We start from the raw sequence: 57671 nt of genomic DNA, 5'->3' as shown, positions 1-57671 counted from the left end.
CATCTCTTGTTGTCCTTGAATTATAGCCCCCCCTGATATTTAACTTCATGTTCCATGGCAGTGTATAATCTATTCCGAGATTACTCGTAAAAAATGTCCTGTTCTGCTGCCTGAATTCATTTTGCGTGGAGATGATGGGATTCATGATAAGTAAGGTTTCGCTTCCTTCTTCATCATCATCAAACAACAGATCCGTCAAATCTCCATTGGTAGACAGCGGCCTGTATCCCCAGGTTCTGTACATAATATAGGTAGCATAAGAATTATTTCCAGATGCCTGCTGGTTGGTTAGCTGACCGAAGTTCTTATCTCTTGAGTAATTCAGGTTCAGATTAACTTTCAATTTTTTATTGATCTCCTGGTCTACTCTTGCCCTTCCCTGGTATCGTTGGAAGCCGGAGTTAATAATGACCCCATCCTGATTAACCAGGTTGCCTGAGAAAGCATACCTGGTTCCTTTGCTTCCTCCTCTTAAGGAAAGATTATGATTGTGCATGACAGCGGTCCTGAAGAGCATATCCTGCCAGTCGATTCCTTGTACACTATTGTAGTCTTCCAGGCTGCGACCGGGCCGGTCAAGATACATCTTGGTTGCATCATCGGGATCCAGTTCCAACTGATATTTAACAAACTCGTAAGGACTCATCATATCCATAAATTTGTTCGCTTTCTGCACACTCAGATCCATGTTGTAGGTTACAACAGGCAAACCTTCTTTTCCTTTTTTGGTCTCTATGATAATCACTCCGTTGGCAGCCCGGCTACCATAGATCGATGTCGCAGAGGCATCCTTCAATACTCTGAACTCCTGGATCTCTTCGGGATTGATTGATGAAAGACTAAAACCTTCTATCGGAAAACCATCCACCACGTACAAAGGCGAATTGTCCTGGGTAATGGAGTTCCCTCCCCTGACCACGATATCCGACTCTTCTCCTGGTTGTCCTGATAAAGAATTCACTTGCAAACCAGCAACCCTGCCGGAGAGAGCCTGGGCGATGTTAGGTACAGGTGCCTTGCTGATGTCTTCTACTTTTATTTCTGAAAGCGCACCTGTAAAATCCTTTTTATTTACTGTACCGTAGCCTATTACCACCACTTCCTCCAAAGACCTGGCATCCGTGCGAAGTTTAACCGTTTTTGAAATGTTCTTTACAGCAATATAAACAGTGGTATAGCCTATGTAAGCAAATTCCAATGTTTCTTTCTCCGAAGCGCGTATGCTGAACTTTCCGTTCACATCTGTCACGACAGAGCGCTTGTTATCTTCCCTTACTCTAACGCTGACCCCGATAAGAGGTTCGCTGTTCTCTGCATCAAGTACTTCCCCGTTGATGGCCTTTCTGGCAGGCTGTTGTGCAAAAACATTTGCAATGTTTAGCAACAACAACAAACAAAGTGAAATGCGAATTGGTATTTTTTCCCTAACCTGCATATTGAATTGTGATATAACTGATAATTTTTTGTTTATAAAAGACAGTAAAAGCCCCTCACAAGCGGTTTATGGCTGTGCTAACTGGAATTTCCATTTGGTTTTGTTACTGTCCGGAAAAATTGGTTATTGTAAATTTAGCTATTCAATTACGTTTAAATCTGGCATTCATTTCCCATTTCATATGAAATATTATCATATAGCAGGATCCTACCCACTTTCAGGTAATGATCACCATGAGAGGTCTTTTCTCTGATAAAACATATAGGTTCCGTATTCAGTACCCACCACAAGATTTAATGAATTGCCCGGACCTACCTTTGCTGCTGTTGGCGAGCAGGAATGTGCCCCTAGAAGAATGTCGTTGCCTTTGAACTTCATCATTTTGGGGAATTCAAAAACGGGTTTTTCATCACTTCCGGTGTTTCTGAGAAACAACACTGCAGCCCCTTCATTCTTTTTTTTCCTGTTATAAGGAAGACCACTCACCGGATTTGGTATGGATGCACTTCGTCCGGTACCTATTAAAAGATCCTTTTTACCATCTCCATCCCAGTCTACAATACAAACTTTTGCTCTGCCTACCTGTCCCCCGGGGCGGCGGTTTGCTTTGATGTACGATCCGTCTGTTAAAGTAAGTTTCCCTCCGTCAGATATATTATAATCATCCAGACGCCAGTATAAGTGAAATTCATTTTCACGGTCAAGTATGATATAAGCAGTTTTTCCATTTAACTCTGATACACCCGGCTTCACCCTCCAGCCACCAAAAACATTCATTCCCTTTACATAAAGAGAGCGCTCCGGCTCTAATTTGGGATGAGCCTTAGTACCCTTATTTATGTAGATCATAAATTTCCCGCGACTATCTCCGGTGAGAATGTCCGGTAAACCATCCCCATTCCAGTCATATACCGTGGGGCAAGTATATCCCCAGCGTGCTTCCATTGGCCCCTGGATGTCTTCGCGATAGCCAGGCTGAACATGGATGTCATATCCGCCGGCCTGTAAAAGCTTCAGAGACTGGAAGGTCGGTTTTTCGTTTGTCCCGGAGTTTTTAAAGAATAAGATATGGCCTAATGAGTTCCCGGAAATAAGATCAAGGATACCGTCACCATCCCAGTCTGTGAGATTCGGTACCACCAGTGATCCGCCATATAAGAGCGGAGATTCCTGCAATAAAGGCCTGGGTTCCTGAAATATGAGATTCCCTGATTTGTCTTTTTGCCGGTTGTTCTCATAAAAGCAGATCCCGCCCTCTCCTGATGCAATGATACCTTCTTTCCCGCCAGGCACCTTGAAATAAGCAGGATAAGCATGTACTGAAGGATGGCGTTGAATGATGTGATCCGGGTTCGCTATATATTTTCCCGGAAGAAACACTCCTTTTTTTGTATCCAGTTTATATGCATGAATATTGCCCAGGCGGGTTCCGCAAATGATGTAACTTTCATCTTTATTAGTGTAGATCGAATAGCCGCTAATAGTAAAATAAGCTTCATCGAGGCCTGTTAGTGGTTTTGCTGCCACCGTGTTCAATGTTTCTATATCATCTGCAAGGGCTCCGTAAATACCCACCGTCTGCAAGTCGAATGGCCAGAAACCTTCGGGAGTAAAATAAGATGAATCAGCACCTTTAGAGGGGTCGCTGAAAACACCCTTTTTAGCGATTGTGAACAAAAATAGATAACGGCCGTCCGGAAGCTGCACTACTCCGAAGGATGAAAAACTGCCCGGTAAACCCTCTACTTTGATCGTTTTCAGCTCTGCGAACTCTTTCGCTTTGCTGTTAAAATTCGCCATTTTGAGACTCTTCCCAAAACGCCATAAGCCAAAAATTTTCTTTTGATCATTTTGAAGAACAACAGCCTTATTTTCGCCTGTATCTTCAAAGGGCAATTTTAGTTTAATGCCTTGTGAGAAAACCGGAGTACCATTTTCGCTGAATTTGCTGAAATGATAAAGGAAGGTTCCTGGCTGAAGTTTATCCGATTGCAAAAAGAGATCCGGCCAGGCATCATTATTGGCTAATGCGGTGCCCATAACCATGCCGGTTAAGGAGGGTTGTGCAAAATGACCTACCCCTCCGGAAGCACCGTTTTTTATCGGTTCTCCGCTAATCAGGGAATGATTAACGCTCTGTGCAAACCCAACTTGTAATAAACCCAATAAAAGTAGAAGTACTTTTTGTGCCATATATTACTGCCGTAAGAATTTTTTGCTGATAAGTCTATTATTAAGGTTCAGTCTCGCCACGTATAGACCCTGATTATAGTTGAAAGGAATCTGATAGGAGTTGAGTCCCCTGACGACTTTCATTTTTGATGAGAAAAGGCATTTTCCCGACAGATCAAATATTTCCAAGGCTGCCGGTGCATCAATTGACGACCGGATATTCACTGCTGTGTTGGTGTTTTGAATATTCGAAAGGATATCTATATCTGTCAGATCGAGGACATTGTTAACCTGAATAAGTTCAGATTTCATTATCTGGCCGTTTTCATTGCTTTGATTTAGCTGATAATAATTGGAACCCGCTAAAGGATAAAGGTCATTATAAGTAAAGGTCACAATTTCTGTTCCCTTTTTGGAAGGAAGATCCGCAATTATTTCTTTTGGTACATTATCGCCGAACCTAAGGATCTGGAAGTTGGCAGGGTTATTTCCCGGAATGGTGCTCCAATCTAACTTTATATAGTTGGCTCCTTTCTTACCTTTAAAAGAACCTACTATTAGGGGAAGAACTGTTTGCAAAATAGAAGTTCCTCTTATCTCGAGACTATTTGTCGTATTTTCAGCCGGATACCTTCCGATTGCAAATCCTCCCGTTGCTGCCCCTGCATTCCATCCGTATACTCTGAAAGTAATTACTTTGTCCGATAAAACATTTTGAAGTTCAGAAAGTCCCGACAGATCTAAAGTTTGCTGGACCTCCCCTTCGGTTGCCCCGTTCAGGACGTTAACTCCTTTTGTAATTTCCGTAAAGTTCTGACCATCGATACTATAAAACCAGGAAAACAAGGTTGGACCGGCTGTATTCCTCCTTAATTTTACATCCAGAGATGAAAGAGAGCATTTATAACCGTTCTGAGCCTGAAGCGAAAAAGAATAATAATCTCCATTGCTTAAAGCGTAAGACTTGGAGTTGTTTACGCCGTAAGAACTCAAAGTAGAATTATACGCATAATTAAATCCTGTTGGAATTAGACCCGGGCCCCGTGATAACTCCGCCTGTTCCATTCCGCTATGGTTAGTTGTGGAGCTTACGCTTCCAGTTGTCGTTCCTGAAAGACCACTAAGTTGCCAGGCAGTCAATATGCTGGACTGTGGTTCTTCCGCATTTACTTGTCCTCCAATGCTCAAACTGCTTGTTGTTACGCCTGAACCATATCTGCCTATGGCGAAACCTCCGGAAGCAGAGGAAGCGCCCCAGAAATATAACCTGAAATATACCTTTTGAGAAGCGGGAACCTGCTGCAGATCTTTTAAGCCCACTAAATGAATGGTCGACTGAACAACTCCATCTGTATTGTTATCCGTGAAGGCAATGTCATAATCGCCTATTTCATTGAAAGAGCTTCCATCCGTACTATACATCCATTTATATTTGGTAGCTCCAGCCGAATTTCGCCTGAGTTTTACATCCAGGGTGGAAAGAGAAACATTGTACCCAACCTTTGCCTGTACTACAAACTGCAGGTACTGATTTCCGGAAACAGCATTTTCTTTTGAGTTAGCGGGTACTGGGGCAGTAGAGTTAAACGAGCGTTGCAGGGAAGCCGTGTTGGTCAAGCCACTCCCTCGCGACAAGCTTGAAATATTCAGGTTAGGATCGGTAAATGTTGAGTTAAGGGATACTTCTGAGCCTGAAGCCTGCGGAGAGCCGAATTGCCAGGAAAGAATAGAAGGAGCAACCGTCAAAGGATACAGATCCGCCGGTGAGTCGGCAGGTACCTTGGATCGAAAATTCTCAACCCTGTGAAATGTGATCAGGTTTGCATCGTGATACCTGGCACCATACCAGGAAGTCCTGCTTACGGCAACGATATCATTACCGTCGAACTGCCAGTCGGCATACTGAAAGCCAAAAACATCCCAGGTTTTAACTACATATCCCTCATTCCACCTAATTATTTTGTAACATTCTGTCCAGTTTACAAGATCGGGAGAAGAAAAAAGGGTTAGAACGTTCCTTTGATGTCCGGGGAGGTTAAACGTCTCCCAACCAGGATTGATTGTAGTTATTTTACTTGTGATCGTCCAATACTTCGCAGAAACCGGATCGTACCTTATCGTAAACTTAGATTCTGCGCCAGGAAAATGCACATATTCGGCAGAAGTGTTATTGAATGACACATGCTTACCATCAACGCTTACTGAGATCTTTGCCGCGACTTCATATCTGGGAATTCCAGCTGCAGAACCCTGAATATTAAAGTCGCCATTTACAGCCTGCCAGGTTTCTAAGCGCATAAAATCAACCAGCTCGCCGTTCGGCGTCACAACCATATTGCCTTCAAACCAATTGGGACGTTTGGCATTTAACCAGCTTTCGTCAAATCTTAAGCTGTCAGAACGGGTCCAGCTGGAAGCATTTAATAAATCAGCATCCACTGGCGCTGACAATACAAATGCGTGAAAATCCCGTTCGTTATCCGGATCAGGACTAAACTCGTAAGCCCGCCATATTCTTCCGTTATGTATCACTACAGGCACGGGCCCAGTATGAAACCTGCCGGCCAGCAAAAGACCTGTAGAACTGTTCGGTGATTCGCTCCAGCTGAAACCGCCATCTTCAGATTTATGAATAACAATATTGCCAAAAGACTTAGCCGTTCCCATCAGGTATATTTTGCCCTGATGTACGAAAAGTCCGGCCCAATGGCTATCAGGCACCAGGGAAACAAAGCTCCAGGTGAGGCCTCTGTCTTCCGAACGATAGACGGCAGTTTCCGTAGAGCTAAAATCATGAGAAGCGAGATAGTTACCGTCGGGCAAGATCACAATACTAGGAGATGCATAACTTCGCGTTAACGGCGAAGCGCTTTCTGCAATGACAGTGCCTGGGAAATCTTGTGCTGCTACCTGATGAAAAGAGATAACACTCTGAAAAAAAATCATCAGAGCTGTAATGTGCTTACTGAACAGTCTTTGTAAAGCCATCTTCATACAATTTGGTTTATAAAAAGCTATCTCAGCATGAAATAACTTATTTTTATTTGGAAAAACTAAGTACCCTAAATAAAAAGGGATTTACATGATGTAAATTTTCCAGAATGTCCAATATCTTATCCTATTGAACAAAACCAAATTGAGGTAAGACGAACAACCGACCGATACTTTTCAACCAATTTTTTTTAAAGTTTGGCTGGCAGTAAAGCAACTGGTTCTAAATAGTTTAAACGCTACTCTACAGTTTTTTAGAGAATTCGCTTAGTCAAAACTGCAAACCATCTAGTAATTATCCGTTCTGAATGGTAAAGCTGCTATCCCGTAGCTATTATAAAGATTTCCATAACTGTAATTTTTAAAACAATATCTTACTGCTGCCGGCGTTTTAACTTTATCATTCCAAACGGCTATTTTACCCTTTACACCCCTCACTACTTCTGCATTTGCAGGATAAAAAACCCTATCAGCGCCCGCAATTTCCAAGCCTTGCACCGGTATCCCGTAAGATGACAGGCCAAAACCCGGATTTTCAAACGACACCAATACCCTATTGCCTTCCACTGTATGAGACTGATAGGCCGGAGGCATGCCGTTAAATGCAGTGATTCCATAAGTTTTAGTAAGCGCAAGGACGGCTAACCTTTTGGCAACTGTCCGCTTATCCGGTGGATGAATAGTAGATTCGGCCCCGATATCAGCAGTGCCTATCATTCCGGAGTTAGGAATACTTGCCTGGGCTTGTTGCTGCACCTCCCGGAAGCGGGCAACTTCCGTTCCATTTGATGTCCAGCCCATGTTGGTGTAACTAAAGGGAGCCAATTGCACATAGTAGAATGGGAAATTATTACTGAACTGTTCTCTCCAGTTACGTACAAGCTCGGGAAAGATTTTTAAATACCACTCCGGGTTGGTCACATTAGCCTCTCCCTGATAAAATATACATCCCTTTATAGTGAAGCTGGAAACAGGATGAAGCATGGCATTGTAAAGGAGTGTTGGGGTCCTGTTGGCGAAAGTAGTATTGAGGTTTTCAGGTTTGATTTCAACTTTGGTGAATTGCTTCAGCTTTTCTTCACTTATCCAAGCCTCTATTCTCGATCCTCCCCAATAACATCCAATTATTCCTACAGGAACTTTTAGCGCTTTGTTGATTATTTTAGCGAAGTTGAAACCCACCGTTGTTATCGTTTCTACTGATTGCGGCGTCATCAACCGCCACTCGCCAACGACATCTGTCTGAATTTCGGTATTGAACGCTCTTCTTACAGGAAAAAAACGAATCTGAGGGTAATCGTAATCTAATATTTCATCTATGGCGTTATGTAAAGGTTGATTGGCAAAACCTCGGGTACTCATCTCCATATTGGACTGACCTCCGCACAACCAAACCTCCCCTAGCAGAATATTTTTCACATTTTTCTCTTCTCCATCGCTTATACTCATTTCGTAGACTGTATCATTTCCCTTTATCGTTTTTACCTTTACTTCCCAATTTCCAGTTGCATCGGAAAAGGTTTTATATACTCGGGTATCCCAACCAACCTTTACGGTGACATTTGAGTTTGCTTTTGCATGCCCCCAAATTTTCACCACTGTGTTTTGTTGCAATACCATGTTATCGCCTACTAAAGCCGGAAGTTTAATTTCAGCTTCGGTATACCGGGGTACAAAAAGCAACAGGATAAAAAAGAGTTTTTTATTCATTGTGATTCTATCTCATCATTAAGCTTTCGATAATATCGGAAACTTTGTCAAAATCCATTTTTTTGGTTAAATAATAGTGTTTGCCATTTTGGTTTTCCTGCCAGTAATTCTTACCATTAGTGCTTATTAACATCCTACCCCTTCTCGTATTGAAAAAAGGTGCTAACCCACGTACACCTACTAGTACTGCAGTCTGATCCCAGCTCATCCTTCCAAGTGAATCGCCTTTCGCCATCGGTATAGCTAATGAAAACACATCCTTTACGGGGCTACTATTTAACTGTTTATTGCTTATTAGTTTTAGCCCAGTTCTTATTTCGTTACCAATTTCCCAACCACTCCAAATAATCTTGGTTGGCCAGTTATTTACGACATCGATTGCCGCAACGGTGTCCTTATATATATTGTATTCCCTCCCTTCCGGAAATCTGCCTGCCATAGAAACAACATGTTTAACCTTCTTAATCACTAAATCATACCCGGAAAGATCCGAGAACCTGTCTTTTTTAGAATGAAGCAAATTAGACAAATTTGTCAAAAAGCCCACGGCAACAATCACAACACTGCTATCCTTAGCCCGAGATAGTAATTCTCTATAAACAGTTGTGGCATCCGGTAGCTCGTCATTAGACTGAAATTTATAAGGATAGTTTTTGATCAGCAAATGGGGCCACTTTTGCCAAGCGGTTATACTTATACCCAAACCTTTAGGTACTCCAATAGGTATTTGTGGCCGTTTGAAATAAGTATTTAATAAATCTAAAGTAGGTCCGGTCAAATAATGATGATTGCAAGATATTGTCGCTAATATATCTACTTCATGATTATCTGACATAGTGTGAAGCATTGCTATCGCCCCAACATCATCGTAATCTGGCCCCATGTCTGTATCAAAAATCACTTGCTGCTTTTGTTTGTTTTGTGCAATGCTAGCAAAACAATAAAGGATAAGTATTAACGCGGTGATATGTCTCCTCATAAAATTTTATATATTAAATTTACTAGGATCTAACACTACATATCCTATCTTTCTGCGTTTCCACGTATAGGTCACATAAACCAAACCATTATCACCCTGAATAATGGAAGGATAAGAGTATTCTCCTGGCTGATCTTCTAACGTGATTATATTTTTCCAATTGATACCATCTTTACTTACGCCAATATTCAATGGGGTTCTCTTACCACTCCACTCTTTGCCTTTTTTTCCAGAATGATTATACACTAATACCTGTAAACCATTCTTGAGAGTTACAGCATCCGTGCCGGAATTTGGATTAGGTAATTGTGTTTTTTCAAGTCCCGACCATGTTCTGCCATTATCTGAAGACCAACTAGTAATAACACCATCATCTTTACTTCTTGCCAACAATTGTAATCTATTCCCCGAATGGAACAACACACTTTGTTGTATTACGTTGAAGTTAGAAACTGTATCTACCGGTCCAACAATTTCCCAAGTTCTTCCTAAATCTTTTGTTAACTCAAAATGCATACGCCATCCGGAGGTCGGTGTTACCTCTGTGCTCACCGGGCAGAGTAGAGTTCCATCATTCAACATCACAGGCTTATTTTTTATAGGCCCCAGAATATCTTCAGGTAGCCTTTTGGGTTCAGACCATGTTTTCCCATTGTCCTTAGAGGTAATCAATTCTCCCCACCATTCCTGGGGACTAGGTCCCACTTTATAAAATAACATCAATTCTCCTTTTGGAATCTGATACAAAACAGGATTCCAGCATGGATATCTTTTTTTTGAATGTTGTATTCCATTTGCTACGGATCTTGGAACACTCCAACTGCCTTTTCTATAGCTGCTAATCCATATTTCAACATCTTTATTCGCCTCCTTAGTACCGCCGAACCATGCGGCGACCAATCCCTTAGGCGTATAAGCTATTGTAGAAGCATGACACTCAATAAAAGGCGCCTTTTCAAAGATATAGCCTCTTTCTATAATACTTAATGGCTGACCTATCACAAAATTATTCACTAATGCGATCAGTAGTAAAAAAAGTAGTCTATTCATAATCGTCGTTTTGTTGAATTTTCTTAGAAAAATTAGCATCAATAGCAGATTGAGGTATTGGATATAGGTTATGCTTTGAGGAAATACTACTTCTAGTCTCTTCTTTCATATTATATTTCTTTACCCTTTCCACCAACATTCCCATACGACACAGCGTTCTCTTTCGAGGCTCTTCTGCCATCAACTCCCTGGCTCTTTCATCTAAAATATAGTCTAATGTTACATCTGCTGGGTCTACAGGGATAGCATTAGCTCTTTCTCTTACAAAATTTATACTCTTAGCGGCATTTCCAGGGTCTCCATCTCTTAAATAAGCCTCAGCTCTCAATAAATAAGTCTCGGCTAATCGATAAATAATCATATCTTTACCCGAACGCCCGTTGTTTCTATCTCCTTGCCAAGCCTTGCCTTCCACTTTTCTGACATAAGGATAGATTCTTTGCATTGTGTCGGTAACTGTTATCTTCTTTTCTACCTTCTTACCAAAATATGCAGAAGAAGGATTATTATAATAAAAGTCCCTTTTAATATTATATTTAGAATTTCTCATATCATTATTCCAATTACCTTTCCATAACTCATAAAGGAAATAGGTATTTGGCCTCATAATAGCAACTCCTCTTAAAAGAGTGTCTACATTTAAGCTCATGCCTAATTTACCTGCTGGATCTGTTAATTGCACCAAAAATGGCAGCCATCCTCTTGGCTGATGATTTCCGCCTCCACTTCCCCCTCCTCCCGGAGTAAACTCTTCAAACTGCCAAACATAAATGGATTCTAAATTACCCGCACTTCTGTTGGAGTTCCCTTGCTTGAACAAATCGGAAAATACATCCCCAGGCTTATCTTTGTCTACTCCAAACCTTTCTGTCATTAATTTATATAAACCTGAATTAATTACATTGTCTGCACTTTCAACAGCTTTCTTATATTCTCCTAAGCTGATATACACTTCAGCGAGTAAATGATCTGCGGCAGCTTTTACAATTCTCCCCTCTTTAGTTTTAGGTACCGTAGGTGGCAACCATTGAGAAGCAAACTCCAAATCCGCTGCTATAAAATTGTATATATCTTTTCGTGAGGATTTTTCAAAATCTGTTTTAGGCTCCCTATAGTATTTATCCATTATGAAAGCATCGCCATAAAGGTTTGCTATTATATTATGCCCATAAGCCCTAAAAAATCTTGCTTCCGCAAGAATTTCATTCTTTTGCCGTTCTGATGAAAAAACCCCACTGTTTTCTGGTTTAGAGGCTTCTTCTATAATAAGATTTGCGTAAGGAAGTATTGATGTATAGCACCAGTTCCATGTTCTTGACGCAGCAGCTGTTGCTGGAGTGAGATAAGTTTCATAATTCACAAATTGGGTTACAGATATCTGACCACTAGTACATATATCAGTACCGGTAAACATATCAAAATAACGATACAAGTCATCCCCTGTCAATTCTTCACGAGTATAATAATGTAAGCTTGATATTAAGTTTTCATATCCTTCAACACTCTTTAGAGTATTCTCCGGGCTTAAAACCGCAATCGGTTTTTCTTTAAGAAAATCATCATTACAGGAAACCAGTAAAACTGACATGAACACTATGAATGAAAAATATCTATTTACATTTTTTCTATTTAAAATTTTCATATAAGTAATGGTTAAAATCCAATATTAAATCCAAACGCAACGGTTCTAGGCATAGGATATAAGTTATCTCTATCTGTGGCACCACTTTCTGGATCAGCTCCTATCCAATCCGTGAACGTATATAGGTTTTTTCCGCTTACCGAAGCCTTTAAATTTGAAATTCTAAGTTTTTCTGTTATCGATTTTGGGAAATTATAAACCAAAGAAATATCCTGAATACGAACAAAGTTTCTACTTATGTAATAACTATGTCCATACTTATTTTCATGAAGCAAGGAAGGTCTGGTATTGGACTTGTTCTGAGGAGTCCACCAACCATAGTCTATGAAGTTTAGCGATCGTTCCGCTGGGCCTCTCCCTATTAAGCCAAAGCTAGATATCCATCCTTGCATTGCATTTACAAAGACAGATAAAGTTAAGTTTTTATAAGTAAAATTGTTGCCAATTCCCCATCTGTATTGAGGTTGACCTCCCTGGCCAATGATTGTCCTGTCTTCTGCATTTATAGTACCATCTGGATTTATATCTTTTACCCGTACATATCCTGGCTTATAACCCGCAGGTATATCAGTATCGCCTTCCTGATAAATACCATCAAAAACATAATCGTAATATGAACTGATAGGTTTTCCTATGAACCAGCTATTGCCAATATCATCGTCTTCTAACCCGTCTCCATCGGTATCAGATCGGTATAAATGCACAATCCTGTTTTTATTGTTAGAAAATGTGAAGTTTGTGCTCCATTCAAAATCATTTTTATTTACGTTTACAGTATTTAAAGTCAACTCTACACCTTCATTATTTACCTGACCTAGATTAGCCCATACATTGACAAAACCAGTCATTCTTGGTAATGATCTGGTAACCAATAAGTCTTTGGTTTGCATCTGATATATTTCTAAACTACCACCTATTCTTCCATTTAATATTTCAAAGTCCAACCCTATATTAGAGGTATATGTTGTTTCCCATTTCAAATCACTATTTGCCATATTTGAAGGATAGTAAGCCAAACTGGTTGTTCCCCCATCTCCGTACACTATCTTTTGAGAACCCATCCTACTTAATGATTGATACGGACTGATAGCCTGATTGCCAACAGCACCATAAGAAACGCGTAACTTCAATAAGTCTATACTCCTTATTTTTTTTATAAAGTTTTCTTCAGACATTACCCAGGCAAGAGATGCAGACGGTAAAGTAGCATATTTTTCATTTTCTGAGAAAACAGAACTGCCGTCTCTTCTTACGGTAGCAGTTGCCAAATACTTGTCTCTGAAACGGTAGTTTAATCTAGCCATATACGAAACTCCGTCCACTCTCTGCCCTCCTGATGTTACGGTCTGCGTTTCTCCAAGCGCCAAATTATTCCAGCCCAGCACATCTGTAGAGAGCAATGAGGAGTTTGCTCCAGTAGATTCAGACTGCTGTGCATCACGACTATACAACAAGGTTAGATCAACATGATTATTTTTGTTTATTTGCTTATTATAACTAAGAATATTCTCTATCATCCAATCATAATGATTTGTTAAAGATTTATTCGCTGTTTTCGTATTATTGGGGAGATTCATATCCTGCCTGACTGCATTGTATGAATGAATCCATCGCACATTTGGACTCACATTCAGTTTGTAAGATAAGCCTTTCAGAAAGGGTGCCTTCAATACTGCAAAGAAGTTAGCAAATAAGTTGTTCTGAATCTGTTCATTGCTCCTGTAATAGGCGTTATAAATTGGATTTCCAGAAACTGTTTCCCCTTCAACAACAAATTGACGAGGTGTTCCATCTTCATTATATAATGAACCATAAGGACTCAATTGATACACTTTGTCCAAGTCTGCTTGTATTCCGGAAAAATTTCTTTTACCAAACATTGTATTAGTTCCAATTGTCATCCAATCCTTTATTTTACTTTCGAGATTAACGCGAAAAGTTATTCGTTCCTGATTGTCATTTAGGATGATCCCCCGTTCTTTAGTTAAAGCGGCGGATATAAAATAATTAGTATTGGCACTTTTACCTGATATGTTGAGATCAAAAGCATTCATTCCAGAGTTATCCTGGGTCCCTACTTCATATGGGTCTAGTGTTTTTCCAGCAAGGTAATTTTCCGCTTCGTTATTCGCCAGATAAGCATCGATCTTATTTAAATCTACAGGCAAACCAGCTTCTTTTCTATAGTCAATAATCTTTTCTATATATCGTTGAGGACTCAAGAGTTTAATCTTGTAACCGGGAGAAGAGATACCGTTGAATGTATTAAAGTTAATAGTGGGTTTTTCTGAAACACCTTTTTTTGAAGTAATGAGAATTACTCCATTAGCGGCCCTTGAACCATAGATAGCCGAAGCACTTGCATCTTTTAAAATTTCCATAGATGAAATATCATTAGGATTGATATCTGAAAGAACTCCATTGTATATCGTTCCATCTAGCACTAACAGCGGATTATTTCCGGCGCTTAGTGATCTTGGCCCTCGGATTAAAATGTTACCGTTCTGACCGGGGCGTCCATTATCTGTAAATTGAACGCCTGCAACTCTTCCCCTTAAAGACTGTGTAATACTTGTATTGGGTAAATCCTGGTTTTTTTTCATATCTACTTTAGAGATAGCCCCAGTGACGTTCCTTTTGGATTGTGTACCATAACCGACAATAATTACTTCTTTCAATTCTTTATTGTCGACTTCCATTTGTACGGAAAATTGAGTTTGATCACCTACTAATATTTGCCTCTCCAAATATCCTATTGATTTAAAGACCAATACATCTTCCTCATTCTCAATATCTATTGTAAACTCTCCGTTCAAACCCGTCACAGTACTTATGTTCTTATTTAAAACCAGAACATTAACTCCAGGTAAAAGGGCACCTGTCTCATCTAAAACAATACCCTTTACTTTGTTCTTAGATTCTTGTGATAATAAATATGTGGAATGCATAACCAAACATATCATCATCAAATGCTTCAAAATCTTTAATTTAAAATTCATAATAGGTTAGTTTTACTGAACTATAATTTTTCTCTTTGTTATTTGCTTATGGTTTTCAAAGCCTATGATATAAATACCAGGAGAATCAGGCATCTTTAGCGAGACGGGCATTTTTTTTCTGTCTAATAATTTTCCTGTTACAGTATATAAACTAACATAGGACTGTGTGTCTTGATAGGGAGAATTGATGTACAGTGCTTCCCCTGTTCTGACAGGATTTGGACTAATCTTTACTTTATTAATGTCCTTCGAATCATACTTCAGAAATTCTAAGCCGAGTGTACTCGATTTTCCATCCTTATCATATTGAGTTAGTTTATAATAATTACTTCCTCCATAGGGATAGAAGTCCGTAACCTGATATCTATTGTCCGGTGCTGGTTTTATAGAAGCTAATTTGTCAAAGTTCACTCCATCATGAGATTTTTCAACAACAAACTTCTCATTATTAAGCTCATCTAAAGTTTCCCAACTAAGTTGAACCAAGCCATTTGTTAATTTGGCTTTATATTCCTTTAAATTTACCGGAAGAGTAGTCTGTACTGGCTTATAAGCCCCGCTCAAATCGTAAGCAAGATAATCTAGATATGCCTCGGTTGCAGCTATTGCATTAGACTTGCCAAACAATAATTGTACATTCCCCGAGCTCGGACTTCTGATTAGAGAAGTAACATAAGTTCCATCTATAAACAGATACATAACATTCTCGTCTCTCTTTACTACCAGCCTATAGGTATGATAACTTGTCCCGTCCAATTCATATAATAACTTGGAGGGGGTTTGATTCAAAAAAACTTTGTTAGTAGTCACACACACCAATGAGGCTGCAGTAAGTCCGTCTCTAAGGTATATGTCTATCCCTCTTCCATTATTAGAAATTACTTTTAAGTTAAACTCAACTGTAAAGTCACCCGCAGGATTAAATACTACAGAAGTGCTTGGCGTGGTCTGAAAAGAATAAGATTCCCCTGCAGCACATTTGATATGCAATTCACCCTGCGAAGTAATTTTTCCCGAGTTTGGATTAGTTATGGTGCCAGCGATCCATCCATCATTCAAGGGCAAGGCTGTTCCGTCTAATTGTGCAGAGCCGGATAGATTTTTTTTCGGCATTGGCACAACATTGTCTAACGTTGTCAAATTAACTCTTATGATCTCAAGCTTCTCTTTCATTCGCGAAGCTACCACGTACAAATACCCATCATGTATTATTGAATAGGGGTAGCCAAACTGTCCAGTTTTATACCTTCCCTCGGTATATTTTTTTGTATAATAGTCTGCTGCTATAACATAGTTCCGGTTGTAATTAAAACCATCATCAGATACTGATAAGACCAAAGGGGTCCTTGCTCCCATCGAAGTCGTATCCGGAGTCCCTACATAATAGAATTTCCCGTTGGGCAATTTCCCCAGATGCGATTTAGTGTTATTATCGGTAAAGTTTGTCTTTTTCGGAATGCTCCAATTTACTCCATCTTTACTCGACTCCTGCCATAATATTTTCCGTCCGGCAACGTCACGAAAAATGGTATATATACTATCTGCATTTTCAATAATAGCCCCTTCAACAAGGGTGGCAGATTCTCCAGAATTAAAATCAGACCTTCCGGATTTTATCCAACCAGACAAGCCCGTTAGGTCATTTGTATAATAGAAATCTCTGTTTCCTGTTAAAATTAATTTCCCGTTTGAGAGTTTGCTGGGTCGATGAGACGGAAAGATGGGGATACCTAAATCAACTTCTGCTGACCAGTTTATTCCATCGCTTGTGTATTTCGCGAATAAATTAGCGTTTGGCCTAGATAAATCCGGAGCATTGTCGTTTCGCGTGTAATAGACGACCATTAAATTCTCATTTGCGACGAAAATTCCCCCTGGCGTTAGCACATAAGTTGAGGTAGTAGAAACCAGAGGAACAGGAACGCTCCATGTTGTAAAGTTTGACGATTCCGACAGTTGAACTCTTTGCTCCCCTTCGTCTTCCCCTACTTTTCCGTTTGAAAAAACAGCATAGAACTTCCCTTTGAAAAATGCTATTGACGGATGATGTGAGAATTGCCAGTCCGTCGGTTCAGGATCGTAAATAATAGCTCTTTCAACCTCCAATCTGGTAGCGTCATAAGCTAATGCATTGAAATTATTTTCAAAGATCTGCGCAAAAACGCTCCCCGTTGTGGCAAAATATATTGCCAGCATTAGAAAAGTTTTCATAATATTAGTTCTTTAGATTGGTTACATAATATTCAAGACTGCCCTGCTACAATGATCAACCCCAATCCCACAACAAACAGTACAAACATTGTAGCCAGCTTACCATTGATATTCGCCTTAGAATCTTTGAATTCTTTCCATATAAAAACACCCCACAGTGCAGCCACCAAGGTTGCGCCCTGGCCCAATCCATAAGAAATTGCAGGACCAGCCTTTCCGGCAGCAATCAGATTCAGTGAATTGCCCAATCCCCATATCATACCACCAAGTACTCCTGTAATGTGCGAACTAAACTTTCCCTGGAAATAAGCGGCATAACTTGTTGGCTTTCCAACAAATGGTTTTTTAATTAAGATAGTATTGAAAATGAAATTACTGAGAAATATACCGGCGGAGAAAACAAATACAGCGGTATAGGGAGTCATTTTACCACTAGCCGGAGAAACAAAATTACTTAGATCCATTGCTGCTGCAATAAATCTATAGAAAAATGCCATTAACACTCCTGCAAATACGGAAAGTATAATCCCTTTCAACGACGCACTTCCTGACCTTTCATTTTTAATTTTATATGCCCAGGCATTAAAAAGAATCGCCATTACAATTAGTGCTACTCCTGCAAACAAAAACAGCGGATCTCCTTTCGGGGCTGTCGCATAATTGACAACTACACCTAATACCAATGCAATCCCTACCCCTACAGGGAAAGCAACCGACATCCCGGCAATAGCAATTGCTGCAGATAAAAGAATATTGGCGGCATTAAAAACAATACCTCCCAATAAAGCACTACCAATACCTGTTAATTCTGCTTGCTGAATATCTTCTAAAAAGCTACGTCCATTGTCACCTATACTGCCTAAGGTAAAGGCAGAAATAATGGAGAATAAAAGAATACCTATAACATAGTCCCAGTAGAAGAGCTCGAACCTCCATGTTTTCTTTGCCAATTTTTGTGTATTAGCCCACGAGCCCCAACACAGCATGGTGATTACGCAAAAGATGATTGCGAGTGAATAATTTTGAACAATGAACATATTTAAGTTGGTTTATAATTTTTATATTTTGCTGAGCGATAAGTTCAAATCTTTAATTTCGTCTCTTACCGGAGCAGAAAGTTGAGCTCCCTTTTTAGTTACCGAAACAGCAGAAGCTTTACAAGCAAATTCTACTGCAGCTACCAGTTCTTTCCCTTCTGATAAGGCAACCACTAGTGCGCCATTAAAGACATCACCTGCAGCTGTCGTATCAACCGCTTTTACAACAGGAGCAGGGACGTGCACAAAACGACCGTCAGAAGAAACGAGGGCTCCTTTTGAACCCATAGTTACTATAACTACATGTACTCCCTTATTGTGAATTATCCCGGCAGCTTCTTTGGCTGTCTCCAGGTTTTTAACCGTAACACCAGAAAGCATGGACGCCTCCTTCTCATTTGGTGTAAGAATGGAAACATGGCGATACAGGTCTTCTGGCAAAACACCCGCAGGTGCAGGATTTAACACCACTTTCACCCCATTTTCAGAAGCTGTCCGGATAACATAACTTACTGTATCCATAGGGATTTCCAGCTGTATTAACACAAACGCAGCATTTGTTATAACTTCGGACTTTTTTCTAATATCTCCAGGATTTAAAGCGGCATTTGCGCCTGGTGCAACCACAATGCTATTTTCGGCGAAAGCATCTACCGTTATTAAGGCAACACCAGAAGGAATATTTCCATCAGATAAGATATGCGTGGTATTTATACCTTCTCTCCGAAACAACTCCAAGGATTGGCTTCCAAACAAATCGTCTCCGACTTTGCAGATAAAAACAACATTTCCTCCTAAACGGGCCGCCGCTACTGCTTGATTCGCACCTTTTCCTCCAGGGTTCATAAAAAAATCTCCCCCTAACACAGTTTCTCCAGGAACAGGAAAACGCTCTGTCTTAACAACCATATCTGTGTTGGAACTACCAACCACAACAATAGAAGACTTTGTCATTTAAATTGAATTTATATTGGCTTATGCGTTGCGATAACGTTTGTGCAAGGTATAAATTCTTTTTATTATCCAAAAGAAAAAACAAAATATTTTTTCTTCAAGAGCAAAAGACATCTACTTTACTATATAACAGACAATTACTTATAAAAAACATTCAAAAAAATCGTGAAATATTAGTCTGTGGTGGATGTTGACCATAACGCTGTTCTACAAATAAAAGACGGGAATCTTAAAAAATTGTATAATAGAATTAACGTTTGCGCAGGTAAAAAATCAAGACAAAATGCAATATTGAAATCAATTCAGCTTTCTTACGGACTTACGATGTATGATTGTTGGAGTGATCAATATTTTTTCCTGTTTGGGCATGGCCTCTGAATCAATGGTTTTTGCATCAATTTTGTCTAACAACAATCTTATAGCTATTTGGGCGATATCAGCGATAGGCTGCGAAATACTGGTAACGGGGCAAGACAGATAATCCAGGTAAACAGAGTTATCAAAGGTTGTTAGTGAAATATCTTCCGGGATATTAAACCCATCCTCTGAAAGTGCTTTTAAACACCCTAAAAGTATAGTATCACTTAAGGTTAATATCGCTGTTGGTTTCTCCTGTCTTTGAAGCAACAACTTCGTTTCCAGGTAACCATCCTCAAAAGTAAAACTGCTGCCTCCAATATAAAATTCAGGGAAATTATTATATGCCATTGCTTCTTTATATCCCCTCACACGTTCCATGTTTGGTAAAACATGGTGAGTACCTTGAATACAAGCAATTTTTTGGTGACCATTTTCGATTAGGTAATTCACTAAATTGAATGCTCCTTCGTAGTGATTTGTGGCTACATAAGAAATCGGCAGTTCTTTAAAATACCTGTCTATAAATACTACTGGTATCTTTTGTTTATATAATGCTTCCAGATGCTTTTTGTCTTTGCCGGAAGGTATGATGATCATTCCGTCAATATTACGGGCAGCCAGGCTTTTAACAGAGGCTACTTCTGTTTTCTCTTCCTCATCACAATCTGTCACCAGTACCGAATACCCCTTAGCATGCAATGCCTGGTTAACAATACTTGCTATCGTAGAAAAAAAAGGGTTTGCCAGGCTGGGTATCACCAGCCCAATGGAGAAACTTTTCTTCAGACGCAAGTTGATAGCGGTTTGATTGGGAATATAACCCAGCCGGTTCGCGGCTTCCAGCACCTTAGCCTCTGTTTCGGCACTGATACGGAATTTTTTAGACACACCATTGAGCACTCGCGAAACCGTTGTTAAAGAAACGTTAGTGGTTTCTGAAATTGTTTTTAACGTAATATTACTCAAGGGGCGATCTAGTTTATACAAAATAAAGGAATTAGATGCGTTATCGGAATTCTTTTATTAAACTATTTCTAGGCACTCTGAGTCGCCGGCCTGATAAGCAAAACTTCTCTTCTATGTATAAACCGCCGGACCTCAACTTTTTCCGGTGGCCTGGGCATGATCGGCAAGGAACTGAGCCAGTCCATTATCCGTTAATGGATGCTTCAGCAATGCGGTTATTGCCACAAGTGGGGCTGTAACAACATCGGCACCGGCTTTAGCACAATTAATAATATGCATGGCATGACGGGCGGAGGCTGCGAGTACCTGCGTGGGGTACCCATAGTTATCAAAAATGGTTCTGATATCTTCGATCAACATCAAACCATCCGTTGAAACATCATCTAGCCTGCCGATAAACGGAGACACGTATGTTGCACCGGCTTTCGCCGCAAGTAAAGCCTGTCCGGGCGAAAAGATCAGCGTACAGTTTGTGCGAATTCCTTTGGTGGCAAAAGCTTTAATGGCCTTTATCCCGTCTTTAATTATAGGAACTTTAACCACGATCTTCTCATGCAAAAGAGCCAGCTCCATCCCTTCCGCAAGCATTTCTTCGTAGTTAGTGCTGATAACTTCAGCACTAACATCGCCGTCGGTTATTTCGCAGATCGCTTTATAATGGTTAAGCACATTTTGCTTTCCGCTGATTCCTTCCTTCGCCATCAAACTCGGATTGGTTGTTACCCCATCCAGAATACCAAGATCGTGGGCTTCCCTTATCTGCTGAAGATTAGCGGTGTCAATAAAAAATTTCATAAAGATCTTGAGAGAGTTAAAAGAATAAAATTGTATAGCGAATTTTACCTGCTTGTCAGGCTATTGCAAATTTGATTTCAAGTTCGGCCCGAAGGATATTGTACCGGTCTGCGAGTAACTCTATGCCCTTTTTGATATTCCCGTCAAACTCGCCAATCCCCTTTCTCCTCGTGAAAGTTGAGATTTCAAAGCCTCTTTGTTGCAGGTAATATTTAGAAATAATGGGATAGACATGGTGCATTACATCCATATTATCGATGAAGAATTGCTGGACACGGTTCACCTCAGCGGCAAGATCCCTGTTGTTATAATTATTGCATAGCCAGACAATTAATTCGGGAAAGAAGTTTCCTTGTATACAGGAAAGTCCTGAGGCACCGGCTTTTAAAGATTCTACAGCATGCACCATATAAGCATCGTACAAGCCAAACTGGTAACCGTCGGTAGCGGCGATCTTTGCCCTAACCTGCTCAATATCCAGACAAGTATCTTTGTGATAAGTCACTCTCCCGGTTGATACCAGGGCGCCAAGCAATTCCGGAGAAATTAACCTTTTGTAAGGAACCGGGCACTCATAAAAACCCATTGGAATATCTTCGGTAAGATCAAGTAACTTAAAGACGTTCGCATTAAAAACCTCCTCCGACTCTTCCTCAGTTGCCAGTAAACCAGTGATTCCTATTACCGCTTCCACTCCGGTGGAATAGATCTTCTTCACAAAATCTGCTTGTTGCTGTAAAGATCCTTCAAAAGTGCCTGTTGCAACTACCGGCACAGCACCATCAGCAACTGTAACCACATGTTTGACAAGAGTCAGTCTTTCTTCTTCAGACAGTTCAAACATTTCGCTTGAAAGGCAATTGGCAAATAAGCCGGCCGCACCTGCTTCAATATACAGTTCGGTAAGCTTGGTCAACGCGCCAAAATCTATATCACCATTCTCCTTAAATGGCGTTAACATAACAGGAATAAAACCCTTTTCCAATTTTTTCATTTTTTATTTATTAATATTTTGTTTGTTTTTAGGTATATCAACGGGCTCTGGCCCGTTTTTTTTAGTATTCTTTCTGTGGGACCTTCCGGCCTGTCGTTACAGAGGGATCTGCTTCCTTTTTGTTCTTAAAAGATGCAAGAAGACTTCCGGTTAGAAAAATAGAAAGCGTGCCGACAACGATGATCATATTGGCATGAAGCGGATTCTTCAGGTAAGCGAACTCCTCTGGGATCAGGTGGGAGAGCGACATCCAGACAATTACGAGTAAACCTACAATGGTTGCTGCAAAAGCTTCAAGGTTACCTGATTTCTTGCTGATAATTCCCAGCAGGAACAATCCCAGCATTCCTCCTGCGAAAATGCCTGAAAGCTGCCACCAGATATCCAGGATACTTTTAACGCCAATCATAGCTATGCCGCATAACATGCCGATCAGGCCAAAAACAACGGTCGCTATATGTAACAATCGCATATTTTCCTGCTGACTGATCTTACGATTGAGGTACCGTTTGTAGATATCTTCAGAAAAAACGGTTGCAGATGCATTCATTCCCGAACTTATTGTACTCATGGCCGCGGACAGTATGGCAGAAACAATTAAACCTATTAATCCGGTTGGAATCATGGTTACCATAAAATGCGGCATTACTTTATCACCGTAGTCTTCGGGAAGTAGAGTTGCTGCTAATCTGGAAATATCAGCAGATGAAGCTCCGGCCCCCAGGCGTTCCGCAGCGGCCTGTAATTTCACCGGTTCAATCATAGCTGGGTTAACCTGATAATAAGCATACAAACAGGTGCCTATGATAAAAAACAATAGAGAGGCCGGCACATAGATCCATACGCATAACCAAACAGACTTTGAAGCTTCTTTTTCCGACGTAGCTGTATGGTAACGCTGAACATAGTTCTGATCCATTCCGAAATTGTTCAGATTGATAAAAAACCCGTATAACAGGATCACCCAAAAAGTTGCACTGGTAAAATCAAGTGATAAACTGCCTAAGCCATATTTATGGTCACTTTTACCAATTTCCACAATCTTGGATACGCCACCTGGCATACTATTAATGATCAGGTATACTATCAGTAAGGCACCGAGGGTCTTTAATACACCTTGTACAACTTCTGTCCATATAACCGCCTCTATGCCGCCCATTACTGTATAAATGATAATGCAAATACCCGTTACCAGCATAATAACCTCCATGTCATAACCGGTTAGTGCTTGCAAGGTCAGGGAAATTCCGAAAAAGATAGACCCCATACGGGCTAGTTGGGTAAACAAAAAACACACTACCGCGTACGTGCGTGCCCATGCCCCAAAGCGTTTCTCAAGGTTAGTATATGCAGAAACTTCCCCGGTATTCCTGTAAAAAGGGACGAAGTACTTCGCCGCAACCCAGGCAGCCAGAGGCATTGAAATACTGAAAACAAAAGCATTCCAATTGGAACCAAAAGCTTTGCCTGGAACCCCTAAAAATGTGTTACTACTCAGAAAGGTAGCATAAATAGATAAGCCAATGGCCCAACCAGGAATAGATCCGGAAGCTTTTGAATATTGTTCCGGATTCTTATTCTTACTGGCGAAATAGATGCCAACAAGTACCATCCCCACCAGGTATGCTGCAATTATTAAAAGGTCAAAAATTGGAAGGTTCTTCATTTATTATCAGTTAAGTGTAGTGGTTTAAAAAAATCGTTTTTGGGTTAGCTGATTTTTATACAAGATTAGCCTGATTCAGAAGAAAATATCTAATGGATTTTTACAGCTTTGTGTGATATATTATCTTTTTAGAGATTCAAAGAACAAGTTCGGTAAACGTACGCCAGCAAAATGCCTTATGCCAGCGCACGCGCGCCGTGTGTGCGGAAAGCCAAACTCCTTCTCTCTGCCCTTAGCAAGCATTATAATGTGCATGTAATGAATTGCAGAAGCAACTTAGAGAATTCACCGGATATAATAACTTGCGAACTTGATTATCATTAAACCAAACTAGACTGAAATGGATGTTCTCATCAAAGAGTTCATGGACAAAATAATAACCAGGAACCAGCATGAACCTGAATTTTTGCAGGCAGTGCAAGAAGTGGCCGAATCAATAATTCCTTTTATAGAAGATCACCCGAAATACAAAGAACATAAGATTCTTGAGCGGATAGCGGAGCCTGAAAGAATAATCACATTTCGGGTGCCATGGTTAAATGATCAGGGGGAAGTAGAAATTAACCGCGGGTTCCGTGTACAGATGAACAGTGCCATTGGTCCCTATAAAGGGGGACTGCGTTTCCATCCCTCTGTAAATCAAAGCATCCTCAAATTTCTTGCGTTTGAACAGGTATTCAAAAACAGCCTTACGGGCTTACCTATGGGTGGTGGAAAAGGAGGATCTGATTTCGACCCAAAAGGCAGGTCTAATAATGAAGTAATGAAATTCTGTCAAAGCTTTATGACTGAACTCTACAGGCATATCCATGCAGACATAGATGTGCCTGCAGGCGATATCGGTGTGGGGGCGCGGGAAATTGGTTATTTATTTGGCCAGTATAAACGTATCCAGGGGGAGTTTACCGGAATTCTGACCGGAAAAGCAGCAGAATTCGGAGGCAGCCTTATTCGCCCCGAGGCCACCGGTTACGGCGTAGTATACTTTGCCGAGGAAATGCTCAAAACACGCGGCGAACTTCTTGAGGGCAAAACTGTTGTCGTCTCCGGATCGGGCAATGTTGCTCAATATACCGTTGAAAAGTGCATACAGGTTGGTGCGAAAGTAGTAACCTTATCAGATTCGGGAGGTTTCATTTACGATCCTAAAGGTATAGATGAATCTAAACTCGCCTATATTAAAGAGCTAAAAAACGTTCGCAGGGGTAGGATTGAGGAGTACGCGAAAAAATTTGACTGCGAATATTTTGAGGGGGAAAAACCCTGGAGGGTTAAGTGCGACGTTGCTTTCCCTGATGCTACGCAAAATGAACTTGATGCCAAAGATGCGCTCACTCTGGTTCAGAATGGCTGTTTTTGTGTTGCCGAAGGTGCCAATATGCCTTGCACCTTGGATGCCGTGAGGGTGTTTGATTCTGCCAGAATCTTATACGCCCCGGGCAAAGCTTCCAATGCGGGTGGAGTAGCAGTTTCCGGACTGGAAATGTCGCAAAACTCGCTCAGAATATCCTGGTCAAGAGATGAAGTAGATTCACGTCTAAAACAAATCATGCATCAGATCCACGGCGCTTGTGTGAAAAATGGGCGACTGGATAAAGATTTTGTAGATTATACTAAAGGTGCTAATATCAGTGGCTTCATTAAGGTTGCTGATGCAATGATAGCCCAGGGCTATGTATAGATGCTTCGGGACTTTCTATCATAAAAACCGGGAATAAATATTAAAGAATATTAAACAATATTAGCTTTCGGCACAATAAAGACTGAAATAACTTGTTATTGTTAGTATCACACTAGATGTGAAAACTTGTGATAAGGTTAGGTTGCTCCATAATAGAGATATTATGGAGCTTTTTTATTAAGAGGAAATAAAGGAAATTAAGAGGATGCCGGTAATATCTTTACAGTTTTTTCTGACTTTCGCCCAACCTGAACAGACACATCCACAATAGTAAATTTATCTGTATCTACAGATTGTATAATTGATCCCTCTTTTACAGCATACTTACCCTTCCTCATAACAAACCGCACCTTACAAAAGGGAAGATCAGCAGGCAACTTGTTTGAAATTAAAACAGCATTGGAGCTAGCTTCTCCAGAGTTACTGACAGAATATACCATGCTAAGATTTGAGATAATACCCTTGTAATCTGCAGTAGGATTAGTGCAAAAGCGTAAGGGTTCGCTATAAGATAGTTTCCCCTTGTCTATGGTAAAGACCCGAAAAAATCCTAATGTTTTTTCCCAGCTCTTGATCTCGCCGCTACGTGCAACCGTACCAGAACGAATACTTAGAGTTGGGGTTTTACCCACCCGGAACACTTTTGGACTATGGCTATGTCCGTTTAACACCAGGTCAATTTTGTTTTTGTCTAAAAACGTTGTGTCGAAACGATTGTGCCTATGCTGAGCCATAATTCTCAAACCGCCTTTGGTGCCTTTCAGAAATTCTTCAAAATACCTGCCCTGATTACCCGTCATTGGACGGCTATCCGGAATATCTGTAACGGGGTCCCCCAGAAAATCGTCAACAAACATAAGATGCGTATCCAGATAATTAAAAGCGTAAAACCGCAACCCACAATAGGTGTTCCATTGTAACGATTTTTGTGCATAGTCGTCTTCAGACACCCCGTAAAAATCGTGATTGCCCGGAACTGAAAATACAGGCGCATTTATACTCTGCACACCTCTAAAACCTTTAGCTCCTTCGAAATAATTCCTCATTTTTTCTTCCAGACCAGGTTTAGCATCGGCGTCTTTAATATTGGTTCCCCCCCAGCCTAAGCTGTCGGCATTAAACCTCGTATAATCATGAATATTGTCGCCTGTAGAGATCACATATTCCGGAGCTATGATATTCGCTACATCAACAAATTTATCGAGTAACTCGAGCTCCTCTGCATAACCGTCTCCCGCAGATCCTTTCCAGTTGCGGGAAACATGCAGATCTGAGACATGAATGAACTGGTATGCGCTTCTGTATGACTTTAAAACTTTCACAGATCTTTTTGACACAGTAGCATTTCCTCCCACAAATACATACAGATCATATAGCTCCTCCGGACAATCTTTGGGTACAGATACCTTAATCTTGTTATTAACAGACAAACGGGTGTAGGGGTCAAACTCAAATTTGCCTTTTTCCACGTCCTCTATTTTCAGTTTCTTCTTCCAATATGGCCCCTTTATAATTGCTGAGTCTATTTTATTCGGACCTGGATTAACATACAATATTTCAAAGCTTTCTCCTGCACATTTAATGACAGGTGCTGCCCTGAAGGGATATTTTATGTCTCCATGGGGAGAATGCTGAGCGTAAAGCCCAAAGCTAACGAGGGATAAAAAAGTCAAAAAAAAACTTGTATGAGATTTCATGTTTTTTCGTTTTAATTCCGGTTGAGCATTTCAACCATTTTGTTGCCGAATCGAATGCCATATTGCTCTGCTGAGTTACTGTCAAAGTGTGTTGTATCCCCTTTATGATTCAAGTTTTCGGCAGTTACCAGACTTACGTTAGCATCAAGGGAGGGTACTTTTCTCAATTCCTTATTGATCAGATCGTACCTGCTTCGAAAATGACCTATTTCTCCGAGAACAAAAGGAAGTGCAGGATCCTGCACTTCTCTACGTATATTTTTTATAAAATTTAGTAGCTTTTCGTTATACACTTTTGCTCTGTCCTCTCTGGAATCGGCCTCCCCCTGTAGCCAGATTACGCCGGCAATTTCTCCTGATTTCCGGGCTGCCCGGATACGCCTGACCGCATCTTTATAAGGTTGAGTATCTGTATTTTTATCATAAGCTCCTTTTTCCCACTTAGCTATCGATGTTCCTCCAACGGCACAAGGCACTAATGCTATGGTATCCCGGGGGTAAGCTTCTGCCAGCACCTGGCCAAAAGAGAGGCCTGGCCCAACACCTGCTAATTTAGGCTTGTCAAAATGAAGGGGGTGTTGAGCGATCTTCCAGGTCATCTCCGCAGTAAGGACTTTCACACGCGGATGCTTTTTCTGCAGGAATTCATCGTTGAGCTGACCCCGGCCGGCCATATTTGACTGTCCCATCAATACAAAGATCTTGTAACCGGGCTGAGCTGCCTCCTGCTTGTGATAAACAGATGAAGAGATAAGTAAGGTTCCAAGTAACGATATAAAGACTGCAATGATTTTAATTTTCACTTGATTAATTTAAATATTGGGGTAAACCAACTTCTTTTCTTGAGCTGTTTATTAATCTTTATCCCTGATTATAGTCCAGGCATTTGCAACACTTCTTTCAGGGTTGTCAGTAGGTTGGTTAACAGTTGAATAATCCCCCGAAATTTGCCTTTCTATTAAAGTGGATGATCCGCCGCCATCTAAATTAATAGCCGTCTTTGCACCAATAGCCATAAATATCTTAGCCATATCCTGCATACTAATACCCACAGAATGGTCTACTTTACGGCCATCTACTACCATGAAGACCACCTTTGATTTACTTAACAGACCTACTGAAGTACGGGGTTCGACATTTTTATTGAGTGAAGCCGACCTGTCCAGACCTTCATTAACCAACAAATACCGCCCTCCCAAAGTCTCCTTCATTTGGTAAGTCAGAGAGCCAAATAAAGTTGAATTGCCAATTTCAGCAGTATTGTTTTTAAGGACACTTAGGAAGTAATAGGTGCCAGAGGGAAAAGGCTTAACCACTTCAGTATTCATGATTACAGGCCCCAATGGCTCACCATTGGTGCTGGTATCCCAGTAATCTCCATTTAACGCTGCCACAACTTCCTGATCACTTAGGGCTGCATTTTTATGAGTGATCATATCTCTCACTTTTTGTCGGCCAAATACATGTTGATTATTCGGCATTGCAGCTTCCATGGTGATACCAGGATAGGCCAGGTTTACGGTCAGGAAGTAAAGTTGTAAAGGCTCATCATCCTTGTTTAGAAGTTTGACCTTTGTCATGTTCACTCCCTCGTAAAGGGTATATGTGGTGTCTTCCAATTTGCTTTGAAACAGGTCTGTAAAAGCCAAAATCTCGTCGGCATATTCAATTTTCGATTCTTCCCTACTGATAAGCGTTTCCGAAAAAACAAACTTGTTATCTTTTTCACAGGAAGAGAGCAGAACGGAAAAAATGAATATATAGAGTACTTTTAAAAGTTGTGCTTTTGTTTTCATATCTATACTAGCTTAGTATGCAGGAACTACAATTTCCTTTATTAATTCCCTTTGATCTTTAATATTCTGGTTAGCAGCTTTGAAAACAGCTTTATAGGTTCCAGGCTGACTGTAGTAATAGGTAAAGCTCTGCACCGGATTATCTCCATAGCTCTTAATTGCAACGGGCAGGTCTGGCCCTAAATCTACATCGTCTGCAAAAGTTATCGGCGGCGACACGGCCCAATCCACCGTAGGTGAATCAAAATTAGCCGACCTGTTGTTCCCCCTCAACACAATCTGAGAGGAACTTGAGCTTGACCTGCCATTTTCTAATACACCCTCATGGAGCATATTCCATCCGAATGTTGATTGTGTGGCCAGTACAGATGTGCCAATGTCAGTATTTTGAGTCAATTGAAAGTTGCGTATCCGCCATTGGGTATGCCTGAGCTGGCTGGTTTGCCTTGGTGTGACATATTTGAAGCTTATGTACATTGGTTTTCCGGGCTCACTCAGATCCTTTAGATTTACTTCCCCCGAAGTAATAAAATCATCTCCAGGTACTAAAGGCGACAAAACGAATTTATCAGTGACATCAATCCAGGTAGCTGCATTTATATTGTCAACTGTGTATACTCCGTTAAAATCGTGGGAAATCTGTACCGACAGCTGATCCTCAAGTGCTCGCGTGCCACTGTTCAGCTTGCAGTTCGAGCTAAAAGACATTTGCAGGGCTAGATTTCTAACTATGCGCCCTGTTCTATTATCATAATTGTGAAAAAGCTCCCCCGAATAGAAAGACAGGACATCTGAACTGCCTTCAAAATCAAAGACAACCTTTTTTACCGGGTTACCTTCTTCATCTTCTGCGTCGGAAATTTTTACCTCTTTTATATTGAATGCAACCTCTTCCAACTCGAAGCTCTTCTCACAAGAAAACAGCATCAAGATCACTAAGGAGAAGCTCCAAAAACTTATTTTTTTCATCTGAGTAATTTATTTAAGTTTATTACCAACCTGGATTTTGCACTAATAATTTATTAACTGTCAGCTCGCGGGTAGGAATGGGCCAGAATAAGTGTTTGGTATTAACATATTTTAAAGAAGGCACAACCGTCAGAGCATTTGATGGCACACCGGAGCCTTGCTCGTAATCTGTGGCCAGGGCCTTCATAGAATACAGGTATATACCCCAGCGTATAAGATCGTTCCGGCGCAGGCTTTCAAAATTCAGTTCTCTTGAACGTTCGTCCTGAATAGCCTGTAAAAAGCTAAATTTATCGACCGTATCCTCGGCACCTAAGTCACTTATCGGATTAGCTACATCGAGAGGCACTTCATAGCCTCTCCGGCGAACTTCATTAACAGCATCTATGGCTTCGGGAGTTGGCCGTCCCATAAATTCGTTGTCCGCTTCTGCGAACATCAAAAGAACGTCGGCATACCGGAGAAGTGGATAATTGATTGGAGTATAACCCTTCGATTTTGGTAAAACTGTCTCGTATTCCCTTCTATATTTTCCTGCATATCTATTCCAGATATTCGCCGCATCATAGTTCACTCTTGTAGTAGACTCTATCGGAATATACTCAAATGGCGCAATAGACCAGTCTCTGCGCTTGTCGCCATCTCCGTATAACCGGTAAAGTCTCGCTGCCGCCCGTACGTTGGCATTACTATTTCCTATCTGATCATTTGTGCTTCGAATACCTATATAATTACCTACTAAGCCAGCCTGCCGGGGGCGGTCAGTACGGTTTCCGGCAAATTCTACCTCCCAGATACTCTCTTTGACATTGTATTTGTCCTGAGCATAATTAATAAATATTTGACTGAACGAGGGGGCCAGCTGATGCTGGTCGGATTGCATCACTTTTAGTGCCCATGTGCGGGCGTCTTCATACTTTGCCTTATTTCTTAAGGGGTAGCCTGCCCAGTACAGGTATACACGAGCTAAAATACCGGCCACTGCCGACTTATTGACCCGGCCCCCGTGCCCTACCTCAGTAGCTGTCTCTACCAAGTCATAAGCCTTTTGCATATCGGCGGTAATCTGCTCGTACACTTCTTTTGAAGGTGTTCGGGCGATCTGATGGTTGTATGCCGACTTTGTGGATTCCAGAATTAAAGGTACATCCCCCCAGTTAGATACTAAGAGAAAATAATAGTAAGATCTCAGAAACAGAGCCTCTCCCCGGATAATCTCACGTTTTTGGTCTTCGATCTCGGCCCCATCAATTCTCTCAAGCAGAGTATTTGCAAGATTGATCCCCTTATAAAGGTATTCCCAGAGGTGCGAAATTGCAGGCGTGCTGGCATTGTAAAAAAACTGACCTACAATATTCCGTTCCGGCCCCTTTCTATAATATCCGTCATCACCTTCTGTACCCATAGAACTGATGTATGCCGCCGCGTACAGGGGCTCCTCACTGCGGGTGTCAGTCATAATTCCATAAACCCCAGCCAGCGCGGTTTTAAGCTGATCTTCATTTTCATAATAAAATTCAGGTGATATAGTATCCAGAGGCGCTGTGTCGAGAGCCTGCTGGCAAGAACTTACCATTAGGCATAAAAACATAGTTGCTCCAACGGTTATTTTGAACTTGTTTTTCATCAATTTCTTCATTTTCTTAAAATTGCACCTTTAAACCAAAAACTAGTGTTCGAGCATTAGGATATGCTGAGTAGTCAAATCCTGGGGTTAACACCGAGTTGAATACAGATACTTCCGGATCTAAACCTGAATATTTGGTCCAGGTTAAAAAGTTTTGTGCTGCAACATTCAGGTTAATGTTCGATATATTGACTCTCTTCAACCATGTCGATGGGAGATTGTAACCCAGGGAGACTGTTTTTAACCTGAGATAAGACCCGTCTTCCAGCGTCCTCGAGGACATAACCTGAGGACCCGCACCACCCGTCCTGAATAGTGTATTGCTTGGATTTTCAGGCGTCCAGCGGTTTGCCCAAGAGGCATATTGATTAACATGAGGCATTCCTGTAATATTCCCCTCAAAGATCAGGCGGTTGGCATTCATAATTTCATTTCCGTACGACCATTGCATGTGAACGCTTAGCTCAATACCTTTATAACCAAAAGAATTAGTAAAACCTCCATAGTGTTTAGGGTTCGGATTGCCAATAACAGTTTTATCATATGCATCCACTACGAGGTCGCCATTCATATCTTTGTATTTGATATCTCCGGGTCTTATCATTTCCCTCAGATCTCCATTAGTAGTGATGTTGTTTTTTAAGCGGTATGCTCCATTAGAAAGCTGGTCAAAATCGTCATATTGATATACGCCGTCCCAGACCAATCCATAAAATCTTGCTGCCGATTTACCTACTTCCGCTATATATAAAGGTTCTTCAGCCATACGACTCACGAAAGAGGATATATAAGACTGCATGTTTTTCTGATCTTCTGTAAGCGCCATAATCTTATTCTTGTTGAAACTGATATTGAAATTAGAGTTCCAGTAAAAGTTTTTAGAGCTAACATTGCGGGTGTTCAGAGTGAGCTCCAGACCCTCATTACGTACCTTACCTATGTTTTTGAACACACGGCTGTACCCGGTAGTATAAGGTATTGGTGCATTTAGCAACAGATCGAACGTAGTTTTTTGATAAACATCTGCAGTGAGTGATATCCGGTCTTTAAATAAGCCAAGGTCATAACCTAGATCTAGCTGGCGCGTGCTTTCCCATTTCAGGTCTTTGTTGCCCAGACTGGTGAAGTTTAATCCAAGCAAACGTTCGTTGTTGAACGAATAACTTCCCAAATCAGGTAAAGCTGCTGCTGGTAAATAGGCAAAATCACTAACACGATTATTTCCTGTGATACCATAACTCAATCTAAGTTTAGAATCAGAGATGAACCGAATTTTTCTTAGAAATCTTTCTCTGTCCATCCGCCAGGCCAACGCAGCAGATGGGAAATAAGCCCATCGGTTACCCCTGGCAAACTTCGATGAGCCATCGGCTCTGAAAGTTGTGGTTAACAAGTACTTCGTCCGGTAGTTATAATTCAACCTGGAAACGTACGATACTAAGGTATTGTAAGTGCTTGCAGATAACATTTCCAAAGGACTGCCCTGTGATAGCCCGTTAATACCGAGATTTTCATTCGGAACCAGAACTGCAGAGAAGCCATAAGCCGAACTCTTGGATTTCTGCCATGTGAAACCGCCCATCAGCTCTATCCTGTGACGGTTATATTTCTTTCTCCAGGTAAGTGTATTTTCATTTATCCAGTCTGCTCTTTGAGAGTAATATATTGAACCGTTAACCCCATTAATGTTATTGGATCTTACTGGTGTACCTCTTAAAGTTTTGCTATTATAAAACTCCTGGTTATCACCGAGAATTCCATAAAATCCGCCACTTACTTTAAGGGTAAGATCGGGATTTATATTATAGTCGGCGTTGACATTTGCAGTAAGGTTATTCATATGCCGCTCTCTCAGGGTGTTTTCGGCAGAAACGATTGGATTGATCCGGAAATCAACGGTTTCTTCAATGTCGCCATCAATAATATCGGATTGCAGGTTTTCTTCTCCTACTCCCGCAGATGTACTTACCGGCCTGTATGCCCAAACAGAATACAATAAGTAACCATTAATAGCTGTTGAGGCTGTTGAGGCGGATCTGCCTACCAGCTGTCCATAAGTCTCCTGATTGTTAAAATTTAGGTTAGCGGCTACTTTAAACTTTTTATTAATAGTCTGGTCGAGAGAAAGCCTTCCCTGGTATCGTTTGTAACCGGTATTAGTTACAACTCCTTCAGAATTAAATATAGAACCAGAAATTGAATATTTCGTAGCACTGGTGCCACCGCGAAGAGCAATATTATGTATCTGCGTGTGTCCCTGCCTGAACAAACGCCCCTGCCAGTCGATACCTGGTACTGCTCTATAAGAATCGAGGCTTTTTCCTTCTGAGTAATAGTCAAGTTTATCTTCAGAATTAGTATACCGATCCTCCTCCATTTCATACTTAACGAACTCGTACGGGTTTAACATATCGATAGTTTTATGCACCTCATTGAAGCCCAGTGAGCTGCTGTATGAAATCACAGGCCTTCCCGCCTTCCCCTTTTTTGTTTCAATAACAATAACCCCATTTGCCCCGCGGGCACCATAGATAGCTGTTGACGAAGCATCTTTCAATACTGTGATCGATTCGATATCATCTGTGTTCACGCCAGCGTTCTGGAAGTTTTCTATCGGAAACCCATCCACCACATATAGGGGAGCGTTTGTTTGGGTTAATGAATTAGCGCCCCGTATCACAATACTCATTTCTGATCCTGGCTGACCGTCCTCAGCAGTTGATACTTTTACACCCGCCATACGGCCGGCCAGGGCCTGATCAAACGAAACAACCGGCGCTTTTGAAAGCTCTGCGAGGTTTACTTGTGAAACCGCCCCGGTTAGATCCTTTTTAGCTACCTGCCCGTAACCCACAATTACAACTTCCTGCAGATCGGTGTTTTCCACAGGCAACACCATATTTACGACTTCCCTGCTGCCTATCTCAGCTTCTTTGGTCTGGTGCCCTACAAAAGAGAAGACCAGGGTATTTTTTGAGTCGCGAACCTTAATCGAGTAGATTCCTTTCTCGTTAGTGGTAGTTACGTACGGCTCTCCTTTTACCTGGACAGTTACACCCGGCAAGGTTTCTCCTGTTTCCGCGGTGACCTTACCAGTAATAGTCCTTTCCTGGCGTGTTGATTTAACTTTCTTTATAATTACGGTATTATCATCTATCACGTACGATAGTCCGATTGGCTTCAGCACTTCCCCCAGAAGCTCCGGAAGCGGTTTATTGCTGACGGAAACTGATATTCTCGAAGCCTTTTCGATGTCAGCATTATTAAATAAGAATTTAACACCGGTTTGCTTATTGAGGCTTTCAAGCACCTCTTTGACAGTTGCATTTTCCATTTTCAGACTGATGTTTTGTGCCCGTGCAGCTGCTGAGATATGTATCAGGGAAATAATTAAAAGGGGTATCATCATCCAACATGATTTCAGGAACGAAGACCTTCCCCTTTTTAGGAAATTAGTAATGAATAAATAGTACATTTGAATATCTGATTGTTGGTTAATGTGTATACCTTGACATTTCAGTTAATAAGCCGGGATGTTGCTGCATTCCGGTTTACTATTATGACTATGTTTGCGCAATTATTTGGTCACTGAAACCTCCCTTCCTTTTATTTCGATCGTTAAACTGTTGGTTAATCTTAACTTGTTCACCAATGACTCTATGTTGTTGTACCGGGAAAGTATCCCTGTAAAGCGCTCCCTTTTCGCTTGATCATCAATGGTGAAATCGACCTGGTACCAATCAGATACTTCCTCCATTATCTCTTCAATAGTTTGATTATCAAAATGGAACACTCCGTTTTTCCAGGCTAATATCTTCTCAGGATTTGCCTGCCTGGTCTTGAAAGATGCTCCCTGGTACTCTGCCTGCTGAAGTGGTTTTAATAGTATTGAGCTTCCAGGACTCCGGGTATCATTTAACCTTACACTTCCCGAGATGAGAGTTGTTAAAATACGACCCTGTGAATAGCTGTTGATGTTAAACTCGGTTCCAAGTACTTCAACTTCCTGTGTTCCTGTTATCACTTTAAAAGGTATCTTTTCACCTTGTTGAGTATACTGTTTCGCCACCTCAAAATAAGCCTCACCCTCTAATTCAACTTTACGCTCGTCACCGGAAAATTTGCCCGGGTACCTCAAGCGAGAGCGTGCATTTAACCACACGTGTGTGCCATCACTCAGGATAACATTGTATGTACTGGCCGGAGCAGTATAAACAGAGTTGAATTGGATCTGAGAGCCGGCAGAGCTCTGACCGGACGATGAAGACTGGTTAAGTACATCTGAAACGGCAATTTTTGAGATATCTATTTCTGTACTATCAAGTTCCACTTCCCTGCCATCTTCAAGAACGAGGATAGCTTTATCTTTGGCAGGAATTAAAGGCGATGTATTATTAGTGAAGTGCTGACCATCAGCCTTGATATGAGAATAATAATACAAAGCTATACTGCTTATAATCAAAAATCCGGCAATAGCTGCAGCAACAAGTCTGAGTTTCCTCAAAGGTCTGATAAAAAGAACTTTGGCAGGCTGAGGTTCTTCGGATGTAATGTGAGCCAGGATATTCTTTCTAAGCTTTTGATCAATCTCATCAAACGCTTTGCTATCGATTTCCTGTTTATCAAAATTGTTATAAAAAGCTTCAAAAAAAGCTCTCTCTTCCGGGGATGCGGAGCCATCGAGGATCTTTTTGGCGATCTGCTGTAAGTGTTTTTTGTTTGATAAGGTTTTCTTCATGAGCTAAAAAGATCTGCATCAGCCGCAGATCAGTGTATAGTCTCACGAGATCGGAAAAGTCCCAAAAAAAAAATTAAAAAAATAATATGGAGAGTAAAAGAGCCAGCTTATTCAGGTGGATCTTAAGACCAGACAAGGCTGTCTGCAATTGATTCTGAACAGTTTTCCGCGAAATATTGAGTTCAGAACTTATTTCAGTAGTTGTTTTGTTGCTTTCAATCTTAAGAAGAAAAATTTCTTTTCTTTTCTTCGGAAGCGTATCAATCCATAAATCTACTATCTTTTGCAGTTCTTTCTTATTAAGGCTGTGATCCGCCTTGTCATAAGACTCCAGCATATATTCCAAGTGGTCAAAAATATATGACTTTCCAGAATTCCTGCTTATGTGCGTTATAATCTTATACCTCGTTGCTGTGGATAGATACGATTTAATATTTAAAATTTCCAAATCAGCCGCCCGGTTCCAAAGATCTATATAAATTTCCTGCAAAATATCTTTACATGTATCCTCGTCACGAAGGCGTTTATAGGCTATGGAGAATAGGTCTTTCCAGGTTCTGGAATACAATTCTTCAAACGCCAAAGGATCTCTTTGCCTGATAGAAAAAAACAACTCATCAATACTCCTATCTGAATAACTTGACATGAAACAACAGTTTACTCCGGCGCAAAATTGGTTATCTAATGTTATCTGGAGATCAAATAAGCATTAGCGATTGGTTAAGTAAATAAACGAAATTTTAATTGAAGTATATATTAAATCTTACGCTTCAGCTAATACTGCAGCCGGGAGGAGACTATCCATCTCTGCATAGATTTCGGTTTGCTCCATAATAGAGTGTTATGGAGCTTTAAGGAGAGTCATTTCAGCGTACAGGCATCCTGTTCTTTAAGCCGGTCGCTCATTTCACAGCAACAAAAATGTCAGCTTCCCCATTAACAGGATCCTGGGAGGCTTCGCCGTATACCTCATAGTCTGTAGTGAAAGCCCTGTCAATATCAGAGTTCCATATCTTCAGCCACTCATTGAAAACCGCACCCTCCATTAAGTTGCCTTTGGCAACAAAGCGATTATACATACCCTCCTCAACGGTTCTACCAACAAGGCCATCAGGGATCTCTTGAATGCTGTCAACTCTGCATCCCAGGATTGTTGTGTATGGCCGGGTATGATCCTTTTCGTATTCTGTGTACAGGCAATAGATACATTCATCAAGTTTTCCGGTGATCTGCGCTGGTATGTTTTCACTCATAAATCGGGTCCAAAGTTCCGGTATGTCTTTGGAGGACTTGCCGTCTTCATTTGTGGTACGCACTGCGATACCAATTACATTAAATGCATTTTCTTTTTGGGTTTCCATTGAAATTGTTTTGCACAAATATCAGGGTGAAATTGACAACCCTATGTCAGTAGTGAAGATTAAACCAACAACAAATTAAGCGATTTAAACAATATTAAATATCCAGTTAAATAATTTATATTTAGAGAATCAAATTTAAAATATGAAAAGTAAGTTGCTATTAACCGGACTCCTTCTATTCTTTTTTGTTACAGGTTTTTCTCAGGTCTATGAGAATCCTTATGTAGGAAGTGTAGGCGACGGGATCTGTTACATAACGAAAGTGGAATTCACTAAACAGCATACCATTGTCAGTTTCGAGCATCTGAATAATAATGGATGGATACGGTTAGATCCTAAAATCTATATTAATACACCGGACGGAAAAAGGTATCATTACGTTAAATCGGAAGGAATTAGCATCTCGCCTCAAATGTATTATTTCAAACCAGATGAGAAAAAGCACTCTTTTATCGTTTACTTCCAGCCTATTCCTTCCGACACCCGCTTATTTGACATTATTGAAGTGGAACCGGGAACCAAATTCGACTTCAACTTTTATGGAGTCGATCTTACAAAGAAAAGAACATCCGACGAGCAGACATCACATTTCCCTGAAGACAAATACACCGATGTAGTTTTGACGCCTCCACCCCCGCCAAAATTTATGAACAACTTTGGAGACATGTACAAGGAAATCTATAAATCATCTATAGATGTTCATCTGAATTATCTGGGCCAGCCAGAAATACTAAAAAAACTGGCGCAAATAAGCAGATCTTATTATGAGGCGCTAGTTGCTGCAGGGTTTACAAAAGAACAAGCCATGCAAATTGTAATTGCCGCACCACTAATTCCTAACAGCCCGGCTGGCAAATGAGAAATATTTAAAGTTCAAGAGAAATAAAATTAATTTTGACTCTGAGGTAAATCCTTATTATACGCATGAATAGTTTTTTATCCTTCCGACACGGTGGATTGTTGACAGCTCTGTTAATATTTCTCTCTTTAACTCCCCTAAAATCCCAGACATGGCAGCCCTTAGGTCCTGATGATTTTAATCAACCCGCAAGTTCTATAAGTTATAACGACATAGTGGTTGATCAGAATGACAATGTCTATATTGCTTTTATAAATTCCGATAACAGAGCCTGTGTAAGAAAATTCGACGGAACGCGATGGAGCGACCTCGGTGCTTCACCAGTCTCTCCCGGCATTGCTACCTCGGTAAGCATTGCTGTCAGCGAAACGAACATCTATCTTGGTTATATTGACGGGAACCACGAAAATAAGGTCTCCGTAGTGATGTTCGATGGAAGCAATTGGATTCCGGTAGGAGCCCAAGGGTTTTCAACGGGTCCGGTTGAAGATCTTTCTCTGAGCGTCAACGAAAACATCCCGTATGTACTCTATAAAGAAAAAAGCAACTCAAAACCTACCTTAAAAAAATTCGAAAGCAATAACTGGTTTCCCGTAGGTACAGAGGGATTTACAGCGACCGCCATTAACCGACCTTCATTAGCATTTTTCGGCAATACCCCTTATGTAGCGTACGTGGATGCTATAACCAGCAAGGCCAGCGTAATGAAATTTTCAAATACCGCATGGACATATGTTGGGGAACCTTCTTTTTCAGCATCTAATGTCTGGAATACCCAGATCGTTTTCAGCGGTTCCGCTCCATACGTTGTTTATGAGGAAAGCATCGATCATAAAACTACAGTGATGAAGTTGGATGGGAACGACTGGGTTTCCGCCGGGTCGAAATTTGCTGACGGGAGGTATTTAGCTATGGATGCAAGCAGCAGCACTGTTTATTTACTGTATGCCAATGCTTCAAACGACGGCAGGCCAGAAGTTAAGAAATTTGACGGCTCTGGCTGGGTAGATGCCGGCAGTGAAGGCTTGCACAGCGAGTTAATGCAGCATTCATCTATTTATGTTCGCAACAATTCTCCATATATTCTTTTCCAGGATGCCGCGAATACCGGGCGTGCAAGAGTGCAGAAGCTGGAAAACAATAAATGGATTTCGCTTTGGGAAAAAGGAATTTCATCCGGAAGATCAAGATACAATTCAATCAGCTTTTCTGGCGAAACTCCCTACGTCGCTTTCTCTGATTCAGCATTAAACAGCAAGATCCGTGTCAAAAAGTTTGATGGTGCCTGGAATGATGTAGGTACAGCCGGTTTTTCAGAAGCGGCGGCCAGGTTTTGCGACATTGCTATAAGTAACAATACTCCGTACGTGGTTTATCAGGATGCATATAATAGTAACAAAGCCACTGTTATGTCGTTCAATGGGAGCAACTGGACTCCGGTGGGTAATTCAGGTTTTTCAACAGGAGCGGCTTCTTACACTTCCATTGCTGTGAACAATAATATCCCCTATGTAATTTTAAGGGATGAGGCTAATAACGGTAAAATCTCTGTACTGAAATTCGACGGATCAGGCTGGGACATGGTGGGTGGTGAAAGTGTAAGTGCAGGAGCTGCGAAAGTGAGCAGAATTGCTTTTAACAATAACATTCTCTATGTGGCTTTCATTGAGGAGAATGACCAGCAGGTGATAGTAAAAAAATATGACGGGAGTGTCTGGACGAGATTAGGCGCTGATCAATCACTATTTTCAGATGGAGAGGTAGACCTGGCTTTTAATCAAGGAATACCCTTTGTGGTTTTCAAGGATTATTCAGCTTCGCAGAAGGTTAGCGTAAAGAGTTTTGATGGTACTAACTGGCATTATGTCGGTACTGATGAGGGCATTTCAGGGACAGATGCACGTGCATTGAACATTGATTTTATTAATAACATACCCTATATTGGCTATGAAGACGGAGATGCCAGGTACAGGTTCACTGTAAAGAAATTTCAAGGAGGAGACTGGATTGACGCAGGTCAGCCTGGCTTTACTGCTTCAACGGTATTTCATCCGGTAATGGCAGCCAATTCCGGAAAACTCTATGCGGTTTACTCCGATTACACTACTTATGCCAGGGTTCTTACAGTAAGTGATGGTCCGCTTCCCGTGAGCCTGTTAAATTTTACTGCAATCAAACAAAAGGAACAGGTAAAACTCGCATGGACCACTCTTTGGGAATCTAACAACCAGGGTTTCATTCTTGAACGTGCCGTAAATAACGATTCATACACTACCCTGCTCCATATCAGGCCTAACCCAGGCTCGCAATATGTCTGCTATGATACAGAGCCAGCAAACGGCACCAATTATTACAGGTTAGTGCAGGTTGACAAAAATGGCACAAGCACGGTCCTGGGGACAAAGACAGTTTCTTTTGATCTTGACAAGACAGAGTTAAGGATCTTCCCAAATCCTTTGGTGGCAGCTGATAAACTGAACCTACAAGTTAATAATTATGGAAACAGGGAACTCCTGATCGGTATTTATACACTAAATGGATCTGTAATCCAGCAGGAAACTATAAAGACAAAACCGGGAGATAACGTTTACTCTTTTTATCTGAGAGACAGCTTATCTCCTGGTTCCTATATTATGACTATTTCAGGTGAAAACCGCTTTAAAAGGAGCTTTACCTTTATTAAACAATAAAGATCCTGGATTACGACAAGGCCTCGGGAGCAGGAGTACCCGCAGGCCCTCTTTTATCCTCGGGCAATGGAATAAACTCGTGGTTATCGTTTGGGGGCAGCAAAATTCTGCCCTCCATCCAATCGGCTTTAGCTTGTTCGATACGTTCCTTTCTGGATGATACAAAGTTCCACCAGATATGCCGGTGCCCTAAGTGCTCACCGCCCAGCAGCATCAGCACAGATGGCTCTTTGGCAATGATCATTGGATCAACGCCTTTCGTAAATACCAGTAACTGTCCTGCAGGATAAGTTACCCCCGATACTTCGATACTCCCCTTTGCGATATATACTCCCCTTTCCGAATGCTCCTGCGGTAGTCCGAAATGTGCGCTCTTCTGCAGTACAACATGGATATAAAACAGGGGCGAATGAGTTTTAACCTTATTGGTCAGACCATATGCATTCCCTGCAATCAACCTCATCCAAACGCCGGTATCCGTGAAAACCGGTAGTTCATCAGGCTGGTAATTATCGAAAGAAGGTTCAGCTTCTTCATCCTTTTCCGGCAGCGCCACCCAGGTTTGGATCAGTTCGAGACTTCCTCCGGCTAACACCGAGGGATCTTCAAAGCGTTCAGAATGAGAGATCCCCCGACCTGCTGTCATCCAGTTAACCTCCCCGGGGCGGATAACCTGCTGCACCCCCAAGCTATCACGGTGAGTAACCTGCCCACCAAATAAATAACTTACTGTAGAAAGACCGATATGCGGGTGTGGCAGCACGTCTATAGAAGAGGTCTGCGAAGGTTCTATCTCCACTGGCCCGGCATGGTCCATAAAAATGAAAGGTCCGATCATTCTGTGAAGGCGAAATGGGAGAATTCTTTTGACATCCATACCCGGTGCCAGCGAAGCTTTACGAGCTTCTATAACAATATCAAGCATAAGACAGATCTGTATGTGTGAATTTAAGCTTATTCTAGAAAAAACTGGCTAACAGTCAGACAAATGCCCCAGGCACATATTTTTTTTCTAGAGACAATCTTTTCCATACGTTTTGGAAACTCACCTAAAAGCCAGCTATAATACTCCTGACGTAATCTGGTAACCTCTGATATTCTGGCAGCAACCGGCTGATCTAGCCAAAATTGAACATCTAAAGAATCTTCTTCTTCACTCTGGACCTTCCTGGCAACCATTAACATTTTACGGTTTTTCATTCGCTAAAGCTTACTATAGATTATCGTAAATATAAGAAATTAAAAAGCCTATTATATAGCGATTTCCGTTAAAAGCTCATCAATAAAATTGAAGCCCCAGCCCGGACCTTCATGCGGGTAAGCGAATCCATCCCTTACCAGCATGGGTTGATCAATCAAAGGATCGATCCAGTCAAACGACTCAACACCTAAACCGTTTGGCACAGAACAAACCAGGGGAACATCGTAATCCTTATAATAATGTGGCAACACTGGCACATGATAACTATTAGCCAGGGCTGCACTTTCGCGCCATGCCTCAACGCTGCCAATGCGAAGCAGATCCGGCTGCCAGATGTCGATAGCTTTTCTTTGCAGTAAAGCAACTAAAGGCAGGGTATCGTACTCCCGTTCTCCCATGGCCAGCGAAATGCCGGTTTGCTGTTTAAGAGATTGATAACCATCAAAATTTTGATGATGCAAAGGCTCCTCAAACCAAAAGATATCCAGTTCTCTGGCTGCATTTGCCAGCTGGATCGCTGCAGGTAAGGTCATTCCCTGGTTAGCATCCATCATAATATTCACTTCCCTCCCTACTGCATTACGAACCAGTTTTAATCGCTCAAGGTCTGTGCGCCAGTTGGGGGAGCCGACCTTGATCTTAACGGCGCGAAAACCTCTCTCCACATAACCTGAAACCTCTTCAATCAGCTCGTCTACAGAGTATGAAATCCAGCCACCGCTGCCATATATAGAGCATTTGTCGCGATGAGTGCCCAAAATTTTATTGACAGGTTGTCCCAGATACTTTCCCCAGGCGTCCCACATGGCAATATTAATAGCCGCCTGAGCCCAGCGATTGATTCCCTGGTTTCCAAAATACTCCGACAGGTCATCAATTTTTTTAATCACCTTGCCTGTTTCGTGTGTCGCATAACCTTTTATATGAGGAAGCAAGTCCCTAAAAGCGCCTCGTATCGCTTCAGGCGAGTACTGAAAAGAAAGTAAATATGACTCACCTACAATGCCATTTTCAAGCTGAAGGCGAAGTACAAGGAAGGAAATTTCCTGAAGGGTATGTGTAGCGTCGGCAATTGGCTTTTTCAGCGCAGCAGTTGCTTTATATAATTTATAATCCCGGATGGTTATAGCGGAGCTCATTTTGATTTTCTTTAAATAAATTCCAAAGAAAGGAATACAGTTGGCATTCTGCAAGTGATTAATTGTCTTTTAGACAAGTTAAATTATTCCTGGCTGCTGGTGGGAGTTTTCTTGAATTCTTCATAGGATCTCTTAATATAATTAACAAGATCAAAGTCGTTCCAGGATCTCAGCTGTTCTGCCGTAGGCATATAGGCATCTTTAAAATCGAGAAGCTCATCATCTTTGATAGGAACGCTTCTTTTAATGGTTCCGTTGTTGAACCTGGAAGCAATTTCATAATATTCAAGCTCGCGTTCTGCATATTTGTGGAACCTTCTCGCCCTTTTCCCATCCTTACTAAGCAATTCATGAAAGAACGTCAACGGACTACCACCAAATGGTATCAAAAGTGCAAGCGGTGGTTTTCCTTTATAATAAATCCCTTTACTTCTGAACTGATCTTCCACCTCTTTCAGATCTTTTTTGAGCGTATTACCGTGCACCACTACTTCAGATAAAACATTTGATTGGCGAAGATTCACAATAAGGCTTGCGTAGGTATGCACAACTTGTTTATGCGAAAGGAAACCTATACAACGAATTTCAAGAGTGTCTCCCAGGGAGGCAGGAATAGTAAAGCCGCCGGAATTGTTTGAGCTGACTTTATCTTTACTGTTTAGATTGATCACTAAAGCCCCCACAAGTCTCGTACTTGTTCCGCGCTGCAAGACCACTCCCTGCACGGTTTGAGCCACAGCAGGTACCAGTGCTGCTAGTTGAAGCAGAACGACACACAGGAATGATGTAACCAGGCCCTTCTTCATTATGCGAAGCTAGGAATAATGAAGGGATTTAGAGGTCTTTACAGTGTCCTGTTTTTAATTTTAGCAAGCTCAGCTTTATACTTTTTAGAATCGCATAGTATAAATTTCTTGTAACTTGAACCAGCGCCAAAAGAAATGAATTTAGATTGGTTGTTTTGTTCAATGTTTTGCTTAATTGTCTCAATTGTTCTGTGACAGACTCCAGACCTAACATCTTACAAGTATTGTTCTAATCACAGTCATACCATCGTCTGAACACGCTTTAACAAACTATAGAGATCGTTATGAGATCTATTGGAAATGGTTTAGGACCTCATTGACTAATCCCGATGAAAAATCTAACCATTACCTTTATATCTCATATAAATTCTAAAGCGTGGTCAGGAGAAGATCAAAAGAAGGTCAGACGAAGGTGACATTTAACATAAATGCCGGTACTAATAGCCCGGCATTTATGTTAAAACGACATCTTACTTTCAAGCATTGCTAAGATGATCCAGTGCTTTTCACCACACCACCACTTTAACAAGCCATATTGAATTTTTACCTATTCTACTTCAAGAATATTTTTCTCACGGCGTTATTTTGCGCATCTAGAATATAGATATTACCCTCCTGATCAACAACCATATCATCCATAGAAGCAATTTTCGCTGTAGAAAGACTGCCATCTGCAAATCCATTCGTTAGTTTAGCCAAGGTCGAAACCTTTCGGCTGGCAATATCAATCTCTCTAATCGCATAGTTGAACCGGTCTCCGGCAATCAATTTCCCATTTCCGAACAATGCCAAACCATTAATACTATTGAATCTTGCCTGCGCTCCTGTTCCATCTACGTAACCGGCATCAGAATTACCAACCCAATTGGTTTCTCCAGAAACACGACTAATGGCATTACTGCTGCTTGTTCCCGCATCCACATAATATAGGTTTCCATTTGCGTCCACCGCCGGGCGGGCCATTGGCCAAAACGGACCTGCGATTTTTGAATATGCACCAGTAGTATTTACCTTATTCATCCCCGCATAAGCACTATTAATGTTCACATAAAGATTGCCTTCATTGTCAAATGTCATAAGGCCCGGCGAGAAGCCTGAAATATAAATGGTGTTTTGCCCTGAAGGGGTAATTTTCCTGATATGGTTACGTCCAATGTCCGACACGTATATATTATTTTGTTTATCGATCACGATTCCATACGGAGTATCAAAAATAATGTCGGCTCCATCTGCCTGTAATACACTTACCGTTCCATTTGGCGTAATCTTTTTTACAACTTTGTTCGACCTGTCTGTTACATAAACGTTACCGCTGTTATCTACCGCTATTCCGGCCATAAACCGGCCAAAGTCATTACTGTTAGGTCCACCGGCCAACGTCATTACACCGGCTCTTCTAAAGGGCTGCGGGGCTAAAGCTTCTTCAGCTCCGACAACTACCTTCAAATCTCCTGTCGTGAGGCCCTGCGGAGCATCTAGTGTTAAAGTATTTTCAGTCGCGGTTTTTACAGTAGACATTACTCCATTAAAATACACCCTGTTATTTGCTGCAATTGTACTGAAACCTGACCCTTTGATAGTGATCGCTGTGCCTGCCAAACCATTATCAGGACTTACTGAAACGATACCCAGGGTTTGATCTTTAAATTGGGGCCCTGCTGTTTCCTGGTCGTTTACTACAACACGAATAAGACCGGAGCCTGTACCACCTGGCACAACCAGCTTTATCTGACTTTCGCTGGCAGATTGAACAGGAACTAAAATATTATTAATGTAAACTTTGTTTTCATCCAATTCAGTACTGAAGAGAGAACCGGAAATGGTCATCTCAGCACCTTTGGGCCCACTTAAAGGGGTTACCATCTCAATTGAAGGTGGAGCAACCACGGTAAATATTGGCCCCGTAGTTTTTTGCCCATTGATATTAACCGATAAGGGTCCGGTCCGTACCCCATCAGGTGCAAGCACTACCAAATGGCTGTTATCGGCCTCCAGCACCCTCGCCGCCGTTCCATTAAATTCCACCAGGTTACCCTCGGCAAGTTCTTCAAAACCTGTACCTGTGATGGTTACTCTCGTATTCTTACCACCCGTTAAAGGTTTGATAGATGATATAGCCTGATATGTAAAGTTCTGGCCCTGCGCTTCTTTTCCATTCACCTTTACCATCACCGGCCCAAAACCAGCATCTTCTGGTACTTCTGCAACAATGATATTATCTGATAAACTTACAACAAGTGCAGGTTTACCATTAATAAAAACCGTAGCAGGTCCGTCTGTACTGCTGAATCCCTCTCCTGTAATCCTTATCTGAGAACCCGCGGGACCATTGGAGGGGAACACTGTGGTTACACTCAGGTCCTGATACGTGTAATGCCCTATTTCAAAGTTTTGCATATCATATTTCAGGCTAAGAGCACCGCTTACTCCTCCTTCGGGCATTCTAACCACCAGGGCTGTTGTGGTTGCACTGATAACCTCAACACTCTTCCCGGAAATGCTGGCAGAATATTGACTGATATCAGATCCAAACCCTTGTCCCTCAATGGTGACCAAAGTACCCGCATTACCACTATTAGGATAATAACCCGCTATCTTAAATTCTGCAACAGGTGCTTCTGTCTTATCTTTTTTACAAGCACCTATAAACGCCAGTAGAAACAGCATCATACTGATACTCAAATTCCATTTATGTTGAATAATCATATACATTTTAATTTTATGATTAAAATTTTAAAAGCTATATCTTAATCCCAATTGCATTTGGGTCCTTGATCCAAAATAATCGATGCTGTAAGGCTTACCAGGGTTATTAAAGGTAAAAACCGGATAATTATTTGCATTTTGTTGCGGAGGAAACAACACGGGTGTTAAGCCTACACTACTGGTGGAGTTAAATGTATTTGGTGAAAAATACTGAATTCCCCAACGCTTGTTGATCAGGTTAGTTATATTCATTACATCCACAGTAAAGCTTAACGATTGCGAATTATTTTTATTGATGAATAATTCGTGCGCCAAACGCAAATCAGCTTGAACATTCCAAAGCGTACGACCTTTATTACGCTCAGTATACATCCCTCTTCTGCTGCTCAGATATTCATTTCCATCAATAAATTCGTTAAATGCCACAGCTTGTTGTTCCGCAGTTTGTACTGGGGTGTTCTTAAAATAGTTAATAGCCTCTTCAGGCAGCGGGATATAACTTAAACTTACCTGTTGTGGCAGGCCCTGCGTACTCGCATTTACAATACCATAGGTAAAGGGGCTTCCTGATTGAGCGCTAAAAAACAAGTTGATATTTGTCTTGCCTGTTTTTTTCCATTCATGATTATAACTGATACTGGATACTATGCGGTGGCGGACATCAAAATTACTATAACTTAAGGACGGATTGTTTGGAATGAGAGATTGATTTAACTGCCAGTTGCTTTCCATAGAATTACGAACTCCATTGCTCAGGTCTTTTGATTCTCCATAAGTGTAGGAAGCACTGACATTTAACACTTTGCCCAATACTTTAGAAACAGTGCCTGTAAGGCTATAACGGTAACCTTCACTGGTATTGCTTAGCAAATAAACGTTCGAAAACTGCGGATCGACTGTTCCTCCATATACGGGCTGTTGCTTTTCCTTATCGTAACCATAATAAAGAGGGTTATCTTTAGTATTTAACTGTTGGAATAATACATCCTTTAAACTTTTCGTGTACATTCCTTCAATTGTAAAACGCCAGTTATTTTTTGTTTCGTAGTCTACTCCTAAGCTACCACGTAAAACCTGCGGCATAACAAATCCGTTATCAACCAAATCTACTTGTGTACGTCCGCTGTTTGGATTATTAATTACCGTTCCGTTTTGTTCAATAAAATCGCCAATACCATTCGGGCTTGGTTTGATGGGATCACTGCCTGGACTGAAAGGCTGCTGATCGGCCCTTTGATCGATAGCACCAAAACTATCTCCTGTATTATAATAAGCATAAGCCAGCCATGCAAATGGAATACGACCTGTAAACATCCCCAGACCTCCCCTGAAGATCAATTTCTGGTTGCCCAGCGCATCATACCTGAAACCTAATCTGGGCGACAATTGCGTCTTGTTTAGAAATTTATTCTGGATACGATTCAAAGGAGTATAGGAATAAGTAGTGCCAAAATTAGGATCGTCCATAATGTTACGAACCTTATTGCTTAAAGTTGGCATGGTAGGCAGGTGTACAAGGTCGGCCCTCATCCCCGGCGTAATGCGCAGTTTATCACTAACCCTGATTTCATCCTGCACATACACACTGTACATGTTTACATCAAAATCTGCTGCCGGATGATCGAGCAAATAGTCCCTGGTGTTGTTGGTATAGTTATAACTGCCCCTTACCCTGTTAGGGTTATTGGTGATAAAATCTTCTATGCTCTGGTAGTCTACACGGCCATTCCAGGCATTTACAAAACCATATTGGATAGCATACAGCTCATTGTGTGTACCCACTAAAAATTTATGGCGCCCTTTAGTCCAGTTCAGATTGGCTGTAAACTCCCAGGTTTGCTGTTTCATATTGAAGATACTTGCTTCACGATCTGTACCTAAATAGATGGTAGTACCGGGTGTGCGCCCCATGATCTGCACTTGCGGCAAAGTGGGATCGCTTAAAGGATCCCGGCTATCACTCACTCGTGTAAAGCCTATAAGCAAATTACCCGATAGCTGATTACCAAAACGGCTTTTTAATTCTGCAACGGTGCTGGTTTGATTGTTTTCCTGCTGGAAAGCCATACTGCTGAACCTAAAATCCTGCTGGTCGCGATCCATATGTGTAGCTTTACTAAAAATCGTATTATTTCTAACTGCTAACTGATGTTTATCGCTGATGTTCCAATCCAAACGGTTAAAGAATTTTTGAGATTTACTCCAGTTGGTATAAACGCCGGCGGTTCCCACGTCAAAAACACTCCCATATTGATTTTTTGCAGCATTTTCAATAGATTGAGCATCAGCAACGCTGAATATGTGACCTGTTTCTGCGGAGCCTGCAACAAGTTGAGTTGGATCCTGACGGTGGGTAACTTCCTCGTTACTGAAGAAGAATAATTTATTTTTAATAATTGGGAAACCGATACGGAAACCTGCCTGATAGTCCTGAAAATCGCTGTTCATCTTGCCGAGGCTACCTACACGATCATTACCTGTTATAGCTGCATTTCTGCCAAAACCGTATACTGAACCGCTTATTTTGTTGGTCCCGCTACGCGTAACAGCGTTGATAGATCCCCCGGTAAAATTTCCAATCTTAACATCAAACGGAGCAAGATAAACCTGCATGTCCTCTATTGCGTCCAAAGAAACAGGATTGGTCCTGGTACTGCTACCATTCATACCTGAAGTGCCGGTTTGCCCACCCAGTGAAGGACTAAAACCAATAGCATCGTTGTTGACCGCACCATCTATGGTTACATTATTGTATCGAAAATTTGTACCGCCGAAACTATTATCACGACTTCCCTGAGCCGTTAAACGGGTAATATCAGTAATGCTTCGGGAAATAGTAGGCATATTTTTCACCTGCTCTCCACTGATATTTTTACCTGTCCCGTAGTTATTTGCATTTTGCCGGCCGGTACTTCTTGCAGAAACTACTACAGTATTTAATTCCTGGGTATTCTCTTCCAAAAGGAAGTTGAGTTGCTGCGTTCCACCCAAACGAACGGCTACATCGTTACTTACGGCGCTTTTCATCCCCAAAGTTGAAGCTGTTACCATATAAGGTGCACCAATACGCAAATTATTCAGGAAATACCGGCCATCTGCATCGGTAGAGATGGCATAACGTGTACCTGAGGGAGTGTGAACGGCAACTATAGTTGCTCCGGGTATAGCTTCTCCCCTGGCATCTTTGACTTGCCCGGCTAACGAACCACTCGTTTCTTGAGCCAAGCTGTAAAGCGACACCAATATCAGCACGCATAGCATGCCCAGTGAATATATATTCTTCATTTTTACTCTTAATTATTTATGCTTTTACCTGTTATTGGGTAATACGCAACGCTCCATCAATAATATGTAATACGCCATTGCCGGTCAGGATATCTTGTTTAACTAATTTTGAATCAGTTGTATTTCCAGTTCCCTTAAGGGTAATTCCGCTAAAGCTTCCAGGGCCATTGCTGTCTGGAACCAAATGGATGTTCACTGAATTGCCGTCCAGCATAGCCTGGCGACTTGTGTTAGATGGTCCTGTACTTAAAATGTAATCGTAAATAAATCTCCGGTCTTTAACAATATGATAGTTTACCATATCTTTCAGCAGTTTAGGATCGGTAGCCGAAATTTGTTCTATACTACTGTAACCAAGCGCCTGCATAGCAGCATTATTTGGCGCAAAGACAGTATAAGGACCCTCGGCACTTATCACATCCATCAATCCGGCTACTTTGACCGCCTGGGTAAAGAGCGTAATATTGGATTCTGCTGCGATGGCATCAGTCAGCACATCGTGCAGATAAGGAGTCAGCACCCGGTTCAATACCTGGATCAGACCATTGGAAGCCGGAACATTTTGAGCTAAGACCCTGGATCCGTTGATGGTAAGGATCGTATCCTGCCCTTTAACCCAATGCGTGGCATATAGTTTCCCTCCCCTGGAACGCAGTTCCTGGTTGAACAAAAATGGTAGTCTGTTCAGTTCGTACTTTCCGTCCAGCGTATGATACCTGGCAATGTGCGAAACTATGGCCGGATCGGCAGTCATTACCCCTACGGCTCCGTTATAACCGGCCTTCCCGAATGCCACATCCGAAGGCGCCAACGTGGTATAAGGTCCAGCGCCGTTTTGTAATTCCCGATCCAGCTGACTACGCTGCAAAGTTGCGCTAAACGCCGAAAGATTGAAATTATCCGCAATTACCAGGTTGATCTTGTTGTTATCATAGTCAGATAGCCCCTGTTCGTTTTTGCTGCAAGAGGATCCGAGCAGGACGACCAGGAAAAGAGACCATACTTTTTTGCTATGTTGGTGTAGAGAAATACGCTGTGTCATATTAAAATAGTTTAAATCCCTTCGGGATAAGTAGCTGATCTATGACATGAATAGGCCCATTGAGCGTATTGATGTCGGCCTCCACTATTGTTGCCGCCGGCCTATCGGAGCCGGGGACCTGGATCTGAATCTTGTTGTTAATTATTGAAAATGCAAGCGGCATTTTATATGCGTATATAGGTTGAGCACTTCCACCAATATTCACCATATAGTTTTGCAATGAAGTGTTTAGATCGTTGGAGTAAAATACCGTGGCATTGTTGCGTGCAAGTCCATAACTCGGATCTTTAGGGGCGAAGAAGCGCCCCCAATCACGATGGAAATTCATTATTGTATCCAATGGATAACCACCCGTTGCCTGATACGTGTTCTCATCAAAGAATGCATTACCCCGTTCTTCATTAAATCTTAGAATATCTGCTACAGTCTGAAATCCTGCCTTATGGAAAGCATCATCAGTGGGAACAAATAATGTTGATATCACGATATTTGGAGCAGAATAACCATAATCGATAAATTCCATATCCTCGTCATAATACAAGCGCTCATAAGCAAAATCTCTTTTGATTTCCTCCTTTTCTGGCCTGTAACCAAATAACGGTTCTATTCCATCACCTATTTTTCCAAGGTACATTTCATCTGTAAGTCGCTGGGATTCCAGGTACATCGTAAATCTTCCATCTTCCCTGAGTACCTGCAATTTAGTTTTAGTCGGTTTTTCGATTGTTTTTCCGAGGATAAATAAGGCGCCATTTTTGGCTGCAGAATAGCTAAGCTTCCCGGTGTTTTTTCCATTAACCAGCAAATCCCCAGCAGCAACGGCCATGTAGTTTCTGTAGAAATAATGATCGTATCCTCCAGGATAAGAATCTGGGTTCTCAAAATGCTCAACATACAGCCCGGGATGCTGCAGCATACTTTTCACTACATAATTATCACTCCTGTTTTTCAATACATTAGCATCGAGTTTACCTATAGATGTGTAAAACAGAAGCAAATTATCCAGTTCATCCATTGGCATTTGCCGAATGACCGCACTTGTTAATCCCGCCGCCTGCATGGCTGCGTCGTCAGGAGCAAATATTGTAAAGTCAAACTTACTGCCCTTTGCTGCGATTTCGTTCTTTAAATTACTTTTCTGCCAGGCTTCGTAATAGATCTCTGCATCAGAGGCCGCCAGCAACTGTTCTACCGTTTGCGTAGCTGTTTCCTCAAAAGGCACTTGCACGCCTTCAGGATCCGGTAAAAACTCTGTTTTACTACATGCAGCCATGCCGAATAACAACAGCGCCAGCGGTAGTATAAACAGAGAGTGTTCTATATTTTTTAAAATATCTTTTTTCATCATGTATTAGTTTTTATACGCTTGTTCAGGGCTGACCAATCCAGTTCCGAGATGATGAACCAAACCATTACTACATAAATTATCATTCTTTGCAATCAGCGGACTATGTGCAGTCTTTACAATCCAGTCTAAAGGTCCGCCGCCCGTCCTTAAGATGAGCTCATATCCCCAGTCCGAATTGTAATCACCAAAAATTTCCATTTGGTGGGTATCATTCTTTAGTAAATATTTGTACCTCCCATTGGAATTAATCGCTTCAAAGAGCCGCAGATCGTTTACAAAAAAATGTCTATTGTAAAGCAAGTAGCATCCAAAGAGCAAATCGCCCTTATACAGCGAAGTGTCCATATCTCTGATGGATTCCAGATTAATTCCCACTTCTTGTAACGCATCGTTGTCTGGTGCAAAAATGGTAAAGGGTCCAGATGTAGTCAATTGCTCCCAGAGATTGAACTTCTTGAGTCCCGCAACAAAAACGCTGTATTCTGCATGCTGCTCCAGCCATTGTGCGGTTGTTGTTTGGAATGCCGGCTTCATCACTTTTTCCAATACATGTAGTACGCCGTTAGCGAGTACAACATCTTTACGGGAAGCTAATGCTCCGCTAAAATAAAGGGTATTGCCTGCTGGACCGCCATTTGCATTCAACGAAGCCAGTGAAGTATATAATTCCGTCCCTTCTAAAGTAGCATATCGCACATCCACCCCATTGGCAGGTACATCACTCGTTCTAAGCCTTCTGGGGAGAATATGATAGCCAATCAGCCTTTTAAGACTATCCGCATCTATGCGGTCAAAATCAGAAGGATAGTATATACCCAATCCATTGAATGCTGCATTGGTTGGCGCTAATACAGTGAAGGGGCCGGGTCCATTGAGTTGTTCTTTGTAACCTGACTTTTCGATAGCCGCAAAAAACAGACTCGTTTCATAATTATTTTTCACGAAATCTGCTGCAGGCCGAATGTTCTCATTAGGCTTGATGACGGATAATTCATCATGCTTACATGCCAACAGGCCACAGAAGGACACTGCCAGCAACCATAAATATTTTAAGTTTTTCATCTTTCCTTTGAATTTACAATTCGGTGAATCAATAAATCGGAGGTGCATATTTCCGCTGGATTGTTGTCAGGTATACCTCGCCATTCACAACTTCAATGGTATTAACTGTTGCAAATGTTTTAGGATTATAAGTACCAGAATGAATGTTTACCAGCAAATTGGGAAGTAGCGCCCCGTTATCATTGCTAGTCAGTCCTGTCTGTCCTTTGGCCAGGCAGTTGACCGCCGCCCAATTTCCTCCGTTATCAATAGAACTGTGATAAAAGGGATTGTTAGCGATGTCCATACCAGGAGTAAAGAAATCGAAACGCTGCCAAATATCTGTCTTTATGCCATCGGATTTGCCGCTCGCCCAGACGGGGAAACTCACATAAGAATTTACCACCCCGGTTGTCGTGTTTAACTTGACATTGCTGACGTATTTCCCTTTATATCCAGAAACTGTCTCACCCAGATGGCTTAAATTCGATTCAGTTTCATAGAGTGTGAGAAAGACATTCATCTCATCTCTCATCCCACCTTGAAAACTCTTTAAACGATAATTATCGGCCTTCAGGGACTTGTCTGCCTCCCAGTATCCCTTTGCGCTCATGTTATAAAAGTTGACATAAGCAAGGGAATCAGACAAAGGCAGCTTATGAAAATTCTCCTGACGTAAGAGAATGCCGCTGCGTTTGGTCACAAAATCTTTCTGCAGCAAATGCAGGGTATAAACTTCTTTAACCGAAAGATCTATGACAGTGTCAACCAAAATATCTTTCTTGAGATGATTCTCCAGCTGAAAGAAAGGAACCGTATTTTTGGGACGATAAACAAACATAATCCTCAGTTTGCCAGAAGGCACCTGAGCCCAGCTGCTTAGATCAAAGCCGTTCAATACAGGCCCAACCAATACATTCTCCTTGCCGGGGTATTCAGGATTATTTACAGAAATGCTGGTACCGACATGAGACGGATACGGAGGTGCATAGGCTGCCCGCTTATCCAAAAAATCGCCTACGATCCCAGCACTGACCGGCATTCCGCTGTCGTCAAGCACCGGATTAATGAGCATACAAAAAAATGGCACCTTATCATCTTTGCTGCCAAGTGTTTGCACATAGTTTATATTATTGAAGACCCTCAGATATGCAGGTTCGTCTATCTTGCTGTATTCTACTTTCACACAACCAGCCGAAAACAAGCTGAGAAACCCTAAAATGAAAAGGTAAGTATCTAAAAATTGCTTCTTCATTATTTGTTATGTTTGACAATGATCATTTTTGCCTTAAGCAGCGGACTGACATCAGTGCCGGACCGACCAATTAGAGCGACCGTAAAAATTCCCGGTTCGTGTACCGGAACTGCCCTGCCAGCATTTTGGTAAAGTGCCTTGTTGGCGATGAATGCTTCACTTTTAAGCGGTTCAATATCCTGTGCCCAGATACCTGGAACTACATTTGGCTTAGAACGATAAGCCATCAACTGGTAGGCCTGCTCGTCGAAGAATTTGAAGATATTGGGTCTTTCAAATAGTGGAACACCTGGCTGCAGATTCAGTCCCGCATTTAGGTTATCACTGTTTCCTGCAACCGACTGTCCGTTGTCCTGAGTAAAAGTTATGTAAGGGTTGCCGACCGAAAGGTTTAGAAAACGGCTTTGAAAAAAGTACTTATACTGATCCCTGCTGAATGTTCCATCTTCCTGCGCTTTTTCACTATTAAATCTCGAACCACTCAGATCATTGGCTACAATCAGCAGTTTTGCTTTACCAGGGGCATCGGGGTATAGCCAGGCAGTATAGTTCTGTGCTGCACGTAATTCCTGTTCCGTAGTGGCAATCACCTGGCCCGCCTCATCCAGCGCTTCTATTTTGTGCTTACCCTGGATCAGGATACTATATGCACCGGCAGAACCGAAAGAAAGCAATTCACCTAAAGGTTTACCATCTATGCGAAAGCTAAAGTTTCGTGCATCAAAAGCATTAACAGCCTGCAGTCTGAAGTAGGTATTATTAACCGGAGCACTGTTGTCGGACACAATCTGAAAGGAATTTTGATAAGTGTTAGATGTTTCATCCATTTCATTAACCAGGTAACGAAATTGCTGGGGTGCCACCACAATAGTGTAGATGCCTCCCGGCTGGTACGTCTGTATAGGCGCATAGGTAAGATCACTGGATCTTGCTGAACCGATTGGAAGAGTTGAAGTAGGTGGATCTATGATCGATGTTGCGTACAGTTCAGAGCCAAGCGCTGGCATTTGACGACCGTCTTGCATAAGCATCTTAAACTGGTACGTCCCGTAAGGCAATTCAATGTATTCGGATGCCCTGGTAAGACTGCTGACATTATTTGTTTTCGCATTAACCAGGGTACCATCAGCATATGCAAGCGACACGCCACCAGTCAGATCTTCCAGTTTGCCATTGAAATTGACCACCTGATTTTTAATGTTACCAGAAAGGTTAACCACTCTGATTTTGAAATGATCCGGCTTTGACGGTGCTGTCACCCCTCTGGGAATCGCGACCACATCAGGTTGATCTTCCATGAAGGAGGTGGGCATAATATAATAATCAGTTGGACTTATATAGCTGTTAGCGACCTGAAATTTCAGGTCTTCATCTCCAATCCCCTGGTAATTTCTCGTACTAAGATCCAGTTCCAGGGTCTCATTACTGTCAAACAAATCCCGGGGAATGAACCATGTCTTACCTAAGCTCCCAGTCGCCGGAAAGTAATCCGTTCCCAGGGATTTGTCTACATCAGGATCCAGGGGATTATGTACAGTAAAAGCTGTTAAAGTATCGCCATTTGCTATAACCTGACCATAGCCTGCGAGGTTAACCAAACGGGCCGTAGAATTCGCTCGATTAACAGTCACCGCGCGATTATCTGATTCAAAATCCATCTTATCTTTTTTGCAGGACAGAAAGAGGAAAAACATCAGTGCAGCACAAAGACTAAAAGATCTGTAATTTATCATATTCATTACTTTAGAAGATTGTAGGTAAAGCCCATCATAATTTCGGCTCCCCGGGTGAAACTTCTATTTATGTATTCCTTTCCATACCATTTACCACCCGTTTGAGGATTAGCATAAACAGTTTTGACTTTAGGGTTAAGGATGTTTTTAGCGTATCCTTTGAACTTTATGTTTTTAGTAAGACGCTGAGAAAATACGAAATCCAGGGTAGGCACTGGCATGGTATACAAGTCGGGTTCGCCTGTCAAGTTGATTTGCACTAAGCGCTCTCCTACCATGTTAAAAGTTGTAGTAAAATCAGAACCCGATTTTGTGTTTGCATAATTTAACCAGGCATTAACAGAGTAAGGTGCCTGTTCAAAAAGCGGACTATTCTTGGGCGTATAGCGATCAAGTGAACGAATCGCCTCATATCGCTGAGGTGTTTTTTTGATTTCACTCTGTGCCAGTAACAAGTTGGATCCCATATAAAAATTCTTCAAAGAATGCGACATGAATCCCAGGCTCTTCACCAGTTCCAATTCAATTCCCCACACCTTACCTACGTTAGGATCGTTCTGAAACTGAATGGTAGGAAACTCCGGGTACGTGGCCGCTAAACCTGCAGTTTGCAGACTGAATACTTTTACCAGCTGATCTTCAATACGTTTTCCAAAGACCGAAAAGGCCAGCACCTCGCCTTTTCCAGGAAACCATTCCCATCTGAAATCCAGGTTTTGAGTGAACTGGTTCTTTA

At 41.5% G+C, this 57671-nt stretch carries 39 protein-coding genes (2 of these 39 running past the window's edge); 3 read left to right on the top strand and 36 right to left on the bottom strand.

What is annotated here, in order from left to right; translation table 11 throughout:
* The 15 genes from J3P37_RS04755 to J3P37_RS04685 all read right to left on the bottom strand — a co-directional run.
* On the bottom strand, window positions 1-1435 hold the 5' end (the start) of the coding sequence (locus tag J3P37_RS04755) for a SusC/RagA family TonB-linked outer membrane protein (RefSeq protein ID WP_256009864.1). It extends 1721 nt beyond the left edge of the window; only the first 1435 of its 3156 coding nucleotides appear in the window; the start codon lies at window positions 1433-1435; the stop codon falls past the left edge of the window.
* A gap of 228 nt (window positions 1436-1663) precedes the next feature.
* On the bottom strand, window positions 1664-3628 hold the full coding sequence (locus J3P37_RS04750) for an FG-GAP repeat domain-containing protein (RefSeq protein WP_256009863.1): 1965 nt from the start codon (window positions 3626-3628) through the stop codon (window positions 1664-1666).
* A gap of 3 nt (window positions 3629-3631) precedes the next feature.
* The gene (locus J3P37_RS04745) at window positions 3632-6601 is read right to left on the bottom strand and encodes a T9SS type A sorting domain-containing protein (RefSeq protein WP_256009862.1); all 2970 of its coding nucleotides are present in this window, start codon (window positions 6599-6601) and stop codon (window positions 3632-3634) included.
* A 285-nt stretch (window positions 6602-6886) separates the two neighbouring features.
* Window positions 6887-8308, bottom strand: coding sequence for a sialate O-acetylesterase (locus J3P37_RS04740; protein ID WP_256009861.1), 1422 nt, complete (start codon window positions 8306-8308; stop codon window positions 6887-6889).
* 7 nt (window positions 8309-8315) lie between these two features.
* Entirely contained in the window at window positions 8316-9287 is a 972-nt protein-coding gene (locus J3P37_RS04735) for a nucleoside hydrolase (protein ID WP_256009859.1), read from the bottom strand.
* Between the two features lie 6 nt (window positions 9288-9293).
* Window positions 9294-10337, bottom strand: a complete 1044-nt coding sequence (locus J3P37_RS04730) for a sialidase family protein (RefSeq protein ID WP_256009858.1) — start codon at window positions 10335-10337, stop codon at window positions 9294-9296.
* Window positions 10330-11979 carry a RagB/SusD family nutrient uptake outer membrane protein gene (locus J3P37_RS04725; RefSeq protein WP_256009857.1) on the bottom strand — a complete coding sequence of 550 codons (1650 nt, stop codon included), beginning with the start codon at window positions 11977-11979 and terminating at the stop codon, window positions 10330-10332. The genes J3P37_RS04730 and J3P37_RS04725 overlap by 8 nt, the downstream gene beginning before the upstream one ends.
* Window positions 11980-11990: 11 nt before the next feature.
* Window positions 11991-14978 carry a SusC/RagA family TonB-linked outer membrane protein gene (locus tag J3P37_RS04720; RefSeq protein WP_256009856.1) on the bottom strand — a complete coding sequence of 996 codons (2988 nt, stop codon included), beginning with the start codon at window positions 14976-14978 and terminating at the stop codon, window positions 11991-11993.
* Window positions 14979-14990: 12 nt separating this feature from the next.
* Window positions 14991-17189: an exo-alpha-sialidase gene (locus tag J3P37_RS04715; protein ID WP_256009855.1), complete on the bottom strand. Its 2199-nt coding sequence runs from the start codon at window positions 17187-17189 to the stop codon at window positions 14991-14993.
* Between the two features lie 32 nt (window positions 17190-17221).
* Window positions 17222-18226: a GRP family sugar transporter gene (locus J3P37_RS04710; protein WP_256009854.1), complete on the bottom strand. Its 1005-nt coding sequence runs from the start codon at window positions 18224-18226 to the stop codon at window positions 17222-17224.
* Between the two features lie 21 nt (window positions 18227-18247).
* Entirely contained in the window at window positions 18248-19180 is a 933-nt protein-coding gene (gene rbsK, locus J3P37_RS04705) for a ribokinase (protein ID WP_256009852.1), read from the bottom strand.
* A gap of 297 nt (window positions 19181-19477) precedes the next feature.
* Window positions 19478-20527, bottom strand: coding sequence for a LacI family DNA-binding transcriptional regulator (locus J3P37_RS04700; protein WP_256009851.1), 1050 nt, complete (start codon window positions 20525-20527; stop codon window positions 19478-19480).
* Between the two features lie 111 nt (window positions 20528-20638).
* Window positions 20639-21301 carry a fructose-6-phosphate aldolase gene (fsa, locus tag J3P37_RS04695; protein WP_256009850.1) on the bottom strand — a complete coding sequence of 221 codons (663 nt, stop codon included), beginning with the start codon at window positions 21299-21301 and terminating at the stop codon, window positions 20639-20641.
* Window positions 21302-21356: 55 nt separating this feature from the next.
* Complete coding sequence (locus tag J3P37_RS04690) at window positions 21357-22295, bottom strand: dihydrodipicolinate synthase family protein (protein WP_256009849.1); 939 nt, start codon at window positions 22293-22295, stop codon at window positions 21357-21359.
* A 61-nt stretch (window positions 22296-22356) separates the two neighbouring features.
* A complete protein-coding gene (locus J3P37_RS04685; protein WP_256009848.1) occupies window positions 22357-23961 on the bottom strand; it encodes a sodium:solute symporter family protein in 1605 nt (534 codons plus the stop codon).
* A 340-nt stretch (window positions 23962-24301) separates the two neighbouring features.
* Between J3P37_RS04685 and gdhA the strand changes: the two genes are divergently transcribed.
* Window positions 24302-25642 (top strand): NADP-specific glutamate dehydrogenase, encoded by a 1341-nt coding sequence (gdhA, locus tag J3P37_RS04680; protein WP_256009847.1) that lies wholly within the window; start codon window positions 24302-24304, stop codon window positions 25640-25642.
* 197 nt (window positions 25643-25839) lie between these two features.
* Here gdhA and J3P37_RS04675 read toward each other — a convergent pair whose 3' ends face one another.
* From J3P37_RS04675 to J3P37_RS04635, 9 genes are all read right to left on the bottom strand, one after another.
* Window positions 25840-27339: a metallophosphoesterase family protein gene (locus J3P37_RS04675; protein ID WP_256009846.1), complete on the bottom strand. Its 1500-nt coding sequence runs from the start codon at window positions 27337-27339 to the stop codon at window positions 25840-25842.
* 11 nt (window positions 27340-27350) lie between these two features.
* Window positions 27351-28142, bottom strand: coding sequence for a sialate O-acetylesterase (locus tag J3P37_RS04670; RefSeq protein ID WP_256009845.1), 792 nt, complete (start codon window positions 28140-28142; stop codon window positions 27351-27353).
* A 51-nt stretch (window positions 28143-28193) separates the two neighbouring features.
* Window positions 28194-29135: a phosphodiester glycosidase family protein gene (locus J3P37_RS04665; protein WP_256009844.1), complete on the bottom strand. Its 942-nt coding sequence runs from the start codon at window positions 29133-29135 to the stop codon at window positions 28194-28196.
* A gap of 12 nt (window positions 29136-29147) precedes the next feature.
* Complete coding sequence (locus J3P37_RS04660; protein WP_256009843.1) at window positions 29148-30104, bottom strand: DUF5017 domain-containing protein; 957 nt, start codon at window positions 30102-30104, stop codon at window positions 29148-29150.
* Window positions 30105-30126: 22 nt separating this feature from the next.
* Window positions 30127-31743: a RagB/SusD family nutrient uptake outer membrane protein gene (locus tag J3P37_RS04655; protein ID WP_256009842.1), complete on the bottom strand. Its 1617-nt coding sequence runs from the start codon at window positions 31741-31743 to the stop codon at window positions 30127-30129.
* A gap of 4 nt (window positions 31744-31747) precedes the next feature.
* On the bottom strand, window positions 31748-35140 hold the full coding sequence (locus J3P37_RS04650; RefSeq protein WP_256009841.1) for a TonB-dependent receptor: 3393 nt from the start codon (window positions 35138-35140) through the stop codon (window positions 31748-31750).
* A 168-nt stretch (window positions 35141-35308) separates the two neighbouring features.
* Entirely contained in the window at window positions 35309-36469 is a 1161-nt protein-coding gene (locus J3P37_RS04645; protein ID WP_256009840.1) for a FecR family protein, read from the bottom strand.
* A 73-nt stretch (window positions 36470-36542) separates the two neighbouring features.
* A complete protein-coding gene (locus tag J3P37_RS04640) occupies window positions 36543-37115 on the bottom strand; it encodes an RNA polymerase sigma factor (RefSeq protein ID WP_256009839.1) in 573 nt (190 codons plus the stop codon).
* Window positions 37116-37371: 256 nt separating this feature from the next.
* Window positions 37372-37830 carry a GyrI-like domain-containing protein gene (locus J3P37_RS04635; RefSeq protein WP_256009838.1) on the bottom strand — a complete coding sequence of 153 codons (459 nt, stop codon included), beginning with the start codon at window positions 37828-37830 and terminating at the stop codon, window positions 37372-37374.
* Window positions 37831-37972: 142 nt separating this feature from the next.
* On the opposite strand from J3P37_RS04635, the gene J3P37_RS04630 reads away from it, so the two are divergent.
* Entirely contained in the window at window positions 37973-38689 is a 717-nt protein-coding gene (locus tag J3P37_RS04630; RefSeq protein WP_256009837.1) for a hypothetical protein, read from the top strand.
* A gap of 65 nt (window positions 38690-38754) precedes the next feature.
* Complete coding sequence (locus J3P37_RS04625) at window positions 38755-41379, top strand: T9SS type A sorting domain-containing protein (protein WP_256009835.1); 2625 nt, start codon at window positions 38755-38757, stop codon at window positions 41377-41379.
* A 10-nt stretch (window positions 41380-41389) separates the two neighbouring features.
* On the opposite strand, the gene J3P37_RS04620 is transcribed toward J3P37_RS04625, so the two are convergent.
* The 12 genes from J3P37_RS04620 to J3P37_RS04565 form a co-directional block, all read right to left on the bottom strand.
* Window positions 41390-42304, bottom strand: a complete 915-nt coding sequence (locus tag J3P37_RS04620) for a pirin family protein (protein ID WP_256009834.1) — start codon at window positions 42302-42304, stop codon at window positions 41390-41392.
* Between the two features lie 29 nt (window positions 42305-42333).
* Window positions 42334-42579 carry a hypothetical protein gene (locus tag J3P37_RS04615; protein ID WP_256009833.1) on the bottom strand — a complete coding sequence of 82 codons (246 nt, stop codon included), beginning with the start codon at window positions 42577-42579 and terminating at the stop codon, window positions 42334-42336.
* Between the two features lie 51 nt (window positions 42580-42630).
* On the bottom strand, window positions 42631-43719 hold the full coding sequence (locus J3P37_RS04610) for a mandelate racemase/muconate lactonizing enzyme family protein (RefSeq protein ID WP_256009832.1): 1089 nt from the start codon (window positions 43717-43719) through the stop codon (window positions 42631-42633).
* 83 nt (window positions 43720-43802) lie between these two features.
* A complete protein-coding gene (locus tag J3P37_RS04605; RefSeq protein WP_256009831.1) occupies window positions 43803-44525 on the bottom strand; it encodes a peptidase associated/transthyretin-like domain-containing protein in 723 nt (240 codons plus the stop codon).
* 552 nt (window positions 44526-45077) lie between these two features.
* Complete coding sequence (locus J3P37_RS04600) at window positions 45078-47231, bottom strand: IPT/TIG domain-containing protein (protein WP_256009830.1); 2154 nt, start codon at window positions 47229-47231, stop codon at window positions 45078-45080.
* Window positions 47232-47258: 27 nt separating this feature from the next.
* Complete coding sequence (locus tag J3P37_RS04595; protein WP_256009829.1) at window positions 47259-50516, bottom strand: TonB-dependent receptor; 3258 nt, start codon at window positions 50514-50516, stop codon at window positions 47259-47261.
* 31 nt (window positions 50517-50547) lie between these two features.
* Complete coding sequence (locus tag J3P37_RS04590) at window positions 50548-51558, bottom strand: fasciclin domain-containing protein (protein ID WP_256009828.1); 1011 nt, start codon at window positions 51556-51558, stop codon at window positions 50548-50550.
* A 1-nt stretch (window position 51559) separates the two neighbouring features.
* Complete coding sequence (locus tag J3P37_RS04585; protein ID WP_256009827.1) at window positions 51560-52906, bottom strand: fasciclin domain-containing protein; 1347 nt, start codon at window positions 52904-52906, stop codon at window positions 51560-51562.
* Between the two features lie 3 nt (window positions 52907-52909).
* The gene (locus J3P37_RS04580) at window positions 52910-53968 is read right to left on the bottom strand and encodes a fasciclin domain-containing protein (protein ID WP_256009826.1); all 1059 of its coding nucleotides are present in this window, start codon (window positions 53966-53968) and stop codon (window positions 52910-52912) included.
* A 28-nt stretch (window positions 53969-53996) separates the two neighbouring features.
* Window positions 53997-55202 (bottom strand): hypothetical protein, encoded by a 1206-nt coding sequence (locus J3P37_RS04575; RefSeq protein ID WP_256009825.1) that lies wholly within the window; start codon window positions 55200-55202, stop codon window positions 53997-53999.
* A complete protein-coding gene (locus tag J3P37_RS04570; protein WP_256009824.1) occupies window positions 55202-56860 on the bottom strand; it encodes a DUF4397 domain-containing protein in 1659 nt (552 codons plus the stop codon). The genes J3P37_RS04575 and J3P37_RS04570 overlap by 1 nt, the downstream gene beginning before the upstream one ends.
* Window positions 56861-56940: 80 nt before the next feature.
* Window positions 56941-57671, bottom strand: the 3' end of a protein-coding gene (locus J3P37_RS04565) for a TonB-dependent receptor domain-containing protein (RefSeq protein ID WP_256009823.1). The gene runs 2764 nt beyond the window's last position; only the last 731 of its 3495 coding nucleotides appear in the window; its start codon lies off the right edge, out of view; the stop codon is at window positions 56941-56943.

Source organism: Desertivirga xinjiangensis (genome assembly GCF_024436435.1).
Taxonomy (GTDB): Bacteria; Bacteroidota; Bacteroidia; order Sphingobacteriales; family Sphingobacteriaceae; genus Desertivirga; species Desertivirga xinjiangensis.
The sequence above is the reverse complement of the archived record's forward strand: the minus strand, read 5'-3'. Positions and strand labels throughout refer to the sequence as shown.

Bases quoted from the DNA above. Each gene is read 5' to 3' on its own strand.
- J3P37_RS04750 (WP_256009863.1), bottom strand. From the start codon at position 3,628: ATGGCACAAAAAGTACTTCTACTTTTATTGGGTTTATTACAAGTTGGG.
- J3P37_RS04745 (WP_256009862.1), bottom strand. From the start codon at position 6,601: ATGAAGATGGCTTTACAAAGACTGTTCAGTAAGCACATTACAGCTCTG.
- J3P37_RS04740 (WP_256009861.1), bottom strand. From the start codon at position 8,308: ATGAATAAAAAACTCTTTTTTATCCTGTTGCTTTTTGTACCCCGGTAT.
- J3P37_RS04735 (WP_256009859.1), bottom strand. From the start codon at position 9,287: ATGAGGAGACATATCACCGCGTTAATACTTATCCTTTATTGTTTTGCT.
- J3P37_RS04730 (WP_256009858.1), bottom strand. From the start codon at position 10,337: ATGAATAGACTACTTTTTTTACTACTGATCGCATTAGTGAATAATTTT.
- J3P37_RS04725 (WP_256009857.1), bottom strand. From the start codon at position 11,979: ATGAAAATTTTAAATAGAAAAAATGTAAATAGATATTTTTCATTCATA.
- J3P37_RS04720 (WP_256009856.1), bottom strand. From the start codon at position 14,978: ATGAATTTTAAATTAAAGATTTTGAAGCATTTGATGATGATATGTTTG.
- J3P37_RS04715 (WP_256009855.1), bottom strand. From the start codon at position 17,189: ATGAAAACTTTTCTAATGCTGGCAATATATTTTGCCACAACGGGGAGC.
- J3P37_RS04710 (WP_256009854.1), bottom strand. From the start codon at position 18,226: ATGTTCATTGTTCAAAATTATTCACTCGCAATCATCTTTTGCGTAATC.
- rbsK (WP_256009852.1), bottom strand. From the start codon at position 19,180: ATGACAAAGTCTTCTATTGTTGTGGTTGGTAGTTCCAACACAGATATG.
- fsa (WP_256009850.1), bottom strand. From the start codon at position 21,301: ATGAAATTTTTTATTGACACCGCTAATCTTCAGCAGATAAGGGAAGCC.
- J3P37_RS04690 (WP_256009849.1), bottom strand. From the start codon at position 22,295: ATGAAAAAATTGGAAAAGGGTTTTATTCCTGTTATGTTAACGCCATTT.
- J3P37_RS04685 (WP_256009848.1), bottom strand. From the start codon at position 23,961: ATGAAGAACCTTCCAATTTTTGACCTTTTAATAATTGCAGCATACCTG.
- gdhA (WP_256009847.1), top strand. From the start codon at position 24,302: ATGGATGTTCTCATCAAAGAGTTCATGGACAAAATAATAACCAGGAAC.
- J3P37_RS04675 (WP_256009846.1), bottom strand. From the start codon at position 27,339: ATGAAATCTCATACAAGTTTTTTTTTGACTTTTTTATCCCTCGTTAGC.
- J3P37_RS04665 (WP_256009844.1), bottom strand. From the start codon at position 29,135: ATGAAAACAAAAGCACAACTTTTAAAAGTACTCTATATATTCATTTTT.
- J3P37_RS04660 (WP_256009843.1), bottom strand. From the start codon at position 30,104: ATGAAAAAAATAAGTTTTTGGAGCTTCTCCTTAGTGATCTTGATGCTG.
- J3P37_RS04655 (WP_256009842.1), bottom strand. From the start codon at position 31,743: ATGAAGAAATTGATGAAAAACAAGTTCAAAATAACCGTTGGAGCAACT.
- J3P37_RS04650 (WP_256009841.1), bottom strand. From the start codon at position 35,140: ATGATGATACCCCTTTTAATTATTTCCCTGATACATATCTCAGCAGCT.
- J3P37_RS04645 (WP_256009840.1), bottom strand. From the start codon at position 36,469: ATGAAGAAAACCTTATCAAACAAAAAACACTTACAGCAGATCGCCAAA.
- J3P37_RS04640 (WP_256009839.1), bottom strand. From the start codon at position 37,115: ATGTCAAGTTATTCAGATAGGAGTATTGATGAGTTGTTTTTTTCTATC.
- J3P37_RS04635 (WP_256009838.1), bottom strand. From the start codon at position 37,830: ATGGAAACCCAAAAAGAAAATGCATTTAATGTAATTGGTATCGCAGTG.
- J3P37_RS04630 (WP_256009837.1), top strand. From the start codon at position 37,973: ATGAAAAGTAAGTTGCTATTAACCGGACTCCTTCTATTCTTTTTTGTT.
- J3P37_RS04625 (WP_256009835.1), top strand. From the start codon at position 38,755: ATGAATAGTTTTTTATCCTTCCGACACGGTGGATTGTTGACAGCTCTG.
- J3P37_RS04620 (WP_256009834.1), bottom strand. From the start codon at position 42,304: ATGCTTGATATTGTTATAGAAGCTCGTAAAGCTTCGCTGGCACCGGGT.
- J3P37_RS04615 (WP_256009833.1), bottom strand. From the start codon at position 42,579: ATGAAAAACCGTAAAATGTTAATGGTTGCCAGGAAGGTCCAGAGTGAA.
- J3P37_RS04610 (WP_256009832.1), bottom strand. From the start codon at position 43,719: ATGAGCTCCGCTATAACCATCCGGGATTATAAATTATATAAAGCAACT.
- J3P37_RS04605 (WP_256009831.1), bottom strand. From the start codon at position 44,525: ATGAAGAAGGGCCTGGTTACATCATTCCTGTGTGTCGTTCTGCTTCAA.
- J3P37_RS04600 (WP_256009830.1), bottom strand. From the start codon at position 47,231: ATGATTATTCAACATAAATGGAATTTGAGTATCAGTATGATGCTGTTT.
- J3P37_RS04595 (WP_256009829.1), bottom strand. From the start codon at position 50,516: ATGAAGAATATATATTCACTGGGCATGCTATGCGTGCTGATATTGGTG.
- J3P37_RS04590 (WP_256009828.1), bottom strand. From the start codon at position 51,558: ATGACACAGCGTATTTCTCTACACCAACATAGCAAAAAAGTATGGTCT.
- J3P37_RS04585 (WP_256009827.1), bottom strand. From the start codon at position 52,906: ATGATGAAAAAAGATATTTTAAAAAATATAGAACACTCTCTGTTTATA.
- J3P37_RS04580 (WP_256009826.1), bottom strand. From the start codon at position 53,968: ATGAAAAACTTAAAATATTTATGGTTGCTGGCAGTGTCCTTCTGTGGC.
- J3P37_RS04575 (WP_256009825.1), bottom strand. From the start codon at position 55,202: ATGAAGAAGCAATTTTTAGATACTTACCTTTTCATTTTAGGGTTTCTC.
- J3P37_RS04570 (WP_256009824.1), bottom strand. From the start codon at position 56,860: ATGGATTTTGAATCAGATAATCGCGCGGTGACTGTTAATCGAGCGAAT.